Below are 56,226 nucleotides of genomic sequence, written 5' to 3'. Positions count from 1 at the left end.
TGGAGATCGAACGTCCCGGACAGGCCGGCGAGCGAGCGTGACAGCGCGAACCGGACGGTGGCCTTCCCGCCCTTCGCCCCACGCAGCGTCCCCTGCCCCTGGACCTTGGTCGTGTTGTAGTCGGGTGTGGCGTCGAGGACGGCGATCCCGCCGTCCAGCAGGCCGCCGTCGAGCCGGTAGGCGGGCGCGCCGCCGACGGTGATCGTGATGCGGTCGGGAGGCAGGGCGCCCGCCCGCGCGGCCGGCGGAGCCGCGACCGCGGGCACCGCGAGCGCGGTGCAGGTCAGCGCCGCCGCGGCGGCCAGGTTCCGGGCGCGGAAGAGGGTCGGGGTCCGACGGGCGATGAGGGGATGCGGGCGCATGGCCGTCCTTCCTGCGGGCGTCCCCCGGTCGCCGCCGCGTACCGCCGGGTCCGGTTCCCGGCCGTCATGGCCCGAGAGTAGGGACGCGCGCCCCGCCGGCGCTGCTCATGAGAACGACACCGTGGCCCCCGTCCTTTGCGCACCCGGTGACAAAATGGAGCGATGGCCGACGACCGCTCGCTGCGGACGACCTTCGACAAAGCCGCCGCCCACTATCAGGCCGCGCGCCCCGATTACCCGGCCGGGCTGTACTCCGACCTGGTCGCGCTCACGGGGATCGAGCCGCCCGCGCACCTGCTCGAAGTCGGCTGCGGCCCGGGAAAGGCCACGCTGCCGCTGGCACGCATGGGGTTCCGGATCACCGCGGTGGAACTCGGCGCCGCTCTGGCGGCCGAGGCGCGCCGGCGGCTCGCGGGCTTCGCCGGCGTCTCGGTGATCACCGCGCCGTTCGAGCGGTGGGAGCCGCCGAGCGGCGTCCACGTCGATCTCGTCTACGCGGCCACCGCCTGGAAATGGGTGGATCCGGACGTCAAGTACGCCAAGGCCGCTTCCCTCCTCGCCCCGGGCGGCCACCTGGCCGTCTGGAACGCCGAGCACGCCTTCCCCACGGGATTCGACCCCTTCTTCGCCGAGATCCAGCGGGTCTACGACGAGCTCGGCGAAGGCGACGGCGCTTCCTGGCCGCCGCCACCGCCCGAGGCCCGCCGGGACCCCGCCGCCGAGTTCGAGGCGTCCGGGCACTTCACGGCCGTCGGGACGCGGCTTCACGTCTGGGCCCGCCGCTATACGGCGGACGAGTACATCGCGCTGCTCGACACCTTCTCCGGTCACATCGCCATGGAGCCCGCCAAACGACGGCACCTCTACGGCGAGATACGCCGCCGGCTCGCGGCCCGGCCCGATGGGCGGGTCACCCGGCACTGGTCCGCCGTCCTCACCGTGGGCCGTCGCCGCTGACCCGCGCGGACCGCTACGGCGCGGGCGGCGCGTTGATCAGGGCGAGGACGTCGGAGGTGGGGCGGACGTCGCCGAAGGAGCGGTAGACGGTGTTCAGCGTGGCGTTGTGCTCCGCGTCGCGGCGCGCCGCGTTCGCGTCCGCGACCATGATCACGCGGAGGCCGAGGGCGGACGCGTCCCGCGCGGAGGACTCGCAGCACACGTTGGTGACGGTGCCGGTGATCAGGACGGTGTCGACGCCCCGGCCTTCCAGGAGGTCCGGCAGGGGGCACCGGCCGGGGAAGAAGGCGCTGGGCGCCGTCTTCTCGACGAACAGGTCGGACGGGCGGGCGTCGAGGTCCGGCCAGAGGCGGCCGGGCAGCGGGCCGGTCCCGCCGCTGGTGCGGTAGAGCTCGGCCGTGGCGGGGCCGTAGAACTCCTCGGCGACCGGAGTCCGCTCGGGGGCCCCGGGCAGGACCCACGCGACCGTGCCGCCCGCCGGGCGCAGGGCGCCGGCCAGTGCGCCGATGTTCGGCACGATGCCGCGCGCGTACCGGTTGCCGGACACGAAGAAGGGCACCATGTCGATCACCACGAGCGCCGTGCGGGACGGCGCGAGCCGGTCGAACGCGAACCGGCGACCGCGCCGGGCCTCGTGGCGCGCGTACTCGCGGGGGTCGATCCGCCAGTCGTGCACCGGTTCCTCCGCTCCTGAGGAAGGCGGAAGCCCGCCGCGCGGTGCGCGGCGGGCTTCGCGGGGGGCGGGTCAGGCGAGGCCGTTCTTGGTCAGCCAGTCCTTGGCGACCTTCTCCTGGTCGTCCTTGTCGATCGCGATCCGCTTCATCATGTCCAGCAGGTCCTGAGTGGTGAGCTTGGCGGAGACGGCGTTGAGCGCCGCCGTGGCCTGCGCGTTCACCGCGGACTTGTTGACCAGCGGCGTCACGTTCTGCGCGCTGAAGACGTGCTGCGGGTCCTCCAGCACGACGAGCTTCTTCTGCACGATGGTCGGGTCGGTGGTGAACAGGTCCGCGGCCTGGATCTTGTCGTCGGCGAGCAGCTTGACCAGGGTGGCCTGGGCGCCCGCGTCGAACGGCTGGAACTTCTTGAAGTCCAGGCCGTACACCTTCTTCAGGCCGACGAGGCCCTGCTGGCGGGTCTTGAACTCCGACGGGCCGCCGATCGTGAGCTGGTTCGCGACCGGCTTGAGGTCGGCGATGCTCTTCAGGTGGTACTTGGACGCGGTCTGCGGGTTGACCGTGACCGAGTCCTTGTCCTCCGCCTGCGCCGAGGTCAGGACCTCCACCGAGGAGGGCAGCTTCGCCTTGAGGGCGGCGTTGACCTCGTCGGTCGTGGACGCGGTGCTGGTCTTGTCGACCGAGGTGGTCAGCAGCGCGCCGTTGTACTCGGGCATCACGCCGATGCCGCCCTTGACGACCTGGTCGTAGTAGATCTCGCGGGCGCCGATGTTGAACTTGCGGGTCACCTTGAGGCCCTTGGCCTCCAGCGCCTGCGCGTACAGCTCGCCGATCAGGTTGGACTCTGGGAAGTTGGCGCCGCCGACGGTGATGGTGCCCTTGGCGGCGCCGCCGCCGGACAGCGGGTTCTTGTCGTCGCCGCCGCCCCCGCCGCCGCAGGCCGACAGCGTCAAAGCGGCCACGAGGCCGACGGCCGCGCCACGGATGATGTGCTTCATGGGTTTTCCTTCTGTTGAAAAAAGGGTCAGGAGGAACGGGCGGAGCCGAGCAGGCCCGGCGAGACGACGAGGCGGCGCAGCGCCGCGAAGACCAGCTGGACGATCAGCGCGAGCAGCACCACCAGCACGGTCCCTCCCACCACCAGCTGGTAGTCGTTGCGGGCGAGGCCGTCGATGATGTAGCGGCCGAGGCCGCCGAACCCCGGGTAGGCGGCGATCGTGGCGGTGGCGACCACCTGGATCGCCGACGTGCGCAGCCCGAGCAGGATCAGCGGCAGCGCCATGGGCACCTCCGCGCGCCACAGCACGCCCCAGCCCGTCATGCCCATGCCCCGCGCGGCGTCCTTGGCGTCGGGGTCGACGCCGCGGATGCCCTCGAACGTGTTGACCAGGATCGGCGGGACGGCGAGCGCCACGAGCGCGATCAGCACCGGGGTGATGCTGTAGTCGACGACGACGATGAACAGCACGAGGCCGAACGTCGGGATCGCGCGGGCGATGTTCGCGACGCTGACGGCGGCGAACCCGCCGCGTCCGGTGTGCCCGACGAGCAGGCCGAACGCGAGCCCGATCACCGCGGCGCACAGCAGCGAGACGCCGCTGTAGTACAGGTGCTGGAGCAGGCGGTGGGGGATGCCGTCGTCGCCGTGCCACTGCGCGGACGCGGTCAGCCAGTTCCAGGACAGGTCGATCTGGTTCCACAGCTTGTTCATGACGTCCCTCGCGCTCTGGCCCAGGGGGTGAGCAGCCGCTGGACGGTGACCAGGATCGCGTCGGTGACCAGGGCCAGCACGACGATCAGCACGGACGCGGCGACGATCTGGGTCTGGAACTGCAGCTGGTAGCCGCGGATGATGTCGTAGCCGAGCCCGCCCTGGCCGACGAGCTGGCCGATGGCGACGAGGCTGATGGACGACACCGCGGCGACCCGGACGCCGGCGATGACGATCGGCACGGCGATCGGCAGCTCGACGCGCAGCAGCCGGCGCAGCGGCCCGAAGCCCATCGCGGTGGCGGCCTGCCGGACGGGCTCGGAGACCGAGCCGAGGCCGTCCACGACGTTCGGGATGAGCACCGACAGGCTGTAGAGCGTCAGCGGGATCATCACCGTCGACTGCGACAGCCCCGTGTACTGGATGAACACCATGAACAGCGCGAGCGACGGGATCGCGTACAGCAGGTTCGAGACCGTCAGCAGCGGGGGGTACAGCCAGCGCCAGCGGCGGCACGCGACCCCGGCGGGCAGCGAGATGAGCAGCCCGAACAGCACCGGCAGCAGCGCGAGCCGCACGTGGATGAGGGCGTGGTCGCGGAGCGTGCCGGTGTGGTCGCCGATCCAGCCCCAGTCGATGTCCATCAGTCGCCGGCACCGCCCTTCGCGGGCGCGGGGTCCTCGGCGGGGGCCGCGTCCTCGGCGGGGACCTTGTCATCGGCGGGGACCGGGTCGGCGGGGTCGTCCCCGTGGAAGCCGTGGGTGGGGACGGCGAGCAGGTCGGCGCCGCCCGCGGTGCCGAGCACGGCTCCGGAGCCGTCGACGGCGACCGCCAGCCCGGCCGGGGACAGCACGGCCGCGTCGAGCGCGGCCCGCACGGAGTCCTCGCCGGGGCGGAACGTGGCGCCGAGCGGCGCGAGCGGGGCCTCCCCCAGCGGGCCGGTGACCTGGCCGGGGCGCACCCAGCCGAGCGGGCGCCGGTCCCCGTCGACCACGAGCGCCCAGTCCAGGGCGGCGGCGTCGGCGGCGTCCGCGGTCGCCGGTCGGATCGCCTCCTCGCTCAGCGGCAGGCCGCCGGTGGCGGCGAAGGACAGGGTGCGGATGCCCCGGTTCTGGCCGATGAACCCGGCGACGAAGTCGTCGGCGGGGTGGGCGAGGAGGTCCTCGGGCGCGTCGACCTGGACGAGCCTCCCGCCGGTCTGGAACACCGCCACGCGGTCGCCGAGCTTGATCGCCTCGTCGATGTCGTGGGTGACGAAGACGATCGTCTTGTGCAGCTCGTCCTGCAGCCGCAGGAACTCGTCCTGCAGCTCGGCGCGGACGACGGGGTCGACGGCGCTGAACGGCTCGTCCATCAGCATGATCGGCGGGTCGGCGGCGAGGGCGCGGGCGACGCCGACGCGCTGCTGCTGCCCGCCGGACAGCTGGAACGGGTAGCGCCGGGCCATCGAGGGGTCGAGGCCGACCCGCTCCATCAGCTCGTGCGCGGCGGCGCGGGCCTTCTTCTTGTTCCAGCGCAGCAGGTACGGGACGGTGGCGATGTTGTCCTCGATGGTGCGGTGCGGGAACAGCCCGGCGTGCTGGATGACGTAGCCGATGCCGCGCCGCAGCTCGGCGGGCTTGCGCTCGCGGACGTCGCCGCCGTCGATGAGCACGCGCCCGGCGGTGGGCTCGACCATGCGGTTGATGGTCCGCAGCGCGGTGGTCTTGCCGCCGCCGGAGGTGCCGACGAACACGGTGATGCGCCCGGTCGGGCATTCCAGGCTCACGTCGTCCAGGGCGACGGTGCCGTCCGGGTAGCGCTTGGTCACGCCCTCAAAGGTGATCAAACGATTCACGTCCTCGTTGGGCGTCGCAACGCCGATGATCGACTTCGGCCTTCTCCCCAACCGTAACCAATGTGTACCGTCTCGTCAGAGTCCCGCCTTGTCCGGAACGTCGGTTCTTGAGGATAACTACCTGAAATTAGGGGAAAGTAGCGTAGCCCCGTGGAGAACAGCCGAATCGTTATCGACGGGACCTCGCTCACCTGCTCTGAGGTGGTGGTCGCGGCCCGCGAGGATGTGATGGTCGCCATAGCGCCGGACGGGGTGGAGCGGGCCCGCGCGGCCTGGCGGGTGGCCCGCGAGGTCGCCGCATCGCAGCCCGTCTACGGGCGGACGACCGGCGTCGGCGCCAACCGCGTCGTGGACGTCGAGTGGGAGGACGCCGACGCGCACGGGCTGCGGCTGCTGCGCAGCCACGCGGCCGGGGCGGGCCCGCTGGTCGCGCCGGAGATCGTCCGCGCGATGCTGACCGTCCGGCTGAACCAGATCGCGGCGGGCGGCTCGGGCGTCGAACCTGGAGCGCTCCAAGCGCTGGCGGACGTCCTCAACCTGGGGCTCCTCCCGCCCGTACCGGTGTACGGGGCGATCGGCACGGGCGACCTGACGGCGCTGGCGTCGACCGCGCTGTGCCTGCTCGGCGAGCGGTCCTGGCTCGCCGGGCCGGAGGGGGCGCCGGAGCGCGGCCCCGGCTACCGGCTCCAGTCCGCCGACGCGCTGGCCTTCATCAGCTCCAACGCCGCGACGCTCGGGGAGGCGGCCCTCGCGGTGGCCGACCTGCGGCGGATGCTGCGCGCGTCGACGGTCGTGGCCGCGCTGTCGCACTTCGCCGTCCGGGCGTCGGAGGAGCCGTACGCGCCGCCCGTGCAGGACGCGTGCCCCCACCCCGGCCAGCGGGACGCGGCCGACGCGATGCGCACCCTGCTCGCCTTCGACCGGCCCGCCCCCATGCGCATCCAGGACCCGTACGGCTACCGGGCGTTCCCGCAGGTCCACGGCCCTGCGCTGGAGGCCGCCGGGTACGCCGAGCAGGTCGTCACGCGGGAGATCAACGCCGCGGCGGAGAACCCGCTGGTGGACGTCGCCGGGCGGACGGTCTGGCACAACGGCAACTTCCACACCGCCTACGTGGGGCTCGCGCTCGACACGGCCCGCGCCGCGCTGTTCCAGACGATGGCCCTGGCCGCCGCGCGGCTCGGCACGCTCGCCGAGCCGTCGTTCACCGGCCTCTACCCGTTCCAGGGCGCCACCGAGGCGTCCTCGGGGATCATGATCCTGGAGTACGTCGCGCACTCCTGCCTCGCCGACGTGCGCCGGCTCGCCACCCCCGCCGCGCTCGGCAGCGCCGTGCTGTCGCGCGGCGTCGAGGAGCACGCGGGCTTCTCCACCCAGTCGGCCCGCGCGACCACCGACGCCGTCGCCGCCTACCGGCTCGGCCTCGGCTGCGAGCTGGTCGCGGCCGTCCGGGCGCTGCGGATGCAGGGGCGCGCCCCGTCCGGCGGGCCGCTGCGGTCGGCGTTCGACCTGGCCGAGGCCGTCCTCGACCCGCGCGTGGAGGACCGCCCGCTCGACACCGACATCGCCGTGGCCGCCGACCTCCTCCCCCGCCTCGCCCGCCTGCACCCCTGATTTCCACAATCCCGGCTGTGTTTCCACAATCCCGGCCCAAGGGGCTCGCCTGGCGGCTCGCCCCTTGACCGGTCTCGGGCGAGCGCGAACTCGCTTCGCGAGCTTCCCGGTGGGGCTCGCCTCCGGCTTCGCCCCACCGGTCAGATAACGCGCTCGCGCGATGGCTCGGGCGTCGGGGCGGCCCTCAGGGGTGGGGGCCGCCGGTGGAGGTGCGGACGCGGAGCGACGGCTCGCGCACCACGCGGCGCTTGCGGGGCTTGCCGTCGATGACGTCGACGATCAGCCGGACGGCCGCGTGCACGATGCCGTCGATGTCCCAGTCGACGGACGTCAGCGGCGGCGTGAGCAGCGCCGACATCGGATGGTCGTCGTAGCCGCACACCGCGATGTCGCCGGGGACGGCGAGGCCCAGCTCGCGGGTCGCGGCGTACACCCCGTAGGCGATGGAGTCGGCGAAGCAGAACACCGCCGTCGGCCGGTCGGAGCCGCCGAGCACGCGCAGCGCGACCTCGGTGGCCTCGGCGAGCGACTGCGGCGCCACCACCACGTCGACGCGCAGCCCGAGCCGCTCGGCCTCGGCGTTGACGTGCACGTCCGCGGGACGGTCGGGGGTGCTCGCGCGGGTCGGGGTGAAGACGGTGACGCGCTCGTGGCCGAGGTCGCGCAGGTGCTCCAGCGCGAGCGTGACGCCGCGCCGGTTGTCGAACACGACCTCGCCCTGCGACCGCCCGCCGTGCAGGGCGTCGCCGATCGACACCACCGGAACCGTCTCCGACAGCTCGGCCCAGAACGGCGCGGCCGGGTCGAGCGGCTGCACGATCAGCCCGTCCACCCGCTGGTCGCGCAGCCGGCGGGCGAGCGCCAGCTCACGCTCGGGGTCGCCGCCGGCGTCGACGATCAGGGCGTAGCGGTCGCGGGCGAGCAGCGCCCGGCCGATGCCGGTGGCGAGGGACTGCTGCCAGTAGTCCTCCAGCGAACCGCACAGCAGCCCCACCTGGTCGGTGCGGCCGCTGGCCAGCGCGCGGGCGATGGGGTGCGCCTCGTACCCGAGCTCCTCGGCCGCCGCCCGGACCCGCTCCTGCGTCTCCTCCGAGGTCTGGATGCCGCGCAGCGCGTACGAGACGGCGGCGGGCGACAGCCCCGTCGCCTGGGCCACTTCACGGATGGTCGCGCGTTTGCGCCTCTCCGACATCCCTCCAACCCTAGACGCCCCCGCTGACAGAACGGGGGACCCCACTTGACGGGACAGTTGCTGAACCGTTTCACTGAAACGGTTAACTGATGCGGTTCAGAATCCGCCCCCGCTGTTCGCGCCGCGTCGTCCGTCCCGCTTGGAAAGGAGCGCACCGTGTCCCACGATGTCCTGCCCCGCACCCCCGGCTTCGCGGACCTGCCCGCCCGCGTCCTCGGTAAGCGCGAGCTGCGCGCTCTGGTGGACGACCTCGCCGAGCGGCCGGAGCTGTGGCGGCGGCACGTCGAGTTCCCGGGCGGCGGCCGCCGGCACTACGCCTCGCTCTACCGGGACGAGCACGTGGACGTGTGGCTGCTGTGCTGGACGCCGGACGACGACACGGGCTGGCACGACCACGACGTGTCCTCGGGCGCGGTGCGCGTCGTCAGCGGCGCCATCGAGGAGAGCAACCCGCGGATCGGCGGCGCGCACGCCAGCACGGTCGTCGCCGAGGGCGCCTCGTTCTGCTTCGGCCCGGACCACATCCACCGGCTCACCGGGGTGGCCGACGCCAGCGTCTCCATCCACGCGTACTCGCCGCCGCTGTGGCGGATGGGTCAGTACTCCATCGACGAGTCCGGCCTGATGCGCCGCCTGCCCGTCGGCTACGCCGACGAACTACGCCCTCAGGACACCCCCGCCTGACGAGCCCCCGGAGGGCCGGCCGAGCCGCCACCCGAAGCTTGGAATACCAAGCGGTGACCCGAGCCGCCACGCGAGCGCGCTATCTGACCGGTGGGGCGAAGCCGAAGGCGAGCCCCACCGGGAAGCTCGCGAAGCGAGTTCGCGCTCGCCCAAGCACGGTCAAGGGGCGAGCCGCCAGGCGAGCCCCTTGGGCCGGGATTGCATAAGTACTGCCTCCGGCGGATCCGACCGGGGGAGACGGATCCGCCGGAGGAGGGTGGCCGTCCGATGCCCGCTCACATCGGGCGGCCACCCACACTTCCCTCAGCGCGCCCCGGTCCGAAAACGTCACACCTCCGGCGCGGCGGTTTTCGGAGGGGCCGCGAACCGCCGGTGAATCAACCGGTCCGTGAGCGCGCAGATCGCGACGGCCACGGCGAAGCAGAGCGCGGCGGCGCGGAGCACACCGGCCTCGTAATAGGTGTCGGTCACCAGCAGGATGGCCGCGGCGCCGGCCGCTCCCCCGGTGAGCAGCGCGGCGGCGATCTGGGCGGCCCAGAGGATCGTCCGGCGCGGTCCGGCGCCGGCGAGTCCTTCCCGGAGGGCGTGCACGGCGCCCGCGGCGCAGATGAGGAGGCCCGCGATGCCCGCGATGAGCGGCGTCCCGAAGTTCACGCCGTAGCGGACGGCCAGTGCCGGGATGAAGAAGAGGGCGAGCGCCCAGCGCAGCCCTGTGCCGATGGAGGCCGACGCGAGCCCCGGTTCACCGCCTTGGGGCGTGCGGGCGGCCCACCAACGGGCGGCCACGAGGATCACCGCCGTGACGATCGCGCCCGGTAGGCGTCCACCGAGATGCCCGAGGTTGTAGAGGAGCGCCGTGTCGTAGACGGTCAGGACCAGTTGGCCCAGTGCCCATACCGAGACGGCGAACAGGAGCATCTGGGGGAACGACGAGACCGTGGGCGCGTCGGTGTCCTGCCGGGCGAGCCACCGGATGAGCAAGGGCGTCACCAGGCCCGTGCACGCGCGGATGATGATGTCGTCCACCGTGTAAGGCGTGTGCAGCACCCACTCCACGACGCAGAAGGCGAACGTGTAGGAGAGGGACGCGGCCCACACCATCCATGACGTGGCGACGCGCCTGTAGAGCCCGCGATCCAACCATCGCAGCACCGTCACGTAGGAGAGCAGCCCGAACGGCAGCTCAAGGAATCCCGGTACGCGCAGCAGGCATGGCGCCAGGAGCTCTGGTGCAGGGAAGTGCGCGGCGAACGAGCGCATGGACGGCCCGTCCGCCAGTGCGAACCAGCCCTCCGGCACGTACCGCGCTATGAACGACGTGTCCCCGCCGTGGACGCGCAGGATGTACACGGTGAAGAGCACCTGGTTGACGTAGACGAGCGCCACGACCAGAGCGAGGAACACCTCCGGACGGGCCCAGACGCGTCCGCCTCCCCCGCCGCCATTACCGCTCCGCACAAGGCGCGGTACGAGGGCAAGGCTCACCGCCGTCGAAACCACCGCCGCGGCGTCCACCCCTATGGCCATGACCGACAAACATAGGCCGCCGGGGCCGGGGCGGTCAGCGGGCGGCGAGTTCCGGCGCCGCTTCGGGGGCGCGCGGGGCGGGCACGTCGCCGACGGCGTCTCCTGCGGGCACACCGCCGGCAGGGGCGTCCGCAGCAGGACGGGGCTTCGCGGACCGCATCGGCTCCAGCGACGCCAGCAGCCGTGCCCGCATCCACTTCGCGCCGGGCTTCTCCACCAGGCGATGCACCGCGTAGGCGAGCGCCAGGGACGCCGCGATGACCGCGGCGAGCGCGGCCCAGCGGTTCAGCCCCGGGTACAGCGCGTCCAGCAGCGGCAGCGCGAGCTGCGAATGGACGAGGTAGAGCGGGTACGTCAGCGCCCCGAGGACGGTCAGGCCGCGCCACCGCACCCAGCTCAGCCGGCCCGTCGCGACGAGGATCATCACCAGGAAGATGCCGGTGACGGCGGCCGCGACGGGCAGGTGAGCGGAGCCCTTGAACGCGCCGTCCGCCCGCCAGCCGCCCCAGTGCAGTGCCAGCAGGTAGGACACGGCGACGTATCCCCACAGCAGCAGCGTCGGCCCGAACCGGTGGATCATGTACAGCGCCATGCCGGCGATGAAGTACGGGCTCCACGTCGGCACCAGCATGATCTGGAGGAACTTGTTGCCGGCCTCGTCGGCGAAGACGCCGCCGAACATCCACGCCGCCATGAAGACCAGGCACGACCGGTAGGTGATGCCGATCCCGGCGAGCACGGCCGCCAGCACGTAGAAGTGCATCTCGACCCAGAGCGTCCAGTAGACGGCGTCGACGTTCTCGACGCCGAGCCCGCCCTGGAGCATCGTCAGGTTCGGCACGACGAGCCCGGGGACGCCGTGCCCCTCCCGGAAGACGGCGTACACGACCGCGCCGAGCAGCACGCTCGCCCAGTACGCGGGCATCAGCCGCACCAGCCGGGAGACGCCGAACTCGCCCGGGGAGCGCCCCCACGCGCTCATCAGGATCACGAAGCCGCTGATGACGAAGAACAGGTCGACGCCGAGGTAGCCGTACCGGGTGACCGCGCCCAGCGCGGGGAACACCTCGCGGGCGTGCTCCGGCCACGGCCCCGCGCCGCCGAACCCGGTGAAGTGGTACAGCACGACGGCGATGGCCGCCAGGAAGCGGAGCAGGTCGAGTTCGCGGAGCCGCGGGCGTCGGGGGGTCACCGCGGAACCCTCTCGGGGGCGGGTTGCGCGGCGCGGGACGCGGCGTGAGAACCCGGTGAACGGCGGGTGTAGCCGGGGATGGCCCGCGCCGGGCTCCAGGGGGCTCCAGGGCCGCCCGGGACGGGCCCCGGGTTTCGCGCGACGGGCGCGTGGGGCGGGAGGGGGTCAGTAAGATACCGGTGCATTCGCACCCGACTTTTGGTGGTCCTCCATGACATCTCGCCGCGCCCGACGCGGCGCGGCGACCCTCCTGCTGTGCCTGGGCCTGCTCGGCCTGCCCCTGCTGGCCGGGTGCGGCGGCACCGGAGGGCCCGGCCCCCGGACGGCCCGGGCGGACGGCCCGGCCCAGAAGAAGGCGGCCCCGCGGTCGTCGGTGGTGTTCTTCCTCGGCGACAGCTACACGGTCGGGGACCGCGGCGTACTGCCGGAGACGACGTACGCGTCGGCGACCGGGCGGCTGATGGGCTGGCAGGTCATCGTGGCGGGCCGCGCCGGCACCGGCTTCGTGAAGACGGTCGCCGGGCAGTCGTTCCTGCAGCTGTTCGAGAGCCAGCTCGGCTGGCGGCCCGCGCCCGACCTGCTGATCGTCTCGGGCGGGCACAACGACTGGCGGGTCCAGCCGCCGCGCGTCGCGGCGGCCGCGCGGACGCTGCTCGAACGGGCCAGGCAGCGCTGGCCCGGCACGCACGTCGTGCTGATGGGGCCGCTGTGGGGCAACGACACGCCGCCGCCCAACGAGCTGGCCGTCCGCAACGCGCTCCGGACCCTCGCGACGCAGATGGCGGTCCCGTTCGTCGACCCGCTGGCGGAGCGGTGGATCACCGGCAACCGGCTGACCCACCGGGGCAACGCGCCCCAGTACATCAAGCGGGACGGCACCCACCCGGACGAGGCGGGCCACCGCTACGTGGCGACCCGCCTCACCGCCGACATCAAGCGCCTGGGCCTCGCCCACCCGCTCCGCCGCCCCGCCTGACCCGGACCGCCGGGTCGCGGCGTGCCGTCGTCACGGGCGCTCCATCACGACGGCACGCCGCGGCGCGCGCGAGGGGTCAGTGACGCGCGGGGCGGGCGAGGCTGAGGGAGAAGTCGCCCGCCTCGTCGGTCCAGAACTCGGCGAGCTCCATCCCGGCGGACTCCAGTTCGGACGCGAGGCGCTCGCGGCGGAACTTCGCCGAGATCTCGGTGCGCATCTCCTCGCCCGCCGCGAAGCGGACGTCCAGGTCGAGGCCGCCGACGCGGACGTCCTGGTCGCGGGTGGAGCGCAGCCGCATCTCGATCCACTCCTCGGCGCCGTCCCAGACGGCGACGTGCTCGAACGCGTCCGGATCGAAGTCGGCGTCCAGTTCGCGGTCGATGACGGAGAGCACGTTCTTGTTGAACTCGGCGGTGACGCCGGCGGCGTCGTCGTAGGCGCGGACGAGGCGTCCGGGGTCCTTGACGAGGTCGGCGCCGAGCAGCAGGAAGTCGCCGTCGTCCATGGTGGCGCGCAGCCCGCCGAGGAACCCGACGCGGTCGGCGGGCGGCATGTTGCCGATCGTCCCGCCGAGGAAGGCGATCAGCCGGCGCTCCCCGGCGGGCAGCAGGTGCAGGTGCTGCTCGTAGTCGGCGACGACGGTCCGGACGGTGAGGCCCGGATGGTCGGCGGCGATCCCGGCGGCGGCCTCCTCCAGGAAGTCGCCGCTGACGTCCACCGGGACGTAGGCGCGCAGCGTCCGGTCGAGGGCGCCGAGCAGCAGCCGGGTCTTCTCCCCCGATCCGGCGCCCAGCTCCAGCAGGGTGCGGGCGCCGGTGATCGCGGCGATCTCGGGGGCGCGGGCGGTGAGGATCTCGCGCTCGCGGCGGGTCGGGTAGTACTCCTCCAGCTTGGTGATCTCCTCGAAGAGCGCGCTGCCGCGCTCGTCGTAGAACCACTTGGGCGGCAGGGTCTTCGGCGTGCCGGTGAGCCCCTCCCGGACGTCCTGTCGGAGCGTCTTGGCGAGGTCGTCGGCGGTCAGGAACCGGTCCACGTGGTCCTCCTAGCAGCGGGTCTGTCTACAGCGGGTCGATGCGGACGCCGGAGCCGGGTCCGGCGGTGACGAGCGAGCGGTCCGGGACGGGCCGCCAGCCGGGCCGGTCGTCCAGCGGTTCGGAGGCGATCCGGATCGCGTCCGCGTCCTCGCGGACGAACAGCGAGTCGCCCCAGGTGGTGGCGGCCAGGGCCGTCCCGTCGGAGGCGAGCAGGTTGTAGCGGCCGCCGGTGAGGCCGGTGACGGTCCCGACGACGGCGGCGAGGCCCTCGCCGAGGGACGCGCCGCCGCGCCAGTTCCGGACGGCGAGCGCGAACAGCGGCGCCGAGTCGAGCGGGGCGCGGGCGTCCGGGACGCCGGCGAGGTCGCCCGCGAGCTCGCGGAGCTTGGCCTCGACGCCGGCGAACCCCTCGACCTTGCCGTTGTGGCTGAACAGCCAGGGCCCTTCGCGGAACGGCTGGGCGCACGACTCGTCCACGGGGAACCCGACGGTCGCCGAGCGGATCGCCGCGACGGCGCAGGACGCGCGGACGGCGCCCGCGATCTCGCGGAACGACTGGTCGGTCCAGATCGGCTGGGACCGCCGGAACCGGACGGCGGCGCCGTCCTGGTACCAGCCGGCGCCGTACCCGTCGGCGTTCAGCAGGTTCCCCTGCGTCATGCGCGGCGCGTACGCCTGGTGCTCAAGGGAGTGCTCCCCCTCGTAGATGAGCGAGTGCAGCGTCCGCTCGGGGCCGAGGTAACCGAGGTGGCGGCACATTCAGCGCCCCTCCCCGGCCTGCGCCTCGTGGGGGGACGCCCCCCCACGCTCCCCGGCGACCGCAGAGCGCGCGCAGCGGAAGCCGGAGAAGATCTGCCGCCGGATCGGGTAGTCCCAGTTGCGGAACGAGCCGCGTACGGCGAGCGGATGCGTCGCCCACGAGCCGCCGCGCAGGACCTTGTAGTCGGGGCCGAAGAACACCTCGGAGTACTCCTTGTAGGGGAACGAGCGGAACCCCGGGTAGCCGTGGAAGTCCGACGACGTCCACTCCCACACGTCGCCGATGAGCTGCCGGACCCCGTACGCCGACGCACCGGACGCGTAGGAGCCGGCCTCGGACGGGCGCAGCAGCCGCTGCCCGAGGTTGGCGCGGCCTTCCTCGTAGACCTCGCCCCAGGGGTACTTCCGTGACCGCTGTACGGCCGGGTCCCAGCGCGCGGCCTTCTCCCACTCGGCCTCCGTGGGGAGGCGCTTGCCGGCCCACCGCGCGTAGGCGTCCGCCTCGTACCAGCACACGTGCTGGACGGGTTCGCGCGGCGGGACGGGCTCGGTGCGCCCGAACCGGCGCCGCAGCCACTGCCCTCCTTCCCTCGTCCAGAAGGCCGGGGCGCGCTTGCCGCTGCTGTTGCGCCACTCCCAGCCGGCCGGGGTCCACCAGCGCGGGTCGTCGTAGCCGCCCGCCTCGATGAAGGCGAGGTAGGCGGCGTTGGTGACCGGCTCCACGTCGATGTAGTACGCGGGCAGGTCGACCATGTGGCCCGGCCGCTCGTTGTCGTACGCCCACGGGTCGTCCGAGGTGCCCATCTCGAACGGGCCGGCCGGGATGAGGACCTCGTCTCCCCCGGCCGCGACGGCGGGCGTCTGCAGGGGCTCCGCGAGCGGGTCGAGCAGGGCGGGGGCGCCCTTGCGGAGCTGGTGCGTCGCCAGCATGGTCTCGTCGTGCATGTGCTCGTGCTGGACGACCATCCCGTACACGAACCCGCCGGACGTCAGCGGGTTCGCCGTGTCGAACCGCACGGACCCCAGCGCGTCCAGCACCTTGGCGCGCACCGTGCCGATGTAGGCGCGCGCCTCGTCCGGCGGCAGCAGCGGCAGCGAGGGCCGCTCGGCGCGCGGGTGCTCGAACGCGTCGTAGAGGCCGTCGATCTCCGGGCGCATGGGCTCGGTGCCCGCGGCGGCCCGCAGCAGCCACAGCTCCTCGTAGTTGCCGACGTGCGCCAGGTCCCAGACCAGCGGCGACATCAGCGGCGACACCTGCGAGGTGAGGTCGTCCTCGGCGAGGACGTCGGTGGTCAGGCCGAAGCTGCGGGCGCGCACCCCGCCGAGCTCCTCGGCGATCAGTTCCTTCAGCGCGTCCTCGTCGTGCTCGGCGGTGGAGCCCGGGGAGCTCAGCGGGGCCATGTCGGGTCCTCCTCGGACGTCGTGGTGGGAGCGTCGTGGTGGTCGTGGGCGCGGTCGCCGGAGGCCGCGGAGGCGAAGGCGGGGTCGTCGTCGGCGGGGGTGCGGCCGCGCTCGACGTAGCGGTGCGCGTACTCCTCCACCAGCGGGACGAGCCCGGCGGCGCCCATCCTCGGCAGCGCGTCGAGCGCCGCCGTGAAGCAGGTGCGCGCGGCGGCGGCCAGCGACGCGTCGGCGAGCCCCAGGCGGGCCGCCTCCGCCCACAGCCCCGCCACCGGCTCGGCGGCCTCCTCGGCGGCGCGGGACGCGGCCGGGTCGTCCAGCAGGGCGGCCGCGACGGCGACGGGCACCGGCCAGTACCGGGCGGGCAGCGCATCGATCATCCGCAGTTCCAGCCAGCCGCGCGGCCGGACCGGCGGGAACAGCGTGGACAGGTGGTAGTCGAGGTCCTGCTGCCCCGGCTCGCCCTTGTCCAGCCATTCCTTGAACGACATGCCGGGGTCGGACACCCACTCCCCGGACGCCGTCTTGACCAGCATGACCCGCGCGTCCAGCGCGTACCGCGTCCACGCCTCGGCGGGGTCGCCGTCCGCGCCGTCGCGCAGCACCGGCAGGGTGCGGCAGGGGTCCAGCTCGGTCCAGATGGCCTGCCGGGACGAGCGCAGCCCGGTGCGGCGGCCCGCCTTCAGCGGCGAGTTGGCGAACGCGGCGATCAGCAGGGGGCCGAGCGCGTGCGTGAGCCGCCAGCGGCGGGCGGCGTCCGCGCGGTCGGCGCCGATGTCCAGGCAGACCTGGACGGACGCGGTCGAGCACATCATCGCGAGCCCCGCGTCGGCGAACCCGCCCGCGCTGAAGTAGTCGCGCATGCACCCGTAGCGGGGGTGCTCGGCCTGGAAGCGGGGCAGCCGGACGGGGTCGACGCCGTGGCCGACGAGGTCCAGCCCGGCCGGCGCGAGCGCGTCCCGCACGTGCGCGATGTCCCCGGCGAGCGCGGAATGCAGTTCGGAAACGCCGCGGAACGGCGCGGAGCTCAGTTCCAGCTGCCCGCCGGGCTCGTAGGTGACCGCGCTTCCGCCGGGCGGCGGACCGGCCTCGTCGACGAGCATCCGCACCCGCCGCGCGGGCACGTGGGCCGCCCGGTCGGCGGCGTCGACGACGAACCACTCCGTCTCCGCGCCGACCGTCCCGGGCGGGCCGGTCTTGAAGCAGACGCCGTATATGTGCTGGTAGACGCCGTCCTCGGTGAGCCGTGGCACGCGACCTCCGGAAAAAGTTCGATAACGAGTTCGAATCCTTCCCTGCTGAACCGGATCAGGAATCAGCGAATTTTCGGGAACTTCCTTAAATCTGGGTGAACATGACCGTCTGTCGTTAAAACGATTACTTTCCGTGGCTATTCGACATGATGTTCACTCCCCGGCTTCTCACCGGTTGACCCGAGGCGCTAGAGTCCCGCTACCGACCGGTTTGCACACATTTGTGTAGCCCGGTACCAGCAGCGGAGACGACCGGGAGGTCACATGCGCGGCGACCTGGGCTCGCTCTACGACGCGCACGCCGCCCGCCTGTACGCGTACTGCTGGTCGCTCGTCGGCGACCAGCTCGCGGCGGCGGCGGTCGGCGACACCTTCGCCGCGGCGGTGCACCAGCCGCCGCGGGGCGACAGCGTGCTCTGGCTCTACTCCCTGTCCCGCACCGCGTGCGCCGAGCGCGGCGCCTTCGGCACGGCGCCCGGCGGGCTGCCGTTCGCCGACCCCGACCCGCTGCTGCGCGCCGCGGGCTCCCTGCGCGCCGACCACCGCGAGGTCCTGCTGCTGTGGGCCGGCGAGTGGCTGGAGATCCGCGACATCGCCCGCGTCCTCGGCCTCGCGCCCGACACCGCCGGCCAGCTGCTGAACGCGGCCCGGTCCCGGCTGGAGCGCGCCGTCCTCGACACGCTGATGCGCGGCACGGCCGGGCCGCGGCTCGAGCTGATCTCCGCGTTCGAGAAGGGGAGGCTGCCGCAGCTGCTCGCCAAGCGCGCGCCGGCGCAGGCGCCCGGCTGGCTGCGCGACCAGGTCCTCGCCGCGTGCGAGGCGGAGGCCGACCGGCCGCTGCCGAGCGTCGCCGCCCCGAGCCCGCTCGTCGTCATCGGCGACGCCGACCGCAGGCCGCGGCAGAAGCGCGGCGTGTGGTCCAAGGGCCTCGGCGCGGCCGCGGGCGTCGCCGCGTCCGCGGCCGCCGTCATCGGCCTGCTGGTCTCCTGGCCCACCGCGAAGGGCGGCGGCGCCGCCTCGCTCGTCCCGACGGCCGGCAGCGGGCGCACCGATCCCGCGTCGGCGAAGACGACCAAGGTCACCGACAGCCCGCCGCCCGGCCTCACCGGATCCGAGCGCTCGACCGGCGGCGCCGGCCCGTCCGGGAACCCGGTGACCAGCGCGTTCGACGGGCAGCCGCAGCCCGCCGGCACGCCCGGCCAGGGCGCCGCGCCCGGCACCCCGGGCGCGCCGTCGACCACGGGCGCTCCCGCCAAGACGCCCGTGGGCTCCTCGCCCTCGGACAGCGACAACCCCGGGAGCGGCACCCCGAGCAAGCCCGGCGGCACGTCGCCTACGACGCCGCCCGACTCGGGCACGCCGACCACTCCGCCGGACACCGGCGGCTCCGACCCCGCGACCCCGCCGGACGGCGGCTCGACCGACCCGACGACGCCGCCGGACACCCCGTCCGACCCGCCCGCGAACGGCACGCCGGGCCCCAGCCCCACGTCCAACCCCACGCCCGAGCCCGGCCAGGGCTGACCCGGACCGCACGGGGCCGCTGAGGCCCCGGCATCGGGCTTCGGACGGGCGCGTCAGGCTTCGGAGGGAGCGGGGCCTGGCTTGAGGGAGTCCTGGACCTCCTGCACGGCGTGCGCGGCCCTGGCCTCGGCCGCCTCGATGGCGTCGGCCACGGGCGTCGCGCCGGTCGCCCGGCCCCGTTCGCGGAGCAGCAGCACGCCGCCGACCAGCGCGCCGCTGATCATGGCGACGAGGTGCCCGACGGCGGCGACCTCCAGCGAGAACAGGCCCTCGAACAGGAAGGGCAGGAGCGAGACCCAGGCGGCGAAGGCGAGCAGCCGGCGGATCCGGCCGTGCCCGTACAGGATCGCGGCGACGAGCGCCGCGCACAGCACGTAGGACGGGCCGACGTCGGAGATCGTCCGGATGGAGTCCGACAGCAGGCCGGCCTCCAGCCGCACGAACGCGATGCCCTGGCTGATCAGCGTGCCGGTGACGTGCGAGACCGCGACCAGCACGATCGCGCGCGCGTTGCCGAACCGCCGCACGACGGGGAACAGCCCGAGCACCGCGACGACCAGCAGCGCGGCCTGCGACCCCTCGGCGACGAACGCCGAGGCGACCATCGTGCCGACCGGGTCGACCGCGAGGTTCGCCAGGTTGGTGCTGGCCCACGCCACGACGGCGCGCTGGGCCGCCGGCGGCAGCAGGACGACCTGCACCAGCCAGATCGCCGCGAACAGGCCCACGAACGTCAGCGGCATCGGGTACCGCTTGATGAAACCGCCCATCATCCCGGCAAGCCTAGGTGCTCCAGATGTGTCGGGGCCCCGATACCCCCGATACTCACAGGAAAACGACGGCTTCTCCAAGGTGCCTCCCTGCCCACGGGTACGGACGCGCCGGACTCCGGGTTCGATGCCGGGTCCGGCGGCGGGGTTCGCCGTCAAGACCTCGCGGCGGGGGTCGGTGCGGCGGCGCGGTGCGCCGTCCCTGGGCGGCGGGTGGGACGGCGCACCGCGGGTCATGGGCGGGCGTCAGACGGCGGCGGCGCCGTCCACGGGGCTGGTGCCGCGGCGGACGAGCAGCGCCGCGAGCACCGCGACGACGGCGACCGCGCCGGCGACCGTCAGCGAGGTCTGGAAGCCGTCCATGAACGCCAGGTGGCTGCCGGTGGTGATGGCCTTCGCCGCGGGCTCCGGCGTGCCGGGCGGGACGGGCGCGACGCCCTGGGCGACCAGCCCGCCGGTGCCCGACAGCTTCTGCGCGGCGGCGCCGGGCACACCGGACTCGGTGAGCCGCCCGACGAGCACGTCCCCGACCTTCGTGGACAGCAGCACGCCGAGCACGGAGGTGCCGAGGACGCCGCCGAGCTGCGACGCGGTCTGCTGGAGGCCGCCGGCGACCCCGGCGAGGTGCGCCGGGGCGTTGCCGACGATGGCCTCGGTGCCGGCGACGATGACCATCCCGAACGCCAGGCCGACCAGCACGAACCACGGCCACAGCTGCACGTACGGGGCGTCCGCGCCGACGCGGGACAGGCCGAACAGCGCGGTCGCGGTGAACGCCATGCCGAGGGCGAGGGGCAGCCGCGGCCCGAACCGGCTGGTGAGCGCGCCCGCGATCGGCGAGGCGACGATGAAGATCCCGGTCATCGGCAGCATCCGCACGCCCGCCTCGACCGGGCTCATCCCGTGCACCTGCTGCAGGTAGAGGGTGATGAAGAAGATCGTTCCGAACATCCCGAAGAAGCCGAGGACGATCAGTCCGGTCGCCGCCGACAGCGACACCGAGCGGAACAGCGACAGCGGCAGCAGCGGGCGCTCGACGCGCAACTCGTTCCACACGAACGCGGCGAACAGCACGGCGGAAGCGGCGAACGACACCAGCGGCGTGGCGTGCCCAAACCCGTGCTCGCCTGCCTTGATGAGGCCCCAGACCAGCGCGAACAGCGCACCGGTGAGCAGCGCGACGCCGGGCAGGTCGAACGAGCCGGCGGCCTCCTCGTCCCTGGACTCGCGGATCACCCAGAGGCCGACGAGCAGCGCGACCAGGCCGAGCGGCGCGTTGAGGAAGAACACCGACTCCCAGTTGACGTTCTCGACCAGCAGGCCGGCGACGATCGGGCCGCCCGCGATGGAGATGCCGACGGTGGAGCCCCAGATGCCGATGGCGGCGTTGAGCCGCTCGGCGGGGAAGGTGTTGCGCAGGATGGCGAGGCTGGCGGGCTGCAGGAGCGCCCCCGCGAAGCCCTGCACGACCCGCCAGAAGATCACCATGCCGAGCCCGCCGGACAGCCCGATGGCGAGCGAGGCCACCGCGAACCCGATGACGCCGGCGAGGAACGTCCGCTTGCGGCCGAACCGGTCGGCGATCTTGCCGGCCGGGATCAGCGTGACGGCGAGGGCCAGCAGGTAGGCGTTGGTCACCCACTGGAGGCCGGACAGGGACGCGCCGAGGTCCTTGGCGATCGCCGGGTTGGCGATGGAGACGACGGTGGCGTCCAGGCCGACCATCATCACGCCGAGGGCGACGGCGACGAGGGTGAGCCAGGGATGCCCGTGGCCGCGGCGGGCGGGTCGCCCGCGCGCCTGGTCGCGCGGCCGGGACGGGCGGGACGCGCCGGGGTCGAGCACCTCGGCGCCTTGGAACTGGGACATGGGCGGAGCCTCCGTAGCGACGTTGAGGATCCCAAACTGTCATGAGCTGACACTTGTCGTCAAATGCCTCGCGTCATCAAGGGACATGATTCAGATCACGACAATCTTCGTTCACCGTCACTTGGCGTCGGGTCCGCGCGTCGTTACACTTCGCACATGACCGCGACCGCCCCCGAGACCCGCCAGGGCAGCACGCCCGCGGGCCCCGGTTCCCAGCCCCCGGGCCGGCGCGAACGCAAGAAGCAGCGCACCCGTGAGGCGCTCGTCGACGCCGCGTTCACCCTCTTCGCCGAGAAGGGGTTCGACGCGACCACCGTCGAGGAGATCGCCGACGCCGTGGACGTCTCGTCCCGCACGTTCTTCCGCTACTTCGCCTCGAAAGAGGACGTCGCGCTCACCTTCCAGGAGGAGCAGACCCGCGCCGTGATGGCGGCGCTGGCCGAGCGCCCCCCGGACGAGCCGATCATGACCGCGCTCCGCCGCACCGTGGTGGAGATCGCCCGCGCCTGCGAGCGCGGCGAGCTGGGCTTCGACCCCGACCGCTTCCAGTGCCTGCTCGGCATGATGAGCGACAGCCCGACCCTGATGGCGGGCAGCCTGGAGCACGCGCAGAAGAAGCAGCAGCTGCTCACCGAGATCATCGCCGAGCGGATGGGCACCGATCCCGCCACCGACCTGCGCCCGCATGTGATCGCGGCCTCCGCCACCTGCGGGTTCCAGGCCGCCTCCGACGTCGCCCGCCGGCACGAGGGCGCCTTCGGCTCGCTGTCGGAGACCGTCGACCAGGCGTTCGCCATCCTCGAGCAGGGCCTCAACTCCTAGGCGCGGGGCCTCCGCTCCCAGCCCGCGCCCGCTCCGCCCGCGTCCCGCCCCGGTGTGGTCCCGGGGCGGGCGGGGTACCGCCTCTCCGAGGACGGCCGGCGACGGCCTGAGGACGGCCCGGAGAGGACGCGACCATGGCGCTGAAGCATCCCCGGCACGACGGCCGCGGCGCGCGGGACCTGCAGGTCAACCCGATCTTCAGCCGGGAGCCCGTGGAGGTGCCCCGGTACGCGCTGCCGCGCGGCGAGATGGAGCCCGGCACCGCCTACCAGATCGTCCACGACGAGCTGATGCTGGACGGCAACGCCCGGCTGAACCTCGCCACGTTCGTCTCCACGTGGGCCGAGCCGGAGGCGCTGCGGCTGATGGCCGAGTGCGCCGAGAAGAACATGATCGACAAGGACGAGTACCCGCGGACCGCGGAGCTCGAGATGCGCTGCGTGCACATGCTCGCCCGGCTCTGGAACGCTCCCGACCCGCGGCACGCCGTCGGCTGCTCCACGACCGGGTCCAGCGAGGCGGCGATGCTCGGCGGCCTCGCCCTGAAGCGCCGCTGGCAGCGCAAGGGCCTGCCGGGCCGGCCCAACATCGTGATGGGCGTCAACGTCCAGATCTGCTGGGAGAAGTTCGCCGACTACTTCGAGGTCGAGCCCCGCTACGTGCCGATGGAGGGCGACCGCTACCACCTCGGCGCCCCGGAGGCCGTCGCGCTGTGCGACGAGAACACCATCGGCGTCGTCGCCGTCCTCGGCTCCACCTTCGACGGCAGTTACGAGCCCGTCGCCGACATCTGCGCCGCGCTCGACGACCTCCAGGAGCGCACCGGCCTCGACGTCCCCGTCCACGTGGACGGCGCGTCCGGAGGGATGATCGCCCCGTTCCTCGACCCGGACCTGCCGTGGGACTTCCGGCTCCCCCGCGTCGCGTCGATCAACACGTCCGGGCACAAGTACGGCCTGGTCATGCCGGGCGTCGGCTGGGCACTGTGGCGCGACGGCGGCGCCCTGCCGGACGACCTCGTCTTCCACGTCAACTACCTGGGCGGCGACATGCCGACCTTCGCGCTGAACTTCTCCCGCCCCGGCGCCCAGGTCGTCGCGCAGTACTACAACTTCCTGCGGCTCGGGTTCGAGGGCTACCGCCGCGTCCAGCAGACCTGCCGCGACGTCGCGACGAGGCTCGCCGCCGAGATCGCCAAGATCGGCCCGTTCGACCTGATCACCGACGGCTCCGCCATCCCGGTGTTCGCGTTCCGCGCGCGCGACGGCGCGGGCTTCAACGTCTTCGACGTCTCCGCGGCGCTGCGCGAGCACGGCTGGCTCGTCCCCGCCTACACGTTCCCGAAGAACCGCGAGGACCTCGCCGTCCTGCGCGTCGTCGTCCGCAACGGCTTCAGCCACGACCTCGCCGACCTGCTGCTGGACGACCTGCGCCGCGTCCTCCCCCGGCTGTCCGCCCAGCCGTCCCCGGTCCGCACCGCGGACGACGCCGGCGGCTTCGCCCACGGCGCCGAGACCAAGCACCCCACCACCCCGGGCCGCCACTGACCCTCACCAGGCGACGAGCAGCTCCTTCGGCCGCCGCACGAACCGGTCGGCGTGCCACGCCTCGCCGGCCGGCACCGCGAGGCGCAGCCCGGGAAGGCGCGTGACGAGCGCGGACAGCGCGACCTGGAGCTCCATCCGGGCGAGCGACGCGCCCAGGCACCGGTGCAGGCCGTGCCCGAAGGCGCCCGCCGCCGAAGCCGCAGGCCGCGCGCCCGGCACCGGCTGCCCATGGGGTTGGATGATCCGATGACCGACGCGGCCACTTCCGGCTCCCCCGACCAGGCGATCACCGACGAGCGGCTCGGCGTTTTCACGAGCGACGCGCAGCCCCTTTCGGACGACGGTGTCCTCCACCACTCGTTCTGCGGGAGCATGCGCGATCCGGACGGACGCGAAATCGTGCTGATGCTCGACACGACCGATCCGCGGGAGGCACGGCGCCTGCTGCCCCGCCTGTACGGAATGGCCGAGAACCTGGCCGTCCTGGAACGGCGTGCCATCGAGGCGATCGCCCGCGCCTTCACCAAGGGCACGCCGACCGCGGACGACTTCGCCGACGCCCGCGCCGACCTCTCCCTGAACACGATCGCCGTCGAGGACGGAGGCGAGATCGTGCTGCACTTCACCGACTCCTGCGGCAGGCACTTCCTGGACGGCTACTGGCCCGCCGTCCGCCTCGACCGCGACGACACGGTGCTCGACGTGACCGTGGAAGCCTGAAGGCGGGACGGGCGGCGCGTTCTGCGGTGGGCGGAACGTGTGGTTCGCGGCGGCGCGGCCGGGTTATTTTGGGCGCATGGCCGAGATCACCCGACCGCTGATGCCCGCCGACGAGACGCCGGACGGGCCGGCCGCGACGCGCGGGCCGGCCGAGCCGCTGTGGCGCGACGCGCTCGGCCGGTGCCTGCGGAGCCTGCGCCTCGAGCGCGGCGAGATCCTCACGGAGACCGCGCGCCGCGCCGGGGTGTCCCCGCAGTACCTCTCCGAGATGGAGCGCGGCGTCAAGGAGCCGTCGAGCGAGATGATCGCCGCGGTCGCCGGCGCCTTGGACGTGACGCTCGCCGACCTCACGCTGGCGGTCGCGACGAGCCTGCTGACCGCGCCGCCCGCGAGCACGCCGACCGGCCCGACCTGCCAGGTCGCCTACGCCCTGGCCGCCTGACCCGGACGGCGCAGCCTCGGACGGCACGGCCCCGGGACCGTGTGGCCCCGGGGCCGCACGGCCCTACAGGGGGTTCGGCTGGCGCTCCTCGATCACGTGGTCGATGAGGCCGTACTCCCGCGCCGCCTGAGCGGTGAACACGCGGTCCCGGTCGGTGTCGGCGCGCAGCGTCGCGGTCTCCTGCCCGGTGTGCCGGGAGAGGATCTGCTCGATGTCCGCGCGGACGCGGACGACCTCGTCCGCCTGGAGGATGAGGTCCGGGATCGCGCCGCGCCCCTGCCCCATCGGCTGGTGCAGGACGACGCGGGTGTGCGGCAGCGCGGCGCGCTTGCCGGGAGCGCCCGCCGCGAGGAGCACCGCGCCGACCGCGACGGCCTGCCCCACGCACGTCGTCGCGACCTGCGCGCGGATGTAGCGGAGCGTGTCGTACACCGCGAGCATCGCGCTCGGGTCGCCCCCCTCGCAGTTGATGTAGAGCTGGATGTCGGCTTCCGGGTCGTCCGCCTCCAGGTGGAGGAGCTGCGCCACGAGCGCGTTCGCGACCCCGGCGTCGATGGCGGTGCCGAGATAGATGATCCGCTCGGTGAGCAGGTGCGAGTAGACGTCCATGATCCGTTCACCGCGCGAGTCCCGCGCGATGACGTTCGGGATCGTGTAGGTGCTCATCGGCCCGCCTTCCCGGACGGGGCGCCGAGCCCGACGGGGCGGCGCCGGGGCGGCACGAGCTCGTCGTAGTCGCCGACGATCGCGTCGATGAACCCGTACTCCAGCGCCTCCTGCGCCGTGTACCAGCGGTCGTGCAGCGAGTCCTCGAAGACCCGCTCGATGGGCTGGCCGGTGTCCTCGGCGATGAGCCCGAGCACGGTGTCGCGGGTGTGGCGCAGGTCGTTGGCCTGCAGCTCGATGTCGACGGCGGCGCCGCCGATGCCGGCGGACCCCTGGTGCATCAGCACCCGGGCGTGCGGCAGCGCGCGGCGCTTTCCGGGCGTCCCGGCCGACAGCAGGAACTGCCCGGCGCTGTAGGCGATGCCGAGCACCACCGTGGCGACGTCGCAGGGGATGAGCCGCATGACGTCGCGGATCGCGAGCATCGACGGCACCGAGCCGCCGGGGGAATGGATCCACAGCGCGATGTCGGCCGACGGGTCCTCCCCCGCCAGGGTGATCAGTTGCGTCGCCAGCAGCGTGCCGTTGTCGTCGTCGAGCCCGCCGTCCAGCACGAGGACGCGCTGCGCGTACAGCTCGCGCCGCACGCGTTCGTTGAACAAAGGGGCTGTGTGTTCCTCGCTCATGCCTTCACCCTGCGGCAACGCGGGCACCGGTCACAGCCCGCGCTGCCCACGGCGGATCTGCTCACAGCAGCGCGCCCCGGCGTCGGGTCACCAGGGGACGGGGCCGTCGTCGTCGTGGAAGGTGCCGGTGGGGCCGCCGTCCGGGAGCGTCGCGAGGTGGATCGCGATCGCCGCACCCTGCTCCGGGGTGCGGACGCCGCGGAACCCGTTGAGGTCGGTCGCGCAGAAGCCCGGGCAGCCGGCGTTGATGAGGATGTTCGTGTCGGCCAGCTCCTTGGCGTACTGGATGGTGACGGCGTTGAGGAACGTCTTCGACGTCGCGTAGGCGGCGGAGATCGGGCCCGTCTGGGCGCCGGGGGCGGTCTGCCGGGCGAGGGACCCGACGGTGCTGGACATGTTCACGATCCGGGGGGACGGCGAGCGGCGCAGCAGCGGCAGCATCGCGTTGGTGACACGGATGACGCCGAGCACGTTGGTCTCCACGACCGTCCGCACGGTCGCGGGGTCCACCTTCGTGGGCTCCTGCGGCATCCCGCCGGTGATCGCGGCGTTGTTGACGAGCACGTCGAGGCCGCCGTCGCGCTCCCCGAGCAGTTCGGCGGCGGCGGTGATGCTCGCGTCGTCGGTCACGTCGATCGGCACGCCGAACGCGTCGACGCCCGCGGCGCGCAGCTTCGCGACGGCGGCCTCCCCGCGCTCCGCGTCCCGGGAGCCGACGCCGACGCTCCAGCCGAGCGCGCCCAGGCCGGCCGCGATCTCGTACCCGATCCCCTTGTTCGCGCCGGTGACCAGCGCGGTCTTCGTTTCGCTCATGCCACGATCCTGACCGCCGGACGGGCGCGGCTTCCAACACCGTCTGGGTGGGGTGCGATACCCCCGCGGTATCGCACCGAGGTCAGGGCGCGGCCGGGGCCGTCCCGGCGGGTACCGTGGCGGCATGGAGACGCGGGAGCTGCGGTACTTCGTCGCCGTCGCGGAGGAGCTTCACTTCGGGCGGGCCGCCGAGCGGCTCGGGATCGCGCAGCCGCCGCTGTCGCGGGCGATCCAGCGGCTCGAACGGCGGCTCGGGGCGACGCTGCTGGACCGCACCAACCGCACCATCGCGCTGACCGGGGCCGGGGCGGTGCTGCTGCGCGAGGGCCGGGCGGCCCTCGACGCGATCGAGGCCGCCGACCGCCGCACCCGCCGCGCCGCCGCCGCGGCCGGGCCGCCCCCGCTGGTCCTCGTCACCAAGGCCGGGGCGTCCGGCGAGCTGCTGGCGAAGCTGCTCGACGCGTACGCCGCCGAACCCGGCGCCGCCGAGGTGGACGTCATCCTGTGCAGGCCCGGCGAGCAGGAGCAGATGCTGCGCGACGGGCGCGCCGACGTGGCGCTGCTGCACACGCCGTTCGACTCGACGACCGGGCTCGACACCGAGGAACTGCTCACCGAGGGCCAGGTCGCGATCCTGCCGGCCGGGCACCCCCTCACGACCCGGCCCCACCTGCGGATCGCGGACGTCGCCGCGCTGCCCGGCCTGCCGCTGCCGCGCTGGCCGCGCCCGGACGGCACCTACCCCGACGGCCCGGGCCTGCGGGTCCGCGACCACGCGCAACTGCTGCAGCTCATCGCGCTCGGCCGGGCGTCGGCGGTGCTGCCGGAGTCGTGCCGGGCCCAGCTGGGCGAGCGCCTCGCCGCCGTCCCGGTGCTGGACGCGCCCCAGGTGACGACGCTGATCGCGTGGCCGCCGCACAGCCGGTCCCTGGCCCTCGCCGGCCTGGTGGACGTCGCGACCCGCCTCTAGCGCCCGCTCACTCCGCCGCCGCGAGGAGGGACCCGCCGGATACCAGTGCCGCGGCGGCGTCGGCGAAGTACTGCTCGTCGGCGTCGGGGGCGAGGCCGAGGACGACGCCCTGGCCGAGGCCGATGAGCAGGGCGCCGAGCGCGACGGCGAGCCGCTTCGCCTGCTCCGCCGTGACGGTGCCGCCGTCGTGCGTCCGGCCCGTGAAGAGCGCGACGAGCTGATCCTCGTGCATGCGGAAGAGCGGCGCGAGCTGCGAACCCGGGTCGGGGGCGCGCAGGGCCATGTCGAGCAGGCCGATCTGGAGGGACAGGCCGGACCGCGCGCCCGGCCCGTCGCAGGTGCGCCGGTAGTGCCGGGCGAAGGCGTCGACGGCCGCCGGCAGGGGCAGGCCGGCGGGCACGGCGCGCTCGATCTCCGCGTAGTGCGGGCGCAGGTAGCCGGTGACCAGCTCGGTGAGCAGGCCGTCCTTGCTGCCGAACAGCGAGTAGATGGCGCCGGTGGTGAGGCCGGCCCGCTCGGCGATGTCCTCGAGCCTGGCCTGGTAGCCGTCCCGGGAGACGGTCCGGAGCGCGGCGTCGAGCAGGGCCCGCCGGTTGCGCTCCTTGGTCTCCTCCCTCGTCAGTCGCATAATCCGATTATCCCAGTAATCGGATTACGCGTCCGGCGGGGTCCCCGGTTCGCGGCGGTGCGCCGCGACGCCGGGCCGCGGGCGGTCAGAGCGCGGCGAGGCCCTTCTGGAGGTCGTCCATGTTCATCACCGGGACGATCTCGACGTCCGCGCCCAGCTCCGTGAAGAGCGGCTCGACGGCGGCCGGGATCTGCGAGCTGTCCTGCATGTCGAACACGAGCGTGCACGACCGCTTGCCTTCGCTGGGGGAGAAGTAGGCCGCCTCGGGCTTGAGCCGCTCCATCAGCGCCTGCATGGCCCTCGGCATGGTGCCGTTCTTGATGGCCTCATTGCCGAGCCGGGTGTCCAGACGCGCGTGCAGCATCACTCTCATCGCACTCATCCCCCGCATGCCGCGGACCGGCGCGGCTGCCCGCGCGCTGTGGGAGCCCGGCGGCGTCGGGGTGAGTGTGTCCCTCCGGTTCTGCGGCAAACGCGCAGGTCGGACGCTAGTTCAGGGCGCTGAGGACCAGGCCGCTGGTGGGCACGCCGGTCCCGGCGGTGACCAGGACGTTGCGGACGTCCGGGACCTGGTTCACCGCGGCTCCGCGCACCTGGCGGACGGCCTCGGCGATGCCGTTCATGCCGTGGATGTACGCCTCACCCAGCTGACCCCCGTTGGGGTTGACCGGAAGCCTGCCGCCGAGCTCAATGCCACCGTCCTTGATGTAGTCCTTCGCCTGGCCGCGGCCGCAGAAGCCGAGCTCCTCCAGCTGAACCAGGACGAACGGGGTGAAATGATCATAGAGGATAGCGGTCTGGACGTCATCGGGGGTCAGCCCCGACTGGGCCCAGAGCGCGTCGCCGACGGTGCCCATCGCGGGCAGCGCCGACAGGTCGCCGGTGTAGTAGCCGAACATCATCATCTGGTCCGGGCCCGTCCCCTGGGCCGCCGCGGCGATGACGGCGGGCGGATGCCGGAGGTCGCGGGCCCGGTCCAGGGACGTGACGAGCACCGCGACGCCGCCGTCGGACTCCTGGCAGCAGTCCAGCAGGTGCAGGGGGTCGACGATCCAGCGGGACGCCTGGTGGTCCTCCAGCGTGATCGGGCGCCCGTGGAACCACGCGGCCGGGTTGGTGGCCGCGTGGCGGCGCATCGCGACCGCGACGCGGCCGAAGTCCTCGCTGGTCGCGCCGTAGTCGTGCATGTAGCGGCGGGCCTGCATCGCGACCCACGCGGCCGGGGTCGCGAAGCCGAACGGCAGGTGCCAGGAGAACTCCAGGCCGGTCGCGTCGACGCGGCCCGACGGTGCGGCCTGGCCGAAGCGGTGGCCGGAGCGCTCGTTGAACGCGCGGTAGCACAGCACCGCCTTCGCCTGGCCGGTCGCGACGGCCATCGCGGCGTGCGCGACGGTGCCGCAGGCCGCGCCGCCGCCGTAGTCGACGCGGGAGAAGAACCGCAGCGCGGGGATGCCCAGCTCGCGCTGGACGGCGATCTCGGAGTTGGCGTCGGCGGTGTAGGTGACCAGGCCGTCGACATCGGCGGGGGTCAGCCCGGCGTCCTCGATCGCGGCGAGGCACGCCTCGGCGGCGAGCCGCAGCTCCGAGCGGCCCGACTCCTTGGAGAACTCGGTCGCGCCGATCCCGGCGATCGCCGCCTTCCTTGACAGGCTCATGGGGCCTCCTCAGTCCCGGCGGCGCCGGCTCGGGGGGTGCGGGGGGTCGTCCCCCCTCGAACGGCACGGAAGCGGACGGTGGCGGTGAGGTGGTCGCCGATGCTCACCGCGCCGCGGACGCGGAGGGTGCGGTCGTCGGCGCGGTCGCCGGTGAGGGTGAGGGTGTCGCCGGCGTAGGCGGGGGCGCCGAGGCGCACCTCGATGCTCTCCAGCGTCGCGTCCCGGACGGTCTCCAGCGCGTACCGCTGGACGAGCCCGATGCTGGTCAGGATGTTGACGAAGATGTCCTGCGAGCCCTGGGCGCGCGCCTGCGCGGGGTCGTGGTGGACGGGCATGAAGTCGCGCGTCGCGATGGCCGTGGAGATGATGAACGTCGGGGTCAGCTCGATCTCCAGGCCGCCGGACGCGGGCTCCGCCTCCACCGGCCCGGCGGCCGCCGCCGTCGTCGGAGGGGACGGCGGGGACGGCGGGGCGTCCACCGGGGTCCACTGCGGGAGGACGAGCTCGTCGTCCATCCGCTCGAACACCAGCCGGACGGGCATGCCGATCCGCACCTCGTCCGGCGGGCAGCCGTTGACGTTCCCGACGATCCGGACGCCCTCCTCCAGCTGCACGACCGCCACGGCGTACGGCGGCGTCCGGCCTGGGACGGGCGGGTGGTGGTGCACGACGTAGCTGTGCACCTCGCCGCGCCCGCTCGCCACGATGTAGTCGCGGTTAGGGGAATGGCACTGCGGGCACATCGGGCCGGGCGGGTGGCGGAGCGTTCCACAGTCGGCGCAGCGCTGGATGCGCAGCTCGCCGGCGTTCACCCCGTCCCAGAAGAACGCGGTGTCCTTGCCGATCGAGGGTCGCAGCGGGTATCTCCCGCTCGCGCCGGCGGCGGGCGGCCGCGGGCCCGGCTTGAACTTCAGCACCCGGAACAGCATCTCGGCGACGCGCTCGTCGTTCTCGTCGTACCAGGACTGGTACCAGGTGACGAAGTAGCCCTCGCCCATCGCGGTCCGCTTCGGGCCGGTGACGCCGCCGAACCGCATCCGCGTCCGCAGCCGCTCGCCGACCTTCACGTAGCGGTCGTAGGTCTGGTCGCAGTTGGTCGCGACGATGCCGGTGTAGCCCGCGGCGTCCAGCGTCGCCAGCACCTCGTCCGCGGCGCCCCGCTGGTCCGGCCGGCGGACCAGGCCGGGCATCGACCACACCTGGATCATCGCGGGCGGCGCGACGTCGTCCCAGGTCCCGGTGTCGCCGAGGGCCTGGGTCCAGTTGCGGATCATCGCGGCGTTCACCGGGTCGGGGCAGGGCAGCGGGGGGCGCTCGCCGGCGGCGGCCAGCCGGCCGGCGAGCGCCATGAGTTCGTCGTGCACGGGTCTCCTCGCTTCGTGGGCGACCGGGTCAGCGCGGCGCGCGGGGCAGCCCGAGCCCGATCATCGCGATCAGCTCGCGCTGGATCTCGTTGACGCCGCCGCCGAAGGTGAGCACGAGGGCGCCCTTGGCCATCCGGTCGGTCACCCGCATGAACTCGGCGGTGGCCGGGTCGCCCGGGTCGCCGTACCGGGCGAGGACGTCCCCGACGATCCGGCCGACCTCCTGCACCCGCTCCGAGGCGTAGATCTTCGTCGCGGACGCGTCGGCCGCGCCGAGCCAGCCGAGGTCCTGGTTCGCCGCGACCTGCCAGTTGAGGAGCTCGTTGACGCGCAGGTAGGCGTGCACGTGGGCGAGCGCGCGGCGGACGGCGGGCTGCTCGATGAGCGGCCGCCCGTCGCGTCCGGGGGTGGCGCGCGCCCAGCGCTCGAACCGGTTGCGGGTGTGCCCGATGTTGCCCGCCGGGCCGAGCGTGACCCGCTCGTGGTTGAGCTGGTTGACGATCAGGTCCCAGCCGTTGTTCTCCCCGCCGATCAGCATGTCCGCCGGGACGCGGATGTCCTGGAAGTAGGTGGAGTTGGTGTGGTGGGCGCCGTCCATCGTGATGATCGGCGTCCAGGAGAAGCCGGGGTCCTTGCAGTCCACGATGAGCATCGAGATGCCCTTGTGCTTCTTCGCGGACGGGTCGGTGCGGGCCGCGAGCCAGACGTAGTCGGCGGTCTGCGCGCCCGACGTGAAGATCTTCTGGCCGTTCACCAGGTAGTGGTCGCCGTCCCTGACGGCGGTGGTGCGCAGCGCGGCGAGGTCGGTGCCGGCGCCCGGCTCGCTGTAGCCGATCGCGAAGTGGCACTCGCCGGCGAGGATGCGCGGGATGAAGAACTCCTTGTGCGCGTCGGTGCCGTACTGGAGGATCGTCGGCGCGACGGAGTTCAGGGTGATGAGCGGGTAGGTGACCTCGGCGCGGGCGATCTCGTTGGCGAAGATCGTCTGCTCGACGGGGCCGAAGCCGCGGCCGCCGTACTCCTTCGGCAGCGCGACGCCGAGCATCCCGTCGCGCCCGAGGCGCTTGCAGTGCTCCAGGTAGGCGGGGCCGAACGGGTCCGCGCCGATCGCGGCGCGCTGCTCCGCGGTCAGGCAGTTCTCGAAGTACTCGCGCAGCTCGGCGCGGAGCTTCTTCTGTTCGCCGGTCAGGTCGATGAACATTCAGGCCTCCTGAGCGATGAGCGCGCCGAGCGAGTCGAGACGGTCTTCCGCGCCGCCGAGCAGATGCCCGACCTGCTTGCCCCAGGCGAAATAGCGGTGCAGCGGATAGGTGATGTCGAGGCCGATGCCGCCGTGCAGGTGCTGGCACGTGTAGAGCGCCTTCACGACGGGATCGCACGCGTTGTAGGCCGCGATGGCGAGCAGCTCCTCGGCGTCGGCGGCGCCCTCGGCGAGCCGCCACACCCCGGCCCAGACGGCGACGTCCAGCGCCCGCTTGGCGATGTAGACGTCGCTGACCTGCATGGTGACGGCCTGGAACTGCGCGAGCGCCCGCTCGAACTGCTCGCGGGTCTTGGTGTACTCCTTGGTGAGCTCCAGCGCGCCCTCGATGACGCCGGACGACAGCGCGACCGCGCCCGCGACGGCGGAGAGCCGGAGGGTGTCCCAGGCGGCGCCGTCGGCGATCCCGCCGAGGAGGGCGTCCGCGCCGACGCGGACGCCGTCGAGCGCGACCCGCGACAGCGGCTCGGTCGTCGCGGAGTGCTGCGGCGTGATCGTCGCGGCGGACGGCTCGACGAGGAAGACGCCGATGCCGGCGCCCTCGACCCGCGCCGGGACGAGGATCCGCGCCGCCTCCCGGGCGTAGGGGACGAACGTCTTCACGCCGTCCAGGACGTGGCCGTCGCCGTCCGCGCGGGCGGTCGCGGCGACCTCGCCGGCCGGTCCGACCTCGCGGTAGGCGCCGGTCAGCACGGTCTCGCCGGAGGCCAGCGGCGCGAGCAGCGCGCGCTGCTCCGCGGTGCCGTGCTTCGCGATGGGGACGGCCGCCAGCGCCAGCGACGCGTACGCCGGGATCGGCGCGGTCCGCGCGCCCGCCTCGCGCAGGATCACCGCGAGCTCCACCGGCCCGAGACCCGCGCCGCCGGCGTCCTCGGGCAGCACGGCGCCGAGCAGCCCGGCCTGCGCGAACGCCTTCCAGGTGGCGGCGTCATAGGGGGCGCCGCTCTTCTCGAACGCCTCCAGCCGCTCCTGCGCGGCCTCCCGCGCGAGCAGGTCCGCCGCGAGCCCCTTCAGCTCCTGCTGGGTCTCGTCGAGGTTGAAGTCCACTCATCCGCTCCCTTCCTGGCGCGGCCGGCCGGACGGACGCCCACGGCGAAAAAGTAGAACAGATTCTAGTATGTGTCCAGCACCGTGATCACCATCGCGGAAACGGGGATTCGCCTAGCAAGTAAGGGTTCGGTGACCATCCGAGGGGCACTCGATCGGCGACCCGCCGCGGGCGATCAGATAACAGGTTCTCGCGCGGGCTGTACGCTGGAGGCCGAGCGGCGGCGCAACGGGCGCCCGCGCGAGGAGGATGACCGTGACCGCAGAGCCGACAGTGACCGGGGACGAGCCTTCGGGCGGCGCCGCGGCGGACCGGCGGGCGGGCCAGGCCGCGGGGCAGGGCGTGCGCTCGCGCAGCCAGCACCAGCGGCGCAAGCGTATCGTCCAGGCCGCCGCCGCGCTGGCCTCGCGCGGCGGCATCGAGGCGATGCAGATGCGCACCGTCGCCGAGCGCGCCGGCGTCGCGCTCGGCACCCTCTACCGCTACTTCCCGTCCAAGATGGACCTGGTCGTCGCGGTCGTCAGCGAGGAGATCGACCTCCTGGAGGGCAGCATCGAGCGCCGCCCGCCGCGCGGCGGCTCCGCCGCCGAGCGCACCGTCGAGGTGCTGATGCGCGCCACGCGGGGGCTGATGCGCGAGCCCGAGCTGGCCGAGGCGCTGATCCGCTCGCTGCTGCTGTCGGACGTCAAGACCGACTTCAGCGAGCGGATGACCAACCTGATGCTGCGCGCCGCGGTCGGCCCGGCGGGCGACATCCCGGCCGACGACCGGCGCCGCGTCGTCGCCCGCGCGCTGTCGTCCGTCTGGACGATGGAGATGATCGAGATGCTGCGCGGCCAGGCGACCGCCGAGGTGATCCAGGCCCGCCTGGAGATCTCCGCCGACCGCCTCCTCACCGACTGAGACCGCGGCCCGCCCCGCCGGGCCGCCGGGGAGCCCTCACGCCGGGCCGCCTCCCGTCCGGACGCCTGCCCTTTCCCTGTGTGCGGCCGGTCACCGCGCACTACGCTTGGACGCGACCGGAGCGGACGAAGAAGGTGTGCCAGTGACCGAGCAGGAACCCATCCTCAGCGACGGGGTCATCATCGAGTTCATCGATGGCAAGGACGTTCCCGTCAAGCACAAGGACTTCGGTGACCGCGCCGTCGTGATGCGCGACGCGAAGAACGCCGACGGCCCCATCCTGTACTTCACCGAGGCCGAGTGGGACGCCTTCATCGCCGGCGTCAAGGACGGCGAGTTCGACGACCTCCTCGAAGAGGAGCCCGCCGACGGCTGACGCCCCGCCCGCGCCCGCCGGAGCCCCGGAGCCCCGGCGGGCGCGGGAAGCGGCCGTCACTCCCCCGACCGGCTCGGCGCTCCCGCCGGCAGCGGGTACGCCACCCCGGTCAGGCGCTCCGACTCCCGCCACAGCCGCGCCTGCGCGTCCCGGTCGTGCGACCGCGGGCCGGACTCGACCCGGACCGGGTTCCCGGTGAACTGGGCGCGTCCGGGCGGGCCGTAGTAGTCGCCGCCGCCCGCGCCGGGATCGGTCGCGGCCCGCAGCGGTGACAGCGCTCCCCTGTACGCGCTCTGCAGCAACCACGAGGTGAGCGGGCGCGCCCACGGGCTCATCGCGGCCCGCACCACGGGATTCATGTCGCGCCCGAACTCGGTGCGGGCGTTGCCGGGATGCGCGGCCACGGCGATCGTCGCCGCCCCGGCCGCCGCGAGCCGGCGCTGCAGTTCGTAGGTGAAGAGCAGGTTCGCCAGCTTGGACTGGAAGTAGGCGGTCTGGAAGCGGTAGCGGCGCTCGCCGTGCAGGTCGTCGAAGTCGATCGCGCCGCGGCGGTGCCCGATGCTGCTGACCGTCACCACCCGCGAGCCGGGGACGTCCAGCATCAGGTCCAGGAGCAGGCCGGTCAGCGCGAACGGGCCGAGGTGGTTGGTGGCGAGCGTCGCCTCGAAGCCGTCCTCGGTCAGGGCGTACCGGGGCCGGACGCCGCCCGCGTTGTTGACGAGCAGGTCGAGCCGGCCGTGGTCGTCGTGGAACCGGGCGGCCGCCGCCCGCACCGATGCCTGGGACTCCAGGTCCACGTCCAGGACGCCGAGCCGCGCGTCCGGCGCGGCGGCGCGGATCCGGGCCGCCGCCCGCGCCGCCCGGTCCGGGTTCCGGCAGGCCAGCACCACGGTGGCGCCGCGGCGCGCGAGCTCGGCGGCCGTCTCGAAGCCGATGCCGGTGCTGGCGCCGGTGACGACGGCGGTCCGCCCGTCCTGGCGGGGGATCTCGTCCGCGGTCCAGGGCGGGCGGCCCCTGCCGCGCCCGCCTTCGCGCCGTCTCGGCGCCGTGCGATCGTCCCTCATCGGGCTCGCCTCCGATACGTTCGGCCTGCCGGAACCGCCCATAAGCGGGATAGTCATCCCGCTTAGTTCCGGGAAGATACGGGACGGCCGTCCCGGTTGTCCAGAGGGGAAGCGAGGTGGGAGACCGTGGCAGAGCCGCTCGGCCGGCCGCTGCGCGCCGACGCCCGGCGCAACCGGGCCCGGGTGCTGCGGGTCGCGGCGGAGGTCTTCGCCGCCGAGGGGCTGTCGGTGCCGCTGCACGAGATCGCCCAGCGCGCGGGCGTCGGCACCGGGACCGTCAGCCGGCACTTCCCCACGAAGGAGGACCTGTTCGCGGCCGTCCTCCTCGACCGGATGCGCGAGATCCTCGACCGGATCGACGCGCTGCCCGCGGCGCGCGACCCGGGCGCGGTGTTCTTCGCGCTCTTCGACGCGCTCGTGCGCGAGGGCGCGGCGCACTGCGGCCTGTCGGAGGCGCTGACCGGCGCCGGATACGACCTCGACAAGGCCGCCGCCGACGCCGGGTACGACGTCCAGGGCCGGCTGCGCGACCTGCTCGAACGCGCGCAGGAGGCCGGCGCCGTCCGCGCCGGCCTCACCTACCCCGACGTCAAGGCCCTGATGGCGGGCTGCCTCGCGCGCGGCACCGACCCGGACGGCCTCGACCGCGTCGTCGCCGTCGTGCGCGACGGGATGCGCCCCCAGCCATGACGGGCGTGCCGGGCGTGCCGGGCCGTCCGGCGGCTACCGCAGGAGGCGGCGATGCCTCTCGGCCAGCCGCCGCTCGCCCTCGGCGCTGAGGTGGCCCCAGAGGCGGAGGCGGGCCAGGCCGCCGTCGGGGTGGATGTCCACGCGGACGTGCGAGACCTCGGGCGTCTCCAGGCGGAAGCGGTGCCGGGCGTCGGGCCGCAGGCGGGTCCGCGGGAGCAGCACCGTGCCGTCGGGCGCGGTGAGGGAGACCTCGGCGGGCGCGTTGAACTTCAGGTGCGTCGTGTCGATCTCGGCCACCCGGATCGTGCCGGGGGCGGCCAGCCGGACGAGCGCCCACTCGTTGCCGGGCGCGCGGCGGCGCGCGGTCTCCCAGCCCTCGGCCTGGTTGCGGGGCAGGCCGGGGAAGAGCATGTTGTCCGGCGACGAGTAGAACATGTCGGAGCAGTCGAGGACGCGGGCGCCGTTCTCCAGCGCGGCCAGGTCGACGGTCATCCCGGTCAGGAACGCGGGGTCGGGGACGACGTCGCCGTGCACGCGGATCCGCGCGATCCCGCCGTCCGGGAACATGTTCAGCCGGACGTGGGTGGAGAGGCGCTCGGCGTCCACCGGGAAGGCGTGCGCGGTGTCGCCCTCCAGCGGGCTCTTCGGGACGATCTCCACCCAGCGGGTCCCGGCGGACGGGTCGGCGGGGTGCCCGTCCACCGCGCACGCCTCGACGGACGCGTGCGGCGGGTAGTTGCCCTTGAACCAGGCGGTGTCGATGACGACGCCGCGGATCACGCCGGGCAGGCCGAGCCGGATCAGCGCCCAGTCGTGGCCGGGCTCGCGGCGGCGGCGGGTCTCCCACCCGTCGTACTCCTGGCCCTTCGGGCCGAACGTGCCGGGCCGGAACGCCGGCGGCCACGGGTTGACCAGGTTCTCCTTCTCCTCGAAGGACTCGTCGCTGGCGGCGGTGACCGAGCCGCCCAAGGTGCGGACGGCCAGGTCGGGAAGGGACGTGAAGTCGCTCAAGGCGCCTCCTTGCGGGCGAGCACGCGGCCGGCCGGCGCGCCGCCGGCGACGGCGCCGCGCAGCCAGGTCGTGCGGACGGTCCCGGTGAGGGTGCGGCCCTCGTACGGGGTGACGGGATGGCGGTGGTGCAGCCGGGCGGGGTCGACGGTGAAGGCGGCGTCGGGGTCGAACGCGACGAGGTCGGCGTCGTTGCCGACGGCGATGCGGCCCTTGCCGGGGACGGCGGCGAGGTCGGCGGGCGCTTCGGCCATCCAGCGGACGACGGTCGCGAGGTCGTGCCCGCGCGCGCGGGCGGCCGTCCACACGGCGGGGAGGCCGAGTTGGAGCGAGGAGATCCCGCCCCACGCGGTGGCGAAGTCGCCTTGTTTCAGCTCCGGCGTGGACGGCGAATGGTCGCTGACCACGCAGGAGATGACGCCGGACGCGAGGCCCCGCCACAGCGCGTCGCGGTTGGCCGGGTCGCGGATCGGCGGGCAGCATTTGTAGGCGGGCGCCTCCGCCTCGCCGTCGGACAGGACGAGGTAGTGCGGGCAGGTCTCGGCGGTGACGGGCAGGCCGTCCGCCTGGGCCTCGGCGAGGGGTTCGAGGCAGTCGGCGGCGGACAGGTGCAGGATGTGGGCGCGGACGCCGGTCTCCCGGGCGAGCCGGATCACCCGCTCGACGGCGCGGCGCTCGGCGGCGGGCGGGCGGGACGCGAGGAACGCCGGGTACCCGCCGTCCGCCGGTGCGGTGAGGGCGGACGGGTCCTCGGCGTGCACGATGACGAGCCCGCCGAACGAGGCGATCTCGCGGAACGCGTCCCGCATCTCGTCCGGGGACAGCGGCGGGAACTCGGGGACGCCGGAGTCGGACGCGAAGCACTTGAACCCGAAGACCCCGTCGTCGTGCAGCGCGCGCAGCGACGGGACGTTCCCCGGGATCGCGCCGCCCCAGAACCCGACGTCGACGTGCAGCTTCCCGGCCGCTGCGGCGCGCTTGGCCGCGAGCGCGGCGACGGAGACGGTCGGGGGCAGCGAGTTCAGCGGCATGTCGATGAGCGTGGTGACGCCGCCCGCGGCGGCGGCGCGGGTCGCGGTCGCGAACCCCTCCCATTCGGTGCGGCCCGGTTCGTTGACGTGGACGTGGGTGTCGACGAGCCCCGGAAGCAGCGCCGCCTCGCCGAGGTCGGTCTCGGACGCGGCGGGCAGCGGCGCGTCGCGGGCGGCGATCGCGGCGATGCGGCCGCCCGCGACGGCGACGGCGGCGGGGCGCTCGCCGTCCGGCAGGACGGCCCGCCCGGTGCGGATCACCAGGTCGTAGGTCACGCGGCTCCTCTCGAGGCGGGTCCACCGGCGGCGGACGCGGCGCCGGACGGGCTCGGACGGTTACGGGACGGTCATGGGACGGGCTCGTACTCGCGGACGTCGTCGATCCGCACGCCGTTGGCGGTGTCGGCCTCCCGCTCGATCATGATCTCGACCAGCACCGGCCGCGACGTGCGGGCGGCCTCCTCGCGCGCCCACTCCAGCGCGGGCCGGATCTCATCGGGCTCCCGCACCCGGCGGCCCGCGCAGCCGTACGCCTCCATGATCTTGACGTTGTCGGTGCCGTGCTCGTCGTAGCGCAGGTCGACCTGGTAGTTCATGTCATAGCCGCCGTGGTCCTCCGCCATGCGGATCAGGCCGAGGTACTCGTTGTTCAGCATGACGATCACGAACGGGACGTCGTACTGCGCGGCCACCGCCAGCTCCTCCACGAGGAACTGGAACGAGTAGTCGCCGACGATCCCGACGACCTCCGCATCCGGTTCGGTGCGGGCGAGGGCCGTCTTCACGCCGATCGCGGCGGGGATCTCCCAGCCGAGCGGGCCGGCCTGCCCGCACACCTGGTAGTGCCGGGGCTTCGGCGCCTTCTGGTGCTGCCCGCCCCAGATCTGGTACAGCCCGATCGCGGTGACGAAGTAGGTGTCGGGGCCGTAGAACTCGTTGATCTCCTTGTAGACGCGGGGCGCCTTGATCGGGACGTCGTCGAAGTCCTCGCGCCGGGTCAGCGTCGCCTTCAGCTCGCGGACGCGCGCCGCCCACTCCCCGGCCGGGCGGCCCGCGCCGCGCTCGCGCGCCAGGCCGAGCAGCGCGCGGAGGAACAGCCGGGTGTCGGACACGATCCCGAGGTCCGGGCCGAACACCTTCCCGATCTGGGTGGGCTCGATGTCGACGTGGATGAACGTCCGCCCCGCGCGGTAGACGTCGAGCCGCCCGGTGTGCCGGTCGCCGAACCGGGCGCCCAGCGCCAGCACGAGGTCCGATTCGAGGAACGAGGCGTTCCCGTACCGCTGCGAGGTCTGCACGCCGGTCATCCCCGCGTACAGCGGGTGGTCCTCGTCCATCGCGCCCTTGCCCATCAGCGTGGCCTGGACGGGCACCTGCAGCAGTTCGGCAAGCTCGACCAGCTCGGCGTGCGCGTCGGCGAGGATCACGCCGCCGCCCGCGAGGATCAGCGGGCGCTCGGCGGCCAGCAGCAGGTCGAGGGCCTTCTCGACGCGCGGGAGGTGCGGTTCGACCGCCGCGACCGGCAGCGGCGCGTCGATCGCGGCGTCCCACTCGATCATCTCCTTCTGCACGTCGACCGGCAGGTCGATCAGGACGGGCCCGGGGCGGCCGCTGCGCGCGGTGCGGAACGCCTCCCGGAAGATCCACGGCGCCTGCGCGGCCTCCTTCACCTGCACCGCCCACTTGGTGACGGGCTCGGCGATCGACACGATGTCGACGGCCTGGAACGCCTCCTGGTGCAGCCGGTCCGACGCGGCCTGCCCGGTGACGCACAGGATCGGGACGGAGTCGGCGTGCGCGGTGTACAGGCCGGTGATCATGTTGGTGCCGGCGGGCCCGGAGGTGCCGATCGCGACGCCGACGCCGCCGGTCGTGCGGGACCAGCCGTCGGCCATGTGCGCCGCGCCCTCCTCGTGCCGGACGATCAGGTGCGCGATCCCGCCGTCCTCCTCCATCGCCTTGTAGAGCGGCAGGATCGCGGCGCCGGGGCAGCCGTAGACGACGTCCACGCCCTCGGACTTCAGGACCTCGACCACCGCCCGCATGACGGGCATCTTCGGCATGTCCGTGTCTCCCTTCGGGGTCAGGCGGCGGGGCCGGAAGCGGGGCGGGCCGGGCGGCCGGACAGGTCCTCGACGACCTTCAGCAGCGCGGAGTGGTCCAGTGGGCCGTAGCCCTTCGCGCGGGCGGCCGCGACGAGCTGGGCGACCATGCCCGTCATCGGCAGCGCCACGCCGGCGGAGCGGGCGGCGGCGGTCGCGATGCCCATGTCCTTGTGGTGCAGGTCGATGCGGAAGCCGGGGGCGAACTCGCGGGCCAGCATCGATGCGCGCTTGAGGTCGAGGACCCGGCTGGCGGCGAGCCCGCCGGCGATCACCTCGAGGCCGGCGCGAGCGTCCACGCCGGCCGCCTCCATCAGCACGATCGCCTCGGCGACCAGCGCGTACGTGCCGCCGACGACGAGCTGGTTGGCGGCCTTGACGTACTGTCCGGCGCCGCTGCCGCCGACCCGCTCGACGGTCGCGCCGACCGCCTCGAACACCGGCGCGGCGGCGGCGACGTCCGCCTCGTCCCCGCCGACCATGATCGACAGGACGGCGTCCTCCGCGCCCCGCTCGCCGCCGCTGACCGGCGCGTCCAGCACCCGCAGCCCGCGCTCGCGGCCCGCCTCGGCGACCCTGGCGGACGTCTCCGGGCGGACCGTGGAGAAGTCGACGCACAGCGCGCCGGGCGCGGCGTTCTCCAGGACGCCGTCCGGGCCGAAGTACACGGCCTCGACGTGCTCGTCCTGCGGCAGCATCGTGGCGACGACCTCGGCGCCGGCGACCGCGCCGGGCACCCCGGACGCCGCCGACCCGCCCGCGGCGACCAGCGCGTCCACGCCCTTCGGGACGACGTCGTAGCCGGTCACGTCGTGGCCCGCGCGGACCAGGTGGACCGCCATCGGGCAGCCCATGAGACCGAGGCCGATGAATCCGATCGTGCTCATGTGCGGTGTTTCTCCATCCATGCGAAGTCGGGCCGCGGATCCACGTACTCCAGTGCGATCCGGCCCGTGTAGCCGATCTCGTCGAGGAGGGCGAACAGCGCGCCGAAGTCGATCCCGCCGGTGCCGGGGCGGCCGCGGCCGGGGGCGTCGGCGATCTGCACGTGGCCGATGTCGGCGGCGTACCGGCGGGCGGCCCCCGCCACGTCCTCGCCGTTGCTGACCAGGTGGAACGTGTCGAGCAGGAACCTGACGTTCGCGGCCCCGGCCGCGCGGGCGCGCTCGACGACGGCGATCGCGTCGGCGGCGGTCTCCAGCGGGTAGGCGCCGTTCAGGCCGCGCGCGAGCGGCTCGATGAGCAGCGTCCCGCCGAACGCGCCGACCTCGCGGGCGGCATGGGCGAGGTTCTGCGTGGCGACCCTGTCCTGCTCGGACGCGGCGACGCCGTCGAGGCGCTGCCCGTAGAGCGCGTTGAACATCCGGACGCCCGTCCGCTCGGCGATGCGGGCGGTGACGTCCACGCTCGCGCGGAACTCGGCGGCGCGCGCCGGGTCCGACAGCACGCCCCGCTCCCCCGCCGGCATGTCGCCCGCGTACAGGTTCAGGGCGATGAGCCGGACGCCCGCGTCCTCGACGGCCTGGCAGAACGCGTCCTCCTCGGACGCGGTCGGCACGGGCACGCCCGGCCACGGCCACCAGAACTCGACGGCGTCGAACCCGGCGTCCTTCGCGGCGGCGGGCCGCTCCGGCAGCGGCAGGTCGGTGAACAGGATCGAGCAGTTGACGGCCCACTCACGGCTCATCACGCGGCCTCCTTCGAACTCTGGCGGCTCTTCCGGCTGCCATGTTCCCCGTCTCTCCTCGCGCGGCCTCAACCGATCCCGAGGGCTTCCTCGATCGGGTGGAGCGCGAAGTAGGCGACGAAGACCAGCGACAGCGGATACAGCAGCCAGTGGATCTCCGAGAACCTCCCGCGCGCCACCTTCACCAGGGTGTGGACGAGCACGCCGGCGGCGACGCCGACCGTGATCGAGTAGGTGAACGGCATCAGCACGATCGTCAGGAACGCCGGGACCGCGATCTCCAGGTCGGCCCAGTCGATCTTGCGGGCGTGCGCCATCATCAGCGCGCCGACCACGACCAGCGCGGGCGCGGCGGCGCCGACCGGGACGACCCCGGCGAGCGGCGTCAGGAAGATCAGCGCGGTGAGCAGCAGGCCGGTGACGACGCTCGCGAGTCCGGTGCGGGCGCCCTCGGCGACGCCCGCCGCCGACTCCACGACCGCCGTGTTCGCCGACCCGTTCACGCCGCCGCCGACGATCGCGCCCAACCCGTCCACGGTGAGGATGCGGCCGAGGCCGGGCAGCCTGCCGTTCTCGTCGGTCATCCCGGCCTCCTCGCAGACGCCGAGGATCGTCCCCACCGCGTCGAAGAACCCGGACAGCACCAGCGTGAAGAGCACGACGGTCGCGGTGACGGCGCCGGCCCGGCCGAACCCGCCGAACAGGTCGACCTTGAACAGCAGCCCGAAGTCGGGCGTCGCGACGACCGAGTGGGGCAGCTTCGGCTCGACCGCGCCCCAGGACTTCGGGTCCACCTTCGCGACCTTGTCGACGACGACGGCGAACACGGTCGCGGCGACGATGCCGATGAGGATCGCGCCCGGCACCCCGCGGACGAACAGCACGAGCGTCAGCACCAGGCCGGCGCAGAACACCAGCACCGGCCAGCCGACGAGCTGCCCGAACACGCCGAGCTGGACGGGCGTGGACGCGGTGTCGTGGTGGCCGACGAACCCGGCGTCCACCAGCCCGATCAGCGCGATGAACGCGCCGATCCCGACGCCGATCGCCTGCTTGATCGCCAGCGGGATCGCGTCCATGATCAGCTGCCGGATCCCGGTGAGCGCGAACAGCACGATCACCGCGCCCTCCAGCACGACCAGGCCCATCGCCTGCGGCCAGGTCATCTGCGGCGCGGCCTGGAACACCACGATCGGGGTGACGCCGAGCCCGGCCGCCATCGCCAGCGGCGCGTTGCCGACCAGGCCCATCAGCAGCGTGGACAGCCCGGCCGACAGCGCCACCATGGTGGTGAGCTGCGCCGGGTCCAGGGTGGCGCCGGTGACGTCCTTCGCGTCACCGATGATCAGCGGGATGAGGATGACCAGGTAGGCCATCGCGACGAAGGTGGTGAGCCCGCCGCGCGCCTCGCGGGCGACGGTCGTGCCCCGCCCGCGCAGGTCGAAGAGGCGGTCGAGGGCGGAACGGCCGGGGGCGGGCGGCTTCTCCGGAAGCCTCTCTCGGGTCTCGGTCACGGTGCATCCCCTCTTTCCGGGGTCCGGGGCCGCCCCCGGGCGAGCACGGGGGCGTGATCGACCACCGGACCGGCCCGCCGGGCCGCCCGTTCGCCGATCTGGTGCGGTTGTGGGGCGGGCCGCCCGCGCCGTCCCCCGAGAACGGAGCGCGGGCCGCCCCTGCCGACCGGTCGCTAGCCGGAGGTCTCCTGGACGCCGGAGGGCGCGGGCTCCCCGTAGGAGGTCGGCAGGGACACGTGCTCCGGGCGGATCGGCACGCGGGTGAGCTCCCGGCCCGTGGCGTCGCGGACGGCCGCGACGATCGCGGGCGTGGAGGACAGCGTGGGCGGCTCCCCGGCGCCGCGGAGCCCGTAGGGGGCGTCCGGGTCGGGGTACTCGAGGATGTCGAGCCGCATCGGCGGCATGTCGAGGATGGTCGGGATGAGGTAGTCGGTGAAGGACGGGTTCCGGACGACGCCGCCGGACACGACGATCTCCTCCATCACGGCGAGGCCGAGGCCCTGCGCGGAGCCGCCGTGGATCTGGCCCTCCAGCGACAGCCGGTTGAGGATCCTGCCGACGTCCTGGACGGCGGCCATCTCGACCACCTTGACCAGGCCGAGGTCCACGTCCACGTCGACGACGGCGCGGTGCACGCACAGCGCGAGCTGGGTGTGGGTGGTGCCCTGCCCGGTGACCGGGTCCATGGCGGTGGTGGGCCGGTGGTGGTACTCGCGGGTCTCCTCGATGGCGTCGCCGCCGAGGACGTCCTCGATGCCGCCGAGCACCCCGGCCGCCCGGGAGACGATCTTCCCGCCGGCGATGGAGAGGTCGCCGTGCCCGTAGCGGCGGGCGGCGCGCGCGAGCAGCTCGGCGCGGACGGCCTCGCACGCGGTCTTGACGGCGCCGCCGGACATGTACGACTGGCGGGACGCGCTGGACGAGCCGGCGTCGCCGGCCCGGTCGTCCGCCGGGGCGATGGTGACCTTCTGGACGCCGAGCTCCGTCCGCGCGATCTGCGCCTGGACGGTGACGAGCCCCTGGCCGACCTCGGCGGCGGCGGTGTGCACGAGCGCGGTCGGCTCGCCGCCGATGACCTCCAGCCGGACGCGGGCGGTGGACAGGTCGTCGAAGCCCTCGGAGAAGCAGATGTTCTTGATGCCGACGCCGTAGCCGACGCCGCGCACCACGCCCTCGCCGTGCGTGGTCTGGGACGCGCCGCCCGGCAGGTTCCGGAGGTCGGACGGGTCGCACGCGGGCGGCATCGGCATGGCCTCCAGCCGCGTCAGCATCTCCGCGAGCGGCGCCGGCGACTCGATGACCTGCCCCGTCGCGAGCCGCGACCCCTGCGAGACGGCGTTGCGGCGGCGGATCTCCAGCGGGCCCAGCCCGCAGGCCGCGCCGAGCCGGTCCATCATCGACTCGTAGGCGAAGCACGCCTGCACCGCGCCGAACCCGCGCATCGCGCCGCACGGCGGGTTGTTGGTGTAGACCCCGTACGCGTCGATCCTGATGTTCGGGATCTCGTACGGGCCGACGCCGAGCGACGCGGCGTTCCCCGTGACGTTCCGCGTGGACGAGGTGTACGCGCCGCCGTCCAGGATGATCTCGACGTCGGCGTAGACGAGCTTCCCGTCCGCCGTGGCGCCGTACTCGTAGCGCATGAACGCGGGATGCCGGTGGACGTGCCCGAAGAACGACTCGTACCGGTTGTACGACATCTTCACCGGCCTGCCGGTGTGCAGCGCGAGCATCGCCGCGTGGATCTGCACCGAGAGGTCCTCGCGGCCGCCGAACGCGCCGCCGACCCCGGCGAGGGTCATGTGCACCTGCGACTCGTCCAGGCCGAGGCACGGCGCGATCTGCGCCAGGTCGTTGTGGATCCACTGCGTGGACACGTACAGGTCGACGCCGCCGTCCTCGGCCGGGACCGCCAGGCCCGCCTCCGGTCCGAGGAACGCCTGGTCCTGGATGCCGACCTCGAACTCCTCCGCCACCACGACCTCGGCCTGAGCGCGCGCGGCGTCGACGTCCCCGACCCGGACCGGCTGGTACCGGGTGATGCCGCCGAGCGGCTGCACCTTCAGCCGCTCCGGGTCGGCGATCACCGCGCGCGGGTCGGTGATCGGCTCCAGCACCTCGTAGTCGACGGCGATGCGCTCCATGGCGCGCCGCGCGGTCTCCGGGTGGTCGGCGGCGACGACCGCCACCGGCTCGCCCTGGTGCCGGACCTCACCGATCGCGAGGACGGGCTGGTCCTCCGTGTGGTCCTCCCCGTACACCTTCTTGCCGGGGACGTCCTCGTGGGTGAGGACGGCGTGCACGCCCGGCACCGCCAGCGCGGGGCCGATGTCGATCGCGCGGATGCGGGCGCGCGGGTGGGGGCTGCGCAGCGTCGCGCCCCACAGCATCCCGTCCATCCACAGGTCGGACGCGTACGCGAACTCGCCGGCGACCTTGAGGGCGCCGTCGGGGCGCAGCGGGCTGTCGCCGACGCCGCCGTCCCCCGGGGCGGCGACGTGGCCGGGTGTCCTGACCGGAGACGCCATCTAGAGGACCTCCTCCGCGAGCCGCATGAGGCGCCGGTGCGCGTCGGCGCCTCGCCGCCCGACCACGTCCTGCGGGACGGAGACGAGCGTGTCGCCGGCGACGACGGTCCGGCCGCCGACGAGCAGCCGCTCCAGCGGCGGGGTGCCGCCGAACGCGAACGCGACCACCGGATCGTCGACGGCGGCGTGGAACCCGTCGACCCGCCACAGCGCGACGTCGGCGAGCTTGCCGGGTTCGAGGGTGCCGATCTCGTCCTCGCGGCCGAGGCAGCGGGCGCCGCCGAGGGTCGCCATCTCCAGCGCCTGCCGTGCGGTCAGCGCGTCCGGGCCGTAGCGGGCGCGCTGCATGTAGACCGCCTGCCGGATCTCCCCGGCGAGCGGGACGAGCTCCGCCGACGCCGACCCGTCCACGCCCAGCCCGACCGTCGCGCCCGCCTCCAGCAGGTGCGCGACGCGGGCGATGCCGGCGCCGAGCCGGGCGTTGGAGCTCGGGCAGTGCGCGGTGCCGGTGCCGGTCTCGGCGAGCCGCTTGATGTCGGTGTCGTGCAGGTGGACGCAGTGCGCGAGCCACACGTCCGGGCCAAGCCAGCCGATCGAGTCGAGGTACTCGGTCGGGGTCATGCCGAAGTGCTCGGTGGTGTGCTCCTCCTCGTCGAGGGTCTCGGCGAGGTGGGTGTGCAGCCGGACGCCCTTCTCGCGCGCCAGTTCGGCGGACCGGACGAGCAGGTCGCGGGTGACGGAGAACGGCGAGCACGGTGCGACCGAGATCCGCAGCATCGAGGCGAACGAGGCGTCGTGGTGGCGGTCGATGGCCGCCGCGGTCTCGGTGAGGATCGTGTCGAGGTCCTCGACGACCTCGTCCGGCGGGAGGCCGCCCTGCGACGCGCCCCGGTCCATCGAGCCGCGGCACGGCTGGAACCGGACGCCGAGCTCCGCGGCCGCCTCGATCTCGGCGGCGAACAGGTCGCCGCGCCCGCGCGGGAACAGGTAGTGGTGGTCGGACGCGGTCGTGCAGCCGGACTTGGCGAGCCAGCCGAGCCCGGCGCTCGCGGCGCCCGCGACGACCTCGGCGTCCATCTTCGACCACGGCTTGTAGAGCGTGGTGAGCCACTCGAACAGCGTGCTGTCGGTGGCAAGGCCCTGGCTCGCCCACTGGTACAGGTGGTGGTGCGCGTTGACGAGGCCGGGGGTGGCGAGGCAGCCGGTCCCGTCGATCCGGTCGGCGCCCGCGACGTCCGGGGCGGGGCCGGCGCCGACGGCGGTGATCCGGTCGCCCTCGATCACGAGGTGCCCGCCGGGGTGCTCGTCCCCGGACACGGTCACGACGTGCGCGTTCTCGATGATGGTCGTCACGTGAGTGCAGCCTTTCGCCGGGCCGCCAGCCGCACCGCGTCGAGGATCTTCTCGTAGCCGGTGCAGCGGCACAGGTTGCCGGCCAGCGCCTCGCGGATCTCGGCGTCGGACGGCGCGGGGTTGCGTGCGATCAGGTCATGGGACTGGACGATCAGGCCGGGCGTGCAGAACCCGCACTGGACTGCGCCCGCCTCCAGGAACGCCTGCTGCACGGGATCGAGGCGCTCGTCACCCGGCCGCCCCTCCGCCAGGCCCTCGACGGTGCGGACCTCGCGCCCCTCGACCTGGCCCGCCGCGACGAGGCACGCGCAGGCCGGGACGCCGTCCAGGTAGACCGTGCAGGAGCCGCATTCGCCCTGCTCGCAGGCGTTCTTCGAACCGGGGAGCCCCATCCGCTCCCGCAGCATGTAGAGCAGGCTCTCGCCCTCCCACACATCGTCGACGGTCTCCTGCGAGCCGTTGACGGTGACGTTGACGCGCATCAGGACGCCTCCCTTCGCTTCGCGCGGTGCTCGTTCCAGGCCCAGGTCAGCGTGCGGCGCGCCATCACCGCCAGGGCGTGCCTGCGGTAGCCGGCGGTGCCGCGCACGTCGTCGATCGGCGCGGCGGCCTCGCGGACCAGCTCGCCGAACCGCCGCGCCGCCGCGTCGGGCAGCGGGCCGCGGCCGTCCCAGTCGAGTTCGCCGGAGATGAACTCCTCGGCGGCGGTGGCGCGGCGCGGCGTGGGGGCGGCGGAGCCGACGCCGGTGCCGACGCGGCGCTCGCCTGGATGCAGCGCGACCGCGAACGAGCACACCGCGATCACCATCGCGTTCCGCGTGCCGATCTTGGAGAAGTACTGCGGGCCGGGCGCGGGCGCGGTCCAGACCGCGCGGATCAGCTCGTCCGGCTCCAGCGCGTTCCGCTTCACGCCCAGGTAGAACCCGGTCGCCGGGATCATCCGGACGCCGCGCTCCGCCGACTCCACCTCGATCACCGCGTCCCCCGCCAGCAGCGGCGGATGGCTGTCGCCCGCAGGCGACGCGGCGCCGAGGTTGCCGCCGATCGAGCCGCGGTTGCGGATCTGCGGGGAGCCGACCGTCCGGGACGCCTGGGCCAGGCCCGGCAGCCGGTCCCCCAGCTCGCGGATCACCCGCGCGTACGGGACGCCGGCGCCGATCCGGAGGCGGCCGTCCGCCTCGTCCCACTCGGCCAGCTCCCGGACCCGGTTCAGGTCCAGCAGCGCCGCCGGCCGGTGCACGTCGAAGTTGATCTCCACCATGACGTCGGTGCCGCCCTGGATCGGCAGCGCCGCCGGCGTCTCGCGCTTCGCGGCCAGGGCGTCCGCCCAGGTCGCCGGGCGCAGGAACTCCATGCCGTCTCCTCACTGCCACGCGGACGGGGCGTCCGGGGCGTCGTCGGTGAGCACGGTGCCCTCGATCAGCCCGTACGGGCGGTCCGCCGCGAAGTAGACCTCGTTGTCGTTGTCCATCCCGAAGGGCTCCAGGTCGACCAGGAAGTGGTGCTTGTTCGGCATCGACATCCGCACCTCGCACAGCTCCGGCCGCTCCTCCAGCACCCGGCGGCCCATCGCGTAGAGCGTCTGCTGCAGCGACAGGCTGTGCGTCGTCGCGAACGCGTCCAGCAGGGCGGCGCGGGCGGCCGCGTACGACCCGTCCCAGTCCGAGCCGGTGCCGCGATGCCGCCACTGCGCCGTCACCGCCGTCGCGAGGATGCGGTCGTCGGTCGGTTCGAGGGTCGTGAACTCGTCCTGGACGAACCCGTGGAACTCGCTGCCGGTCGAGTTCAGGACGGTCAGGTCCGTCAGGCCGGACACCACCGACTCGGCGCCGTCCGAGCCGTCGCTGTGCACCAGCGCCGTCCGGACCTCCGTCCCGCCCCGGACGAACGAGTGCGGGCCGGTGATCCGGTCCCACGCGTACTCTTCGATCCGCACGCGGGCGTGGTGCACGGTCGGCTGCGAGTCCACGAAATGCCGCGCCAGCAGCAGCCCGAACTCCTCCGGTTCCCCGATCCCGTACTTCTTCGCGAACGCGAACACGGTGTTCTTCTGCGTGTCCGTCGTCAGGACGGCGGAGTTGTCGCCGGTCAGGTGCACGTCGTCCATGTCGCCGGACAGGAACACCCCGACGTTCAGGTCCCGGATGCGGTGCGTCCCGCCGTCCCGGGTGACGCGGACGACGCGGACCTCCGCCTTCCCGTAGCGGTTCGGGCCGAGAACGATGGCCATCGGGCTAGCTCCCTCGGTAGGTCGAGTAGGCGAACGGGCTCAGCAGCAGCGGGACGTGGTAGTGCCGGCCGGCGTCGTCGATCGTGAACGCGACGGTGACCTCCGGGTAGAAGTCGGACAGTCCGGACGTGTCGAACGTCAGCCGGTGCACGCCCGCGCCCGGCTCGGCGCCCCACTCCTTGATGCGGCCGTCGGCGTCGGTGCGGGCCGCGGCGACCGGCGTCCACGTCCCGTCCGGCTCCCGCCGGTCGAGCCTGACCGCGACCCCCGCCGCCGGCAGGCCCTTCGCCGCGTCCAGCACGTGCGTCGACAGGCTCATCGCTCCCCCTCCGGTCCGCCGGCGAGCCTGGCCAGCCGCAGATCGACGATCTTCGCCAGCTCCCCCCGGACGGCCGCCCGCTCGGCCTCGTCGCCGTTGCCCAGGCGCTCGCGCAGCGCGGCGAGCATCTCGGCGGCGCTCAGGCCGGTGGCGCAGATGAGGAAGACGTGCCCGAACCGCTCCTCGTAGGCCCGGTTGCCCTCCACCAGCGCCGCCCGCAGCTCCGCCGCCGCCGCGTCCATCCCGGACTGCTCGCCCCGCGACCACGCCGCCTCCCGCCCCTCGCCGCGCGCCCGGTCACCGATCCGGGGATGCGCGGCGAGCGCCTCCTCGACATCGGCCCAGTCCAGGCCCGCGAGCGCCGCCGCCGAGGCGGCCCGGAGCTCCGCGAGGTCCGCGTACGGCCGTCCTGCCGCGACCTCGGCCGCCCAGCGGCGGGACGCGCAGCACGCCAGCAGCCCGCCCTCCGTGACGTCGAGCCGTTCCCCCACCGGCGCCTCCCTTCACCGTCGTTCGCGTGTGCGTCGTTCCGTCCGAGTCATTGCCGCCAGTAGATACGGCAACCGGAGACGGGGTGAAGGGACAGGACATCCGAACTGTGACCCTGCTCATGCCGGTGTTTTCGTGCGTTGCTCCAATCGCGGCCGCGGACCGTTGACACCCGGCCCGCCGAACGGTGGGTTAACTGGTCCTATGAAGCTGCGCGCGCTGCTCGACATGCCGGAGCTGCGGCTGGAGGTCGTCACCGGCGGCGACCTGCTGGACCGGGTGATCACCTGGGTGGTCACCACCGACCTGCTGGAACCCGGGCGGTACCTCGGCGGCAAGGAGCTGGTGCTGACCGGCCTGGTCTGGCGGTCCGGACCGGCCGACTCCGAGGTGTTCGTGCGCGCGCTCGCCGAGGCCGGGGTGTCCGCGCTGGCGGCCTGGGACCTCGCCACGGGCACCATCCCCGACGATCTCGTCGACGCGTGCCGCCGGCACCGCATCCCGCTGTTCAAGGTCCCGGAGGACGTGGCGTTCGCGACGGTCACCGAGGAGGTCGTGCGGCACCTGTCCGGCGCGCGCGCCGCCGACCTCACCGCCGTCCTGGACCGGCACCGCCGGCTCGTCGCCGGGATGAGCGAGGGCGCCGGCCTCGGCGCCGTCCTCGACCTCGTCGGCCGCGACCTCGGGATGCGCTGCTGGGTGCTGACCGCAACCGGACGCGTCGTCGCCGGACCGCCCGGCGCCCCCGACGGCGCCGCGCTGGCCCGCGCCTTCCTCACCGCACCGCGGCTCCCGCACCACCTGGCCGCCGCCGGCGTGACGCTCTTCCCGGTGGCGGAGGACACCACCTCCCGCGTCGCGGACTGGTTCGTCGCCTGCGCGGGCGACCACGCCGACTGGCCCGCCGAGCGCCGCGCCCTCACCACCGAGCTCGCCGCGATCGCCGCGCTCGAACGGGCCCGGCTGGACGACCGGCTCAGCGCCGAGGGGCGGCTCGCGCAGGAGCTCGTCCGGCTGGTGGTGTCCGCCGCGGCGGCCGACGAGATCCTCCCGCGGCTGGAGCTGGCCGGGCTCGACCCGCACGCCTCCTACGTCGCGGTCGCCGCCGCCGGGCGCGGGACGCTGCGGCCCGGCGAGCTGCGGTCCGTCCTCGGCGAGGTCATGCCCGTCCCGCGTCCCGTCGTGGGGCTGCTGGACGAGGAGGCCATCGCGCTCGTCCCGGTGCCCGACGCCCCTTGGTCCGCCGCCGGTCCCGCGGCCGGAGGGCCGGTGCCGGACGTCGCCGCGTCGGTCCGGACCGCGCTGGCCGCGCTCGCGCCGGGCCTGGCGGGCGCCGGGATCGCGGTCGGCGTCAGCGACGTCGTCGGGGCCCGCGAGCTGCGGGGAGCCGTGGACGAGGCCCGCTACGCGCGGCGGCTCGCCTCCGGCCGCGCCGACCCGGTGTGCGTCGTCCGGCACGACGAACTCGCCACGCACGTCCTGCTGCTGGCGACCGTTCCGGAGGACGTCCGGCAGATGTTCAAGGTGCGGCTGCTCGACCCGCTGCGCAGATACGACGAGGTGCACAAGGCCGATCTGATCCGCACCCTGGAGACGTTCCTGCAGAACTCCGGGTCATGGACGCGGTGCGCCGAACAACTGCATCTGCACGTCAATTCCGTCCGGTACCGGATCCAGCGCATCCAGGACCTGACCGGCCGCGACCTCGCCCGGCTGGAGGATCGCGTCGACTTCTTCCTCGCGCTCCGGCTCTCCTAACCGCCGCCGATCCACGTGCGGTACGCGATCTGGAGGGCGGCGCGGCGATCGGCGTGGGCGAGGACGTCCACGCTGTCGACCCACTGCTCGACGGACCCGACGTACGGCGGCAGCGCGGCGACCTCGGGATCGGTGATACCGGCGACCAGCTCGGCGGCGACCGCGTCATCCACCGTCCGGTACGGGCGGTCCCAGAACTGGACGACGGCCTTGCCGGGGGCCGGGAGGCCCCGCTCGCGCTGGACGTCCAGCAGGATCTCGGCGGCCTCCGCCAATGCCGCCTCCCTTTCCCGCCATTCAGGCGCGGCCACCGCGACATCGAGCGGGGCCGCCAGACGACGCGCTATGGGCAGTTCCTTGAAGGCCGTACCGCGCCATTTCCCGTACGGCGCCCACTCGCCCGACAGCGCGAAAGCCAGCCGCATCAGATCCTCCGCGACCCGCGCGGCGAGGATCCGCGACCCCGACTCGTCCCCGCGCTCGGCCGCCCGCCCGATGATCGGCATCCACTGGGACGCGCGCCGCCACCACGCCGCCAGGACGTACCGCTCGACGTCCGGCGGACAGCGGCGGAGCGCCTCGCGGATCCCGGCGAGCGACGCCGTCCCGTCCGCGAACACCGGCCCCGCCGTCACCTCCAGGACGCACTGCCCCACCAGGCACAGCCAGTCGAGCATCGACAGCCCGCCGGTCGGGTCGACGCCCAACCGGAACCGGCAGAACGCGGCGACGGTCGAGACCTCCACCTTGTGCGTCGCCGCCTGGTCCCAGGTGACCGGGAACCGCACGGGGCGGCCGCCGTACCGGTCCGGCAGTTCCCGCTCCAGCATCGCCGTCACGTCCGGGACCGCGCCCGCCGCCGCGTCGTCCAGCAGCAGCGTCAGGCGGCAGCCCCAGTCGTGGTCGCGGCTCGTGACGTCGTCGAACCCCAGCACGTCCGAACCGGACCCGAGCCGCGCCGCCGCGTACGGGACGCCGGGGAAGTGCGCGTCCAGCAGCGGCCGCACGAGATCGTCGAAGTACGCGCGGGCCAGGTCCGCGCCCTGCAGATGACCGTCCACCCGCCCACCCCAGCAGACCGGACGGTGACCGGGCCAACCATTTCAGCGCAGCGCGGACCGGCCGGTCGGCGCCAGCCGCAGCACCTGCGGCTCCGGCACGCTGCCGGGAAGCTCCACCTCGCGTGAGGCGATGACGACGACGTGGCCGTCACCCGTCCGGACGGGCAGCGCCGGGAAGTCGTTCTCCGCCTCCAGCGTCGCCAGAGCCAGCGCGTCCGGGCCGTACAGCGGGACGACCTCGTCCAGCATCGACCGCTCGACCTCCGCGAGCCGGTCACCGAACGACCACAGGAACGCGAAGACCGGCCCGCCCGGCTCCTGTGCACCGACCGGCGGCCGCGGGCCCGGCTCGGGAACCGGACGCAGCGGCCGCAGGAGCCGCGCGTCCGACGAGTCCAGCATCGTCGCGTTCGCCTGGTCCCGATGCGCCTTCCACACCGGCCCGAAGTAGAACGCGCGCAGCGCCTCGCCCCGCCCCTCCAGCTCCTCGAACGCCCGGAGCCAGACGAACCTGTCCGGATCGTCCAGGTCCCGGAACTGGCCGAGCACGGTCATGCCGGCCGCCTCCTGCGGCTCGACCAGCTCCCGGTCGAACAGCTCGATCAGCTCGTCCCGCCGCCCCGGGCGCAACCTGTACTGCCGCAACTCGATCACGTTCACGGGCCCAAGCGTCACCGCGGCACCCGGCCGCGCACGACCCGCATCCCGGCCATTTCCCGCCGGATTCGGGCCACTCCGCCGGCCTGGTCAGGACGTGTGGCGGACCAGCGCCGGGACGAGCGCGTCCCACGTCCGCCGGGGAAGCTCGTTGCCCATGCCCGGCAGGACGAGAAGCTCCGCACCGGGGATCTCGGCGGCGAGGGCGCGGCCGTTGCCGAGCGGGAAGAACGGATCGTCCTCCCCGTGCACCACCAGCGCCGGCACGGCGATGGAGCCGAGCCGCTCCCGCCAGCGCGGCGTGCAGTCCATCGCGGCGAACGCCGTCCCCATCAGGTCTCCCCGAAGGGCCTCCCCCGGATCGCGGGACGTGACGTCGGCGCGGTCGTGGATCCGCTCGATCCTCGCCCGCGCCTCCGCCTCGTCGAACCCCGCCCCCGCGAGGTGGCGGGCGTTCCTGACCATGAACTCGACGACCTGCCCGCGGTCGCTCCAGTCGACCGCGGGCGGGTTCATGAAATGCGCCATGAGCTCGGGCGCGTGCTCGGGCAGATCCGGATCGTTCGGCCCCGGCGCGGTCGGCCGGGTCGCGATCAGCGTGAGGCCCGCGACGCGGTCCGGGTGGTCGAGGGCGAGGAGCTGGGCGATCCAGCCGCCGGTCCCGAAGCCGACGACATGCGCCGCCGCGAGCCCGTGCGCGTCCAGCACCCCGGCCGCGTCCGCGACCAGATCACGCAACGTGTAATCGAGCCCCGACGAACCCACCGAAGCCGTCTCGGCCTGTGCGGCTTCAGGCTGGGAGCCGTCACCCAGGTTGGCGGCGGGCTGGTCGGTGGATGGTGCGGTGGTGGAGGGCTGGCCGGTGGATGGGGCGGCGGTGGGTGAGGTGGTGGATGGTGCGGTGGTGGAGGGCTGGCCGGTGGGTGTGGATCGTCCGGTGCCGCGCAGGTCGTAGCGGACGACGAACCGCCGGACCGCCGCCAAGCGCTCACACAGCTCGTCCGGCCAGGTGAGCATCGTGTTGCCGATGAGCAAAAGGGGCGCCTCGGCCGGGTCCCCGAACGTCTCCACGCACAGGGCCGTGCCGTTGACCTTGATGAAGGACTCCATGGAAAGTCAGACCGCCGCCACACCCCCAACTCATCGCGGGCTCGCGAGCGGGTCGAGATCCGGTGGGGCCGTGCGGGCGCTGTTCGGGGGCTGTGTGGGGGCTGTGTGGGGGCTGTGTGGGGGCTGTGTGGGCGTCGCTTCGCCTGGTCTGGCTTCGCATGCTTTGGCTCACCCGTGCGCCATACCGAAATGTTCGATCTAGTCAGGATGATCTACTGGTATCGAACTGTGGGCCTTCGATGTCTACTTGATCTGGACGTTCGGATGGCCTTCTTGGAGGCGTTGAAACTGCTTCCTTGTGGGCAGCGTTCGAGATTTCCACGCATGGGACACGGGTAGACGCGTTTACCCGGGAAAGGGTGTTCGGGTGGTGGGGTGGCGCTTGCGTACGGGGCCGCCCCTCCAAAGTCAAGGGCGCCTTCGGCGTCGCTTCGCGATGGACTTCGTC

The 56,226-nt window shown here is 73.6% G+C and carries 56 protein-coding genes (1 of these 56 only partly in view); 14 read left to right on the top strand and 42 right to left on the bottom strand.

All coding sequences use genetic code 11. The features are described 5' to 3' along the window. Positions 1-362, bottom strand: partial view of a CE1 family esterase gene (locus ABT299_RS29130; protein ID WP_500252643.1) — the beginning only. Its footprint begins 955 nt before the window's first position; only the first 362 of its 1,317 coding nucleotides appear in the window; its start codon is at positions 360-362; its stop codon lies off the left edge, out of view. Between the two features lie 162 nt (positions 363-524). Between ABT299_RS29130 and ABT299_RS29125 the strand changes: the two genes are divergently transcribed. Continuing rightward, positions 525-1,319: a class I SAM-dependent methyltransferase gene (locus tag ABT299_RS29125; RefSeq protein ID WP_500252642.1), complete on the top strand. Its 795-nt coding sequence runs from the start codon at positions 525-527 to the stop codon at positions 1,317-1,319. Between the two features lie 13 nt (positions 1,320-1,332). On the opposite strand, the gene ABT299_RS29120 is transcribed toward ABT299_RS29125, so the two are convergent. The 5 genes from ABT299_RS29120 to ABT299_RS29100 form a co-directional block, all read right to left on the bottom strand. Then, positions 1,333-1,995, bottom strand: coding sequence for an isochorismatase family protein (locus ABT299_RS29120; RefSeq protein WP_500252641.1), 663 nt, complete (start codon positions 1,993-1,995; stop codon positions 1,333-1,335). 69 nt (positions 1,996-2,064) lie between these two features. Beyond that, positions 2,065-2,991: an ABC transporter substrate-binding protein gene (locus ABT299_RS29115; RefSeq protein WP_387032694.1), complete on the bottom strand. Its 927-nt coding sequence runs from the start codon at positions 2,989-2,991 to the stop codon at positions 2,065-2,067. Between the two features lie 26 nt (positions 2,992-3,017). Further along, a complete protein-coding gene (locus ABT299_RS29110) occupies positions 3,018-3,704 on the bottom strand; it encodes an ABC transporter permease (RefSeq protein ID WP_190852293.1) in 687 nt (228 codons plus the stop codon). Next, positions 3,701-4,348 carry an ABC transporter permease gene (locus tag ABT299_RS29105; protein ID WP_387032692.1) on the bottom strand — a complete coding sequence of 216 codons (648 nt, stop codon included), beginning with the start codon at positions 4,346-4,348 and terminating at the stop codon, positions 3,701-3,703. The genes ABT299_RS29110 and ABT299_RS29105 overlap by 4 nt, the downstream gene beginning before the upstream one ends. Continuing rightward, positions 4,348-5,532, bottom strand: a complete 1,185-nt coding sequence (locus ABT299_RS29100) for an ABC transporter ATP-binding protein (RefSeq protein WP_500252655.1) — start codon at positions 5,530-5,532, stop codon at positions 4,348-4,350. Before ABT299_RS29100 ends, ABT299_RS29105 begins: the two co-directional genes overlap by 1 nt. Before the next feature lie 159 nt (positions 5,533-5,691). On the opposite strand from ABT299_RS29100, the gene ABT299_RS29095 reads away from it, so the two are divergent. Then, positions 5,692-7,155 (top strand): aromatic amino acid lyase, encoded by a 1,464-nt coding sequence (locus ABT299_RS29095; RefSeq protein ID WP_190852307.1) that lies wholly within the window; start codon positions 5,692-5,694, stop codon positions 7,153-7,155. A 184-nt stretch (positions 7,156-7,339) separates the two neighbouring features. On the opposite strand, the gene ABT299_RS29090 is transcribed toward ABT299_RS29095, so the two are convergent. Beyond that, on the bottom strand, positions 7,340-8,311 hold the full coding sequence (locus ABT299_RS29090; RefSeq protein ID WP_347256518.1) for a LacI family DNA-binding transcriptional regulator: 972 nt from the start codon (positions 8,309-8,311) through the stop codon (positions 7,340-7,342). Positions 8,312-8,503: 192 nt separating this feature from the next. Between ABT299_RS29090 and ABT299_RS29085 the strand changes: the two genes are divergently transcribed. Then, positions 8,504-9,031 carry a cysteine dioxygenase gene (locus ABT299_RS29085; protein WP_387032686.1) on the top strand — a complete coding sequence of 176 codons (528 nt, stop codon included), beginning with the start codon at positions 8,504-8,506 and terminating at the stop codon, positions 9,029-9,031. 327 nt (positions 9,032-9,358) lie between these two features. Here the strand turns inward: ABT299_RS29085 and ABT299_RS29080 are convergent, their stop codons facing one another. Further along, positions 9,359-10,435 (bottom strand): hypothetical protein, encoded by a 1,077-nt coding sequence (locus ABT299_RS29080; protein ID WP_500252640.1) that lies wholly within the window; start codon positions 10,433-10,435, stop codon positions 9,359-9,361. A gap of 157 nt (positions 10,436-10,592) precedes the next feature. After that, the gene (locus ABT299_RS29075; protein WP_387032683.1) at positions 10,593-11,750 is read right to left on the bottom strand and encodes an acyltransferase family protein; all 1,158 of its coding nucleotides are present in this window, start codon (positions 11,748-11,750) and stop codon (positions 10,593-10,595) included. A gap of 211 nt (positions 11,751-11,961) precedes the next feature. Between ABT299_RS29075 and ABT299_RS29070 the strand changes: the two genes are divergently transcribed. Further along, positions 11,962-12,726, top strand: coding sequence for an SGNH/GDSL hydrolase family protein (locus tag ABT299_RS29070; RefSeq protein ID WP_190852318.1), 765 nt, complete (start codon positions 11,962-11,964; stop codon positions 12,724-12,726). A 76-nt stretch (positions 12,727-12,802) separates the two neighbouring features. Here the strand turns inward: ABT299_RS29070 and egtD are convergent, their stop codons facing one another. Genes egtD through egtA form a run of 4 tightly spaced genes read right to left on the bottom strand, consistent with a single transcriptional unit; the run spans position 12,803 to position 17,173 of the window. After that, on the bottom strand, positions 12,803-13,759 hold the full coding sequence (gene egtD / locus ABT299_RS29065) for an L-histidine N(alpha)-methyltransferase (protein ID WP_190852321.1): 957 nt from the start codon (positions 13,757-13,759) through the stop codon (positions 12,803-12,805). A gap of 25 nt (positions 13,760-13,784) precedes the next feature. Continuing rightward, positions 13,785-14,519, bottom strand: coding sequence for an ergothioneine biosynthesis protein EgtC (egtC, locus tag ABT299_RS29060; protein ID WP_387032679.1), 735 nt, complete (start codon positions 14,517-14,519; stop codon positions 13,785-13,787). Continuing rightward, the gene (gene egtB, locus ABT299_RS29055; RefSeq protein WP_500252639.1) at positions 14,520-15,920 is read right to left on the bottom strand and encodes an ergothioneine biosynthesis protein EgtB; all 1,401 of its coding nucleotides are present in this window, start codon (positions 15,918-15,920) and stop codon (positions 14,520-14,522) included. It lies immediately after the preceding gene. Further along, positions 15,908-17,173 (bottom strand): ergothioneine biosynthesis glutamate--cysteine ligase EgtA, encoded by a 1,266-nt coding sequence (gene egtA / locus ABT299_RS29050; RefSeq protein WP_500252638.1) that lies wholly within the window; start codon positions 17,171-17,173, stop codon positions 15,908-15,910. Before egtA ends, egtB begins: the two co-directional genes overlap by 13 nt. A gap of 264 nt (positions 17,174-17,437) precedes the next feature. Between egtA and ABT299_RS29045 the strand changes: the two genes are divergently transcribed. Next, on the top strand, positions 17,438-18,697 hold the full coding sequence (locus ABT299_RS29045) for an RNA polymerase sigma factor (protein ID WP_500252637.1): 1,260 nt from the start codon (positions 17,438-17,440) through the stop codon (positions 18,695-18,697). A 53-nt stretch (positions 18,698-18,750) separates the two neighbouring features. On the opposite strand, the gene ABT299_RS29040 is transcribed toward ABT299_RS29045, so the two are convergent. Continuing rightward, on the bottom strand, positions 18,751-19,470 hold the full coding sequence (locus ABT299_RS29040; RefSeq protein ID WP_190852331.1) for a rhomboid-like protein: 720 nt from the start codon (positions 19,468-19,470) through the stop codon (positions 18,751-18,753). Between the two features lie 243 nt (positions 19,471-19,713). Continuing rightward, positions 19,714-21,336 carry an MFS transporter gene (locus ABT299_RS29035; RefSeq protein ID WP_500252636.1) on the bottom strand — a complete coding sequence of 541 codons (1,623 nt, stop codon included), beginning with the start codon at positions 21,334-21,336 and terminating at the stop codon, positions 19,714-19,716. Between the two features lie 156 nt (positions 21,337-21,492). Here ABT299_RS29035 and ABT299_RS29030 point away from each other — a divergent pair, with 156 nt between their 5' ends. Together ABT299_RS29030 and gad are read left to right on the top strand one after the other, a co-directional pair. Then, on the top strand, positions 21,493-22,158 hold the full coding sequence (locus ABT299_RS29030; RefSeq protein ID WP_190852335.1) for a TetR family transcriptional regulator: 666 nt from the start codon (positions 21,493-21,495) through the stop codon (positions 22,156-22,158). Between the two features lie 134 nt (positions 22,159-22,292). After that, the gene (gene gad / locus ABT299_RS29025; protein ID WP_500252635.1) at positions 22,293-23,705 is read left to right on the top strand and encodes a glutamate decarboxylase; all 1,413 of its coding nucleotides are present in this window, start codon (positions 22,293-22,295) and stop codon (positions 23,703-23,705) included. A gap of 3 nt (positions 23,706-23,708) precedes the next feature. Here gad and ABT299_RS29020 read toward each other — a convergent pair whose 3' ends face one another. Continuing rightward, positions 23,709-23,924 (bottom strand): cytochrome P450, encoded by a 216-nt coding sequence (locus ABT299_RS29020; protein ID WP_500252634.1) that lies wholly within the window; start codon positions 23,922-23,924, stop codon positions 23,709-23,711. Positions 23,925-23,951: 27 nt separating this feature from the next. Between ABT299_RS29020 and ABT299_RS29015 the strand changes: the two genes are divergently transcribed. Then, positions 23,952-24,425 carry a hypothetical protein gene (locus ABT299_RS29015; protein WP_500252633.1) on the top strand — a complete coding sequence of 158 codons (474 nt, stop codon included), beginning with the start codon at positions 23,952-23,954 and terminating at the stop codon, positions 24,423-24,425. A gap of 76 nt (positions 24,426-24,501) precedes the next feature. After that, positions 24,502-24,867 carry a helix-turn-helix domain-containing protein gene (locus ABT299_RS29010; RefSeq protein WP_500252632.1) on the top strand — a complete coding sequence of 122 codons (366 nt, stop codon included), beginning with the start codon at positions 24,502-24,504 and terminating at the stop codon, positions 24,865-24,867. A gap of 63 nt (positions 24,868-24,930) precedes the next feature. Here the strand turns inward: ABT299_RS29010 and ABT299_RS29005 are convergent, their stop codons facing one another. The 3 genes from ABT299_RS29005 to ABT299_RS28995 form a co-directional block, all read right to left on the bottom strand. Next, entirely contained in the window at positions 24,931-25,533 is a 603-nt protein-coding gene (locus tag ABT299_RS29005; RefSeq protein ID WP_500252631.1) for a ClpP family protease, read from the bottom strand. Beyond that, a complete protein-coding gene (locus ABT299_RS29000; RefSeq protein WP_190852346.1) occupies positions 25,530-26,159 on the bottom strand; it encodes a ClpP family protease in 630 nt (209 codons plus the stop codon). Before ABT299_RS29000 ends, ABT299_RS29005 begins: the two co-directional genes overlap by 4 nt. A gap of 87 nt (positions 26,160-26,246) precedes the next feature. Continuing rightward, positions 26,247-26,972 (bottom strand): SDR family oxidoreductase, encoded by a 726-nt coding sequence (locus ABT299_RS28995; protein WP_500252630.1) that lies wholly within the window; start codon positions 26,970-26,972, stop codon positions 26,247-26,249. 124 nt (positions 26,973-27,096) lie between these two features. On the opposite strand from ABT299_RS28995, the gene ABT299_RS28990 reads away from it, so the two are divergent. Beyond that, positions 27,097-27,942, top strand: a complete 846-nt coding sequence (locus tag ABT299_RS28990; protein WP_387032667.1) for a LysR family transcriptional regulator — start codon at positions 27,097-27,099, stop codon at positions 27,940-27,942. 7 nt (positions 27,943-27,949) lie between these two features. On the opposite strand, the gene ABT299_RS28985 is transcribed toward ABT299_RS28990, so the two are convergent. The 6 genes from ABT299_RS28985 to ABT299_RS28960 form a co-directional block, all read right to left on the bottom strand. After that, positions 27,950-28,570, bottom strand: a complete 621-nt coding sequence (locus ABT299_RS28985) for a TetR/AcrR family transcriptional regulator (RefSeq protein WP_500252629.1) — start codon at positions 28,568-28,570, stop codon at positions 27,950-27,952. Between the two features lie 85 nt (positions 28,571-28,655). Then, positions 28,656-28,934 carry a DUF3303 family protein gene (locus ABT299_RS28980; protein ID WP_206699782.1) on the bottom strand — a complete coding sequence of 93 codons (279 nt, stop codon included), beginning with the start codon at positions 28,932-28,934 and terminating at the stop codon, positions 28,656-28,658. Positions 28,935-29,058: 124 nt separating this feature from the next. Continuing rightward, positions 29,059-30,225 carry a lipid-transfer protein gene (locus ABT299_RS28975; protein ID WP_387032662.1) on the bottom strand — a complete coding sequence of 389 codons (1,167 nt, stop codon included), beginning with the start codon at positions 30,223-30,225 and terminating at the stop codon, positions 29,059-29,061. Next, on the bottom strand, positions 30,222-31,589 hold the full coding sequence (locus ABT299_RS28970) for an OB-fold domain-containing protein (protein ID WP_500252628.1): 1,368 nt from the start codon (positions 31,587-31,589) through the stop codon (positions 30,222-30,224). Before ABT299_RS28970 ends, ABT299_RS28975 begins: the two co-directional genes overlap by 4 nt. A gap of 28 nt (positions 31,590-31,617) precedes the next feature. Next, positions 31,618-32,790 (bottom strand): acyl-CoA dehydrogenase family protein, encoded by a 1,173-nt coding sequence (locus ABT299_RS28965; protein WP_190852360.1) that lies wholly within the window; start codon positions 32,788-32,790, stop codon positions 31,618-31,620. Next, a complete protein-coding gene (locus ABT299_RS28960) occupies positions 32,791-33,897 on the bottom strand; it encodes an acyl-CoA dehydrogenase family protein (protein ID WP_387032657.1) in 1,107 nt (368 codons plus the stop codon). Positions 33,898-34,153: 256 nt separating this feature from the next. On the opposite strand from ABT299_RS28960, the gene ABT299_RS28955 reads away from it, so the two are divergent. Further along, positions 34,154-34,801, top strand: coding sequence for a TetR family transcriptional regulator (locus tag ABT299_RS28955; protein WP_387032655.1), 648 nt, complete (start codon positions 34,154-34,156; stop codon positions 34,799-34,801). A gap of 142 nt (positions 34,802-34,943) precedes the next feature. Continuing rightward, positions 34,944-35,177, top strand: a complete 234-nt coding sequence (locus tag ABT299_RS28950) for a DUF397 domain-containing protein (RefSeq protein WP_190852366.1) — start codon at positions 34,944-34,946, stop codon at positions 35,175-35,177. 56 nt (positions 35,178-35,233) lie between these two features. Here the strand turns inward: ABT299_RS28950 and ABT299_RS28945 are convergent, their stop codons facing one another. Continuing rightward, the gene (locus ABT299_RS28945; RefSeq protein WP_500252627.1) at positions 35,234-36,241 is read right to left on the bottom strand and encodes an oxidoreductase; all 1,008 of its coding nucleotides are present in this window, start codon (positions 36,239-36,241) and stop codon (positions 35,234-35,236) included. A gap of 126 nt (positions 36,242-36,367) precedes the next feature. Here ABT299_RS28945 and ABT299_RS28940 point away from each other — a divergent pair, with 126 nt between their 5' ends. Further along, complete coding sequence (locus tag ABT299_RS28940) at positions 36,368-36,931, top strand: TetR/AcrR family transcriptional regulator (RefSeq protein ID WP_387032649.1); 564 nt, start codon at positions 36,368-36,370, stop codon at positions 36,929-36,931. A gap of 33 nt (positions 36,932-36,964) precedes the next feature. Here the strand turns inward: ABT299_RS28940 and alc are convergent, their stop codons facing one another. The 13 genes from alc to uraD all read right to left on the bottom strand — a co-directional run bounded on the left by alc (position 36,965) and on the right by uraD (position 51,194). After that, on the bottom strand, positions 36,965-37,942 hold the full coding sequence (gene alc / locus ABT299_RS28935) for an allantoicase (protein ID WP_190852372.1): 978 nt from the start codon (positions 37,940-37,942) through the stop codon (positions 36,965-36,967). Further along, a complete protein-coding gene (allB, locus tag ABT299_RS28930; RefSeq protein ID WP_500252626.1) occupies positions 37,939-39,246 on the bottom strand; it encodes an allantoinase AllB in 1,308 nt (435 codons plus the stop codon). The genes alc and allB overlap by 4 nt, the downstream gene beginning before the upstream one ends. Positions 39,247-39,317: 71 nt before the next feature. After that, positions 39,318-41,033: a glyoxylate carboligase gene (gene gcl / locus ABT299_RS28925; RefSeq protein ID WP_500252625.1), complete on the bottom strand. Its 1,716-nt coding sequence runs from the start codon at positions 41,031-41,033 to the stop codon at positions 39,318-39,320. A gap of 20 nt (positions 41,034-41,053) precedes the next feature. Beyond that, positions 41,054-41,959, bottom strand: coding sequence for an NAD(P)-dependent oxidoreductase (locus tag ABT299_RS28920; protein WP_500252624.1), 906 nt, complete (start codon positions 41,957-41,959; stop codon positions 41,054-41,056). Then, positions 41,956-42,759 (bottom strand): hydroxypyruvate isomerase family protein, encoded by an 804-nt coding sequence (locus tag ABT299_RS28915; protein WP_500252623.1) that lies wholly within the window; start codon positions 42,757-42,759, stop codon positions 41,956-41,958. Before ABT299_RS28915 ends, ABT299_RS28920 begins: the two co-directional genes overlap by 4 nt. Positions 42,760-42,827: 68 nt before the next feature. Then, a complete protein-coding gene (locus ABT299_RS28910) occupies positions 42,828-44,273 on the bottom strand; it encodes an NCS2 family permease (protein ID WP_500252622.1) in 1,446 nt (481 codons plus the stop codon). Positions 44,274-44,446: 173 nt separating this feature from the next. Beyond that, positions 44,447-46,801 carry a xanthine dehydrogenase subunit D gene (gene pucD, locus ABT299_RS28905; RefSeq protein WP_500252621.1) on the bottom strand — a complete coding sequence of 785 codons (2,355 nt, stop codon included), beginning with the start codon at positions 46,799-46,801 and terminating at the stop codon, positions 44,447-44,449. Then, positions 46,802-48,154 (bottom strand): 8-oxoguanine deaminase, encoded by a 1,353-nt coding sequence (locus tag ABT299_RS28900; RefSeq protein WP_500252620.1) that lies wholly within the window; start codon positions 48,152-48,154, stop codon positions 46,802-46,804. It abuts the gene before it with no gap. After that, the gene (locus ABT299_RS28895) at positions 48,151-48,636 is read right to left on the bottom strand and encodes a (2Fe-2S)-binding protein (protein WP_190852389.1); all 486 of its coding nucleotides are present in this window, start codon (positions 48,634-48,636) and stop codon (positions 48,151-48,153) included. Before ABT299_RS28895 ends, ABT299_RS28900 begins: the two co-directional genes overlap by 4 nt. Further along, complete coding sequence (locus tag ABT299_RS28890) at positions 48,636-49,508, bottom strand: FAD binding domain-containing protein (RefSeq protein ID WP_387032634.1); 873 nt, start codon at positions 49,506-49,508, stop codon at positions 48,636-48,638. Before ABT299_RS28890 ends, ABT299_RS28895 begins: the two co-directional genes overlap by 1 nt. Positions 49,509-49,517: 9 nt before the next feature. Next, a complete protein-coding gene (pucL, locus tag ABT299_RS28885; RefSeq protein ID WP_387032632.1) occupies positions 49,518-50,384 on the bottom strand; it encodes a factor-independent urate hydroxylase in 867 nt (288 codons plus the stop codon). 4 nt (positions 50,385-50,388) lie between these two features. Next, entirely contained in the window at positions 50,389-50,703 is a 315-nt protein-coding gene (uraH, locus tag ABT299_RS28880) for a hydroxyisourate hydrolase (RefSeq protein ID WP_190852396.1), read from the bottom strand. Further along, positions 50,700-51,194: a 2-oxo-4-hydroxy-4-carboxy-5-ureidoimidazoline decarboxylase gene (uraD, locus tag ABT299_RS28875; protein ID WP_500252619.1), complete on the bottom strand. Its 495-nt coding sequence runs from the start codon at positions 51,192-51,194 to the stop codon at positions 50,700-50,702. The genes uraH and uraD overlap by 4 nt, the downstream gene beginning before the upstream one ends. Before the next feature lie 202 nt (positions 51,195-51,396). Between uraD and ABT299_RS28870 the strand changes: the two genes are divergently transcribed. Next, complete coding sequence (locus ABT299_RS28870) at positions 51,397-52,950, top strand: PucR family transcriptional regulator (protein ID WP_500252618.1); 1,554 nt, start codon at positions 51,397-51,399, stop codon at positions 52,948-52,950. Here the strand turns inward: ABT299_RS28870 and ABT299_RS28865 are convergent. The 3 genes from ABT299_RS28865 to ABT299_RS28855 all read right to left on the bottom strand — a co-directional run bounded on the left by ABT299_RS28865 (position 52,947) and on the right by ABT299_RS28855 (position 55,778). Then, entirely contained in the window at positions 52,947-54,011 is a 1,065-nt protein-coding gene (locus tag ABT299_RS28865; protein ID WP_500252617.1) for a DUF4037 domain-containing protein, read from the bottom strand. The two genes, ABT299_RS28870 and ABT299_RS28865, sit on opposite strands and share 4 nt — an antisense overlap. Positions 54,012-54,053: 42 nt before the next feature. Beyond that, positions 54,054-54,671, bottom strand: coding sequence for an NIPSNAP family protein (locus ABT299_RS28860; RefSeq protein ID WP_500252616.1), 618 nt, complete (start codon positions 54,669-54,671; stop codon positions 54,054-54,056). Between the two features lie 87 nt (positions 54,672-54,758). Continuing rightward, complete coding sequence (locus ABT299_RS28855) at positions 54,759-55,778, bottom strand: alpha/beta fold hydrolase (RefSeq protein ID WP_500252615.1); 1,020 nt, start codon at positions 55,776-55,778, stop codon at positions 54,759-54,761. Positions 55,779-56,226: the final 448 nt, after the last annotated feature.

This window comes from Spirillospora sp. NPDC000708 (genome assembly GCF_040299565.1).
Classification (GTDB): Bacteria; Actinomycetota; Actinomycetes; order Streptosporangiales; family Streptosporangiaceae; genus Spirillospora.
The sequence above is the reverse complement of the archived record's forward strand: the minus strand, read 5'-3'. Positions and strand labels throughout refer to the sequence as shown.

Coding starts and splice junctions, on each gene's coding strand:
- ABT299_RS29125 (WP_500252642.1), top strand. CDS start 525: ATGGCCGACGACCGCTCGCTGCGGACGACCTTCGACAAAGCCGCCGCC.
- ABT299_RS29115 (WP_387032694.1), bottom strand. CDS start 2,991: ATGAAGCACATCATCCGTGGCGCGGCCGTCGGCCTCGTGGCCGCTTTG.
- ABT299_RS29110 (WP_190852293.1), bottom strand. CDS start 3,704: ATGAACAAGCTGTGGAACCAGATCGACCTGTCCTGGAACTGGCTGACC.
- ABT299_RS29105 (WP_387032692.1), bottom strand. CDS start 4,348: ATGGACATCGACTGGGGCTGGATCGGCGACCACACCGGCACGCTCCGC.
- ABT299_RS29070 (WP_190852318.1), top strand. CDS start 11,962: ATGACATCTCGCCGCGCCCGACGCGGCGCGGCGACCCTCCTGCTGTGC.
- egtC (WP_387032679.1), bottom strand. CDS start 14,519: ATGTGCCGCCACCTCGGTTACCTCGGCCCCGAGCGGACGCTGCACTCG.
- egtB (WP_500252639.1), bottom strand. CDS start 15,920: ATGGCCCCGCTGAGCTCCCCGGGCTCCACCGCCGAGCACGACGAGGAC.
- ABT299_RS29045 (WP_500252637.1), top strand. CDS start 17,438: ATGCGCGGCGACCTGGGCTCGCTCTACGACGCGCACGCCGCCCGCCTG.
- ABT299_RS29040 (WP_190852331.1), bottom strand. CDS start 19,470: ATGATGGGCGGTTTCATCAAGCGGTACCCGATGCCGCTGACGTTCGTG.
- ABT299_RS29035 (WP_500252636.1), bottom strand. CDS start 21,336: ATGTCCCAGTTCCAAGGCGCCGAGGTGCTCGACCCCGGCGCGTCCCGC.
- ABT299_RS29030 (WP_190852335.1), top strand. CDS start 21,493: ATGACCGCGACCGCCCCCGAGACCCGCCAGGGCAGCACGCCCGCGGGC.
- gad (WP_500252635.1), top strand. CDS start 22,293: ATGGCGCTGAAGCATCCCCGGCACGACGGCCGCGGCGCGCGGGACCTG.
- ABT299_RS29015 (WP_500252633.1), top strand. CDS start 23,952: ATGACCGACGCGGCCACTTCCGGCTCCCCCGACCAGGCGATCACCGAC.
- ABT299_RS29010 (WP_500252632.1), top strand. CDS start 24,502: ATGGCCGAGATCACCCGACCGCTGATGCCCGCCGACGAGACGCCGGAC.
- ABT299_RS29005 (WP_500252631.1), bottom strand. CDS start 25,533: ATGAGCACCTACACGATCCCGAACGTCATCGCGCGGGACTCGCGCGGT.
- ABT299_RS29000 (WP_190852346.1), bottom strand. CDS start 26,159: ATGAGCGAGGAACACACAGCCCCTTTGTTCAACGAACGCGTGCGGCGC.
- ABT299_RS28995 (WP_500252630.1), bottom strand. CDS start 26,972: ATGAGCGAAACGAAGACCGCGCTGGTCACCGGCGCGAACAAGGGGATC.
- ABT299_RS28990 (WP_387032667.1), top strand. CDS start 27,097: ATGGAGACGCGGGAGCTGCGGTACTTCGTCGCCGTCGCGGAGGAGCTT.
- ABT299_RS28985 (WP_500252629.1), bottom strand. CDS start 28,570: ATGCGACTGACGAGGGAGGAGACCAAGGAGCGCAACCGGCGGGCCCTG.
- ABT299_RS28980 (WP_206699782.1), bottom strand. CDS start 28,934: ATGCTGCACGCGCGTCTGGACACCCGGCTCGGCAATGAGGCCATCAAG.
- ABT299_RS28975 (WP_387032662.1), bottom strand. CDS start 30,225: ATGAGCCTGTCAAGGAAGGCGGCGATCGCCGGGATCGGCGCGACCGAG.
- ABT299_RS28965 (WP_190852360.1), bottom strand. CDS start 32,790: ATGTTCATCGACCTGACCGGCGAACAGAAGAAGCTCCGCGCCGAGCTG.
- ABT299_RS28945 (WP_500252627.1), bottom strand. CDS start 36,241: ATGAGGGACGATCGCACGGCGCCGAGACGGCGCGAAGGCGGGCGCGGC.
- gcl (WP_500252625.1), bottom strand. CDS start 41,033: ATGCCGAAGATGCCCGTCATGCGGGCGGTGGTCGAGGTCCTGAAGTCC.
- ABT299_RS28920 (WP_500252624.1), bottom strand. CDS start 41,959: ATGAGCACGATCGGATTCATCGGCCTCGGTCTCATGGGCTGCCCGATG.
- ABT299_RS28915 (WP_500252623.1), bottom strand. CDS start 42,759: ATGAGCCGTGAGTGGGCCGTCAACTGCTCGATCCTGTTCACCGACCTG.
- pucD (WP_500252621.1), bottom strand. CDS start 46,801: ATGGCGTCTCCGGTCAGGACACCCGGCCACGTCGCCGCCCCGGGGGAC.
- ABT299_RS28895 (WP_190852389.1), bottom strand. CDS start 48,636: ATGCGCGTCAACGTCACCGTCAACGGCTCGCAGGAGACCGTCGACGAT.
- ABT299_RS28890 (WP_387032634.1), bottom strand. CDS start 49,508: ATGGAGTTCCTGCGCCCGGCGACCTGGGCGGACGCCCTGGCCGCGAAG.
- pucL (WP_387032632.1), bottom strand. CDS start 50,384: ATGGCCATCGTTCTCGGCCCGAACCGCTACGGGAAGGCGGAGGTCCGC.
- uraH (WP_190852396.1), bottom strand. CDS start 50,703: ATGAGCCTGTCGACGCACGTGCTGGACGCGGCGAAGGGCCTGCCGGCG.
- ABT299_RS28870 (WP_500252618.1), top strand. CDS start 51,397: ATGAAGCTGCGCGCGCTGCTCGACATGCCGGAGCTGCGGCTGGAGGTC.
- ABT299_RS28855 (WP_500252615.1), bottom strand. CDS start 55,778: ATGGAGTCCTTCATCAAGGTCAACGGCACGGCCCTGTGCGTGGAGACG.